Here is a 55,657-nt window from a genome sequence, read left to right on the forward strand (position 1 = left end):
GCGTAAGGCGGTGGCTCGGGGCGTTGGTTGCCGGCGTTGGTTGCCGGCGTTGGTTGCTGGCAACGGTCGCTAGCGTTGATTGACGGCGTTGACGATGGCGTGGATTGCAGCCACGCGCGAAACGCCTGCGCCTCAGGCCGACGTTTCGACGCGGTTGGCGTCCAGCACGGTCATTGCCGTCATGTTGATGATGCGGCGCACCGTGGAGCTGGACGTCAGGATGTGCACCGGAGCGTTCGCGCCCAACAGGACCGGGCCGACCGCCACGTTGCCGCCCGCGGCCGTCTTGAGCAGGTTGTAGGCAATGTTGCCGGAATCCACGTTCGGGCACACCAGCAGGTTGGCTTCACCTTTCAGCGTGGACGACGGCAGGATGCGCATGCGCAGCGCTTCGTCCAGCGCGCAATCGCCGTGCATTTCGCCGTCGATTTCGATCTCGGGCGCGGCGTCGCGCACCAGCTCCAGCGCGCGGCGCATCTTGGCGCCCGACGCGGAACTGCCCGTGCCGAAATTCGACCGCGACAGCAGCGCCACCTTGGGCGCCAGATTCATGCGGGCCATTTCCTGCGCCGCCATCACCGTGAACTCAGCGATCTGCTCGGCCGTGGGCTCATCGTTGACATGCGTGTCCACCAACACCACCGTGCGCTCGTTGAGCAGCAGGATGTTCATCGCGGCATACACGTTGGCGCCCGGACGGCGGCCGATCACTTCGTCCACAAAACGCAGGTGGTCGTGGTAGGCGCCCACCGTGCCGCAGACCATGCCGTCGGCATCGCCCAGGTGCACCATCATTGCGCCGATCAAGGTCAGGCGGCGGCGCATTTCCACGCGCGCCATTTCCTTGGTGATACCGCGCCGGCACATCAGTTCCCAGTACGTCGTCCAGTATTGATGGAAGCGTTCGTCGTATTCGGGGTTGGTCACTTCAACGTCTTCGCCCAGGCGCAGGCGCAGGCCGAATTTCTCGATGCGCGACAGCAGCACGGCGGGGCGGCCCACCAGAATCGGACGGGCCAGGCCTTCGTCCACCACGACCTGCACCGCGCGCAGCACGCGTTCGTCTTCACCTTCGGTGAACACGATGCGCGCCTTGCCGCCGCCGCGCACGATGCGCTTGGCGGCCGAGAACAGCGGCTTCATGAACGCACCCGAGTGGTACACGAACTGCTGCAACTGTTCTTCGTAGGCTTCCAGGTCGGCCAGCGGGCGCGTGGCCACGCCGCCGTCCATCGCGGCCTTGGCCACGGCCGGCGCGATGCGCACGATCAAACGCGGGTCGAACGGCTTGGGGATCAGGTATTCCGGGCCGAACGAGATGTCGTAGGTGCCATAGGCGGCCGCAACGACTTCGTTCTGCTCTTCTTCCGCCAATTGGGCAATGGCGTACACGGCGGCCATTTCCATTTCACGGGTAATGGTGGTGGCGCCCACGTCCAGCGCGCCCCGGAAAATGTACGGGAAGCACAGGACGTTGTTGACCTGGTTCGGGTAGTCGGAACGGCCCGTGGCCATGACCACGTCGTCACGCACGCCATGCGCCACTTCCGGCAGGATTTCCGGCGTGGGGTTGGCCAGCGCCAGGATCAGCGGGCGCGTGCCCATGGCCGCAACCATTTCGGGCTTGAGCACGCCGCCGGCGGACAGGCCCAGGAACACGTCGGCGTCCTGAATCACTTCAGCCAGCTTGCGGGCATCGGTCTTTTGCGCGAAACGCGCCTTGTCCGGGTCCATGAGTTCGACACGGCCTTCGTAGACCACGCCTTCAATGTCGGTGACCCAGATGTTTTCCAGCGGCAGGCCCAGGTCCACCATCAAATCCAGGCACGCCAGGGCAGCAGCGCCCGCGCCCGAGGTCACGACCTTGACCTTCTTGATGTCCTTGCCCACGACCTTCAAGCCGTTGATGAACGCGGCCGATACCGTGATGGCGGTGCCGTGCTGGTCGTCGTGGAACACGGGAATCTTCATGCGCTCGCGCAGCTTGCGCTCGACGGTGAAGCATTCGGGCGCCTTGATGTCTTCCAGGTTGATGCCGCCGAAAGTGGCCTCCAGCCCGGCAATGATCTCGACCAGCTTGTCCGGATCGGTTTCATTGATTTCGATGTCGAACACATCCAGGCCGGCAAACTTCTTGAACAGCACCGCCTTGCCTTCCATGACGGGCTTGGAGGCCAGCGCGCCGATGTTGCCCAGGCCCAGCACGGCCGTGCCGTTCGTGATCACACCCACCAGGTTGCCGCGCGCGGTGTAGCGGTAGACGTTGGCCGGGTCGGCCACGATTTCTTCACAGGCAGAGGCAACGCCCGGCGAGTACGCCAACGCCAGATCGCGTTGGTTGACGAGCGGCTTGGACGCCACCACTGAAATCTTTCCCGGGGTGGGAAACTCGTGATAGTCCAATGCTGCCTGGCGGTCGGAGGGCGAATTCATGCGGCGGTAGCCTCGTGTGGCGAAATAAAAGGGTGACGTGAATATGGGAAAAATTCTAGGCGCGCAGACATAAGGTGTTGATTCGGATTTAATATCGTCCCATTACCTTTACCTTATGACGTGTCTATGACGGCCTTTGACCCGGATGCAGTAATCCGGAAACTGACCTCGCGGCTGAAGATGCGCCACCTGATGCTGCTGTTACAGATCGAGCAGCACGGATCGCTGACGCGCGTGGCCGAACACATGGCCACCAGCCAGCCCGCCGTGACCAACGCGCTGGCTGAACTGGAAAGCATGTTCGACGTGCCGCTGTTCGACCGCTCGGTGCGCGGCATGACGCCCACGCCGCTGGGCGCCGTGGTGCTGGCGCGGGCGCGTGGGCTGGTTCACGACCTGGGCCATCTGGTGCAGGAAATGGAGGCGGTGGCGGCGGGCCATGCCGCCCATCTGCACATTGGCGTCATTCCGTTTGTGTCGGGCCAGATGCTGTCGGCGGCCATTGGCCGCACCTTGCCGCAAGGCCGGCGCATTACCGCAACCATCCACGAAGGCCAGGGCCCCGCGCTGCTGCGCCAGCTGCGCGACCACACGCTGGATGTGGTGGTGGGCTGGGCCACGCCGTCGGTCGACCTGAGCAATATCGATTTTGAAGTGCTGTACCACCAGCAGCCCCGCCTGATCGCCAGCCGGCGCCTGGCGGCGCGGCTGGGGCGGTCGCGGCTGGAATGGGAGCGGCTGGCCGACCTGGACTGGATTCTGGGCACGCCGGGCAGCCCCATCCGGGAACAGGTAGCGGAGATTTTCCTGCGTGCGGGGGTGGCGCCGCCGCCGCCATCGGTGCAAAGCGATTCGTCCAAGCTGATCGGCGAAATGATTGTGGCCAGCGACCGCGCCGTGTCGATCCTGCCGGCCGATATCGCCGACGAATTGGTGCGGATCGCGGGCGCGGCCATCGTGCCGTATTCGTTTGACTGGACGCTGCCGCCGATCTCGCTGTTCACGCGGGCCGATGGCCTGCGGCGCAACGTGGACGCGCTGTTCGCGTCAAAGCTGCGCGAGGTCTATACCAAGGGCGCGCGGCCGGGGAATTGACGGAAGGCCTTGAAGCGGGCGTTTGTCGACAAAATTGTCAACCAATGCAAACGTTGGCCCGTGCCCGGCCACCCCGATCCTATACTTGCGGCGCCAAGATTCATGCAGGAGGCCGCCGCTTGTTCCCCACCCCGCCCTCACACGCGCCGCGCCGCGCGTTTGCCCTTGCCTTGATCGGCCTTGCCGCATCCGCCGCGCTGTCCGGCTGCAATTCGATGCTTAACGAAGGCACCGGCGCGGCCGCCGGTATCGCGGGCACGGCCATTGCCAACAAAGTTACCGACAACGCCACCGTGGCCACCGGCATCGGCCTGGGCGTACAGGCCGGCGCGAAAGCGGCCCTGGCCTACGCGCAGCGCAAGACGCGCGGCGAAGAGCAGGACGCCATCGCCACAGCCGCCGGCGCGCTGGACGTAGGCGCCGTGGGCCCGTGGCGCGTCAAGCACCAGATCCCCATCGAAAGCGACGCGCAGGGGCAGGTTGCCGTCAGCCGCTTGATCGGCGGCGTCGGGCTGCAATGCAAGGAAGTGGTGTTTTCTATCGACACGCCAGCCGATAAGCCTGCCGATAAATCCGCCGATAAGTCCGCCGATAAGGCCACCAACAAGGCCGCCAACAAGGCCACCCACAAGCCCACCAACCAGGCCGAGGACGAACTCGCGCGCGAGTTCTACGTCACCACCATCTGCCGCGACGGCGCGCAGTGGCGCTGGGCCAGCGCCGAGCCGGCCACGGCGCGTTGGGGGTCGTTGCAGTGATCCCGCGTGTTTGTGTGTTGGCGCTGACGGCCGGCGCCCTCTTGTCTGGCTGCCAGAGCTCGTCAATCGGCGGAGCCACGGGCGCCGTGGTCGGCACCGTCAGCGGCGCGGCCACGGCCAACCCGGTTGCGGGCTACGCCATCGGCGTAACCGTGCAGGCCGCCGTGGACGCCACGGTGAAATACGTGCTGCGCGAATGGAAGAACGATCAACAGAACGTGATGGCCAACGCGGCGGGCGACCTGCCGATCGGCCAGATCCGCCACTGGCAGATCCGGCATGCGCTGCCCGTGGGTAACGAGAACGGCGGCATCCAGGTGGTGCGCGATATCGCCACGCCACTGACCCGCTGCCGCGAAGTGCTGTTCACGGTCGAGCAGGAAGACGCGCCCGCCCCCGCCTACACCAGCCTGATCTGCCGCCAGCAAAACGGCCAGTGGAAATGGGCGGCGGCCGAGCCGTCGGTGGCGCGCTGGAACGGCTTGCAATAGGCTTGATCGCGCCGGGATCGGCAAGCGATACTGGGCCACCGCCACGCGCCCAGCCCCACCCTATCCGTCCATGCTTTCCGGTCAATTCCAGATGCAGCGCAGCGTGCTTGCCGGCGTGCAGGCCGTTGCCGCGCGCAGCCGCCATGCGTTTGCGCGGCATACGCATGATCAGTTCGGTATCGGCGTGATGCGCCAGGGCGCACAGGTGTCCCACAGCGGCCGGGGCCAAGTCACGGCCGGCCCGGGCCACGTCATTACCGTCAACCCCGGCGAAGTGCACGACGGCGCACCCATCGGAGACACGCCGCGCGCTTGGCAGATGCTGTACCTGGACCCGGACGTGGTGATGGACGCCGCCGGCCAGCTTGCCGAAGCCGGCGGCTTGGCCGCCGCCTACGAATTCGTCTACCCGGCACGCGACCAGCCCCACCTTGCCCGCGACGTGTTGCGCTTGTACGCGCACGCCATCGGCAGCCCTGCCCCGCTGGCTAGCGACGCGTTATTGCTGCGCATTCTGATGCAGGCGCACGGCGAGCGCGCGCCCGATTTGACGCCGGATGCGCGCGCGGGTGTTCCCGCTTGCATCCGCCATGCGCAGGACCTGATCGACGACACCCCCGCCGCCGTGCTGTCGTTGGCCGACCTTGCCGCCGCCAGCGGACTCAGCCGCTATCAAGCGCTGCGCGCCTTCACGCGCGCCACCGGCATGACGCCGCACGCCTATCAGATACAACGTCGGCTGCTGTTGGCGCGGCAGCTGATCCGGCGCGGCATGCCGCTGGCCGACGTCGCCGCCGCCAGCGGCTTTGCCGATCAAAGCCACATGACGCGGCTGTTCACGCGCGCCTACGGCGTGTCGCCCGGCCACTACGCATCAGCGGCCCGCGCCGCCTGAGGCGGCAGTGGCGTTTCATTCAATGGAATTGGATTCAAGGGCGGCCACTGCCGCGCGATGCGGTGGCGCAATCCTCCTCAGGGCGACCCCTGCCGCGCGAGGCGGTGGCGCAATCCTGCTCGGGGCGGGGCACTGCTGCCCGATGCGGCAATGCACGCACGTTCAAAGCAGACCTCTGCCGCCGATACCGCCCTCCTACTGACCCAGCCCTGCAATTTCATTCAAGACCGCATACGCGCGTCGGCCCATGCTGCGGTTTTCTTCAGCAAGGACGGGGCAATGAACGCAAGGAACAGGTTCCAAGGCTATGGCTTTCTGGCGGCGGCCATGGTGCTGGTGGGCAGCACGGTTGTGGCCAGCAAGATCATCGGCGCCGGCATGCCGCCTTTTACCGCCACCGCCTTGCGCTTTGCCCTGGCGCTGCCGTGCTTTGCGGTGTTGATGGCCGCCACCGGCGCCCGCGTGCCGCGCCTGGGCCGACGCGACTGGATGCTGCTGGCGGCACAAGCCATTGCCGGCAGCGTGGGCTACACGACATTGTTGATCGCCGGCTTGCAGCGCGCGTCGGCGGTGGACGGCGGCATCATCCTGGGCACGCTGCCGCTGGTGTCCGCAGGCATCGCGATGCTGCTGCTGGGCGAACGGCCGGGCAAGGCAACATTGGGCGCGATTGCCGTGGCCGCTGCGGGCGTCGCGCTGATGGCGCGGGGCGGTGGTAGCGCGGACACGCCCGCGTCATGGACCGGCAACGCCCTGATTCTGGGCGCGGTCGTGTGCGAAGGGCTGTTCATCCTGCTGAACAAACGCTTGCACGTGCCCGTGCCGCCGCTGGCGCTGTCGACGGTGATGGCCGGGTTTGGACTGGCGTTTTCGGCGCTGGCCAGCGTGACCGAAGCCCCGTGGTCGCTTACCTTTTCAAGCAGCGCGATGATGGCCGTGGGCTACTACGCGCTGGTGCCCACGGTGGGCGGCTTCCTGCTTTGGTATGCGGGCGCGGCGCGCGTGCGCGGCGCGGAAGCGGCGTTGTTCACTGCGTTGGCGCCGACGTGCGCCGTGCTGCTGGCGGCAACGGTACTGGGCGAAACGGTGACGGCCGCGCAAGCGTTGGGCATGGGCTGTGTGCTGGCCGGCGTGCTGTGGCAGGCGGTGGCCGCGCGCGCTAGCCCCGGCTGAAAGCCAGGGCGAAGTCCTCGGAAAAAATATCCGCCAAGGCATGCCGCAATGCGGCCGCGCGTTCGGTGCCGTAGGCCGCTTCAAAACGGCGCTGCGCATCCTTCCACAAGCGTTTGGATTCCGCCAGCTTGGCCCGGCCCGCGTCGGTCAGGGCCACCCGGCGGCTGCGGCCATCGCGTTCGTCGCGCGAGGTTTCCACATAGCCGTCGCGCTCCAGCGGTTTCAGGTTGTGCGCCAGCGCGGACCGGTCCAGCACCAGCGCGCGCGCCAGGTCGGTCATGGACGGGGTGCCGGCACGGGCGATGTGCACCAGGATGGAATGCTGCGACACCTTCAAGCCGCAGGGCGCCAGCACCGTGTCATACAGCTGCGAGACGCGCCGGGTCGCCTTGCGCAAGGCGGCGCCGTTGCAGACGAGCGGGTCGGGGATCGGGCCGGAGGTCTGGCCCGGGGCAGCGCCGGGGGTCGGGCCGGAGGTCGGGCCGGGGGTTGGGCCGGACGTGGCGGGTTCAGCGTCGGACATGTGCGTGGCAAACGGGCAGGCAAAGTGGATCGGGCAAGCTCAATACGCTACTGCCGGGAACGGCCGGCGTCCAGCGCATTGTTGACAGATATTGGCATATGCACGTAAATTTTATCCCACCTCGTGACACGCCGAGGCAGCGCCTTTGCCGTGCCTTTCGTAGCGCCTTTGCCGTGCCTTTCGTAGTGCCTTTGCCGTGTCTTTCGTAGTGCCTTTGCCGTGCCTTTCGTAGCGCCTTTGCCGTGTCTTCGTAGCGCCTTTGGCGTGTCTTTCGTAGTGCCTTTGCCGTGTCTTTCGTAGCGCCTTTGGCGTGTCTTTCGTAGCGCCTTTGCCGTGTCTTTCGTAGCGCCTTTTACCGTGTCCTCCGTCGAGCCTTTGCAGCGCCCCCTTTCGCCCCTTTCGCCCCCTACTCCGCCCTAGCCATCGCCCCCTTCCAGCCGCCAACCATGTCAGCGACTCCCCCGCCACGCCCTGCCAACGCGCGCTTGCACGCGATGCTTCATGCGCCCATTGCCCCCACGCTGGCCCGCCTGGCCTGGCCGAATATCCTGATGATGTCGGCCCAGTCCGCCACCGGCCTGATCGAAACCTGGTTCCTGGCGCGGCTGGGCACATCGGTGCTGGCGGGCGTGGCGCTGGTCGTGCCGGTGCTGTTCCTGATGGGCAACATGTCGCAAGGCGCGATGGGCGGCGGCATCTCGGCCGCCGTGGCGCGCGCGCTGGGCGCAGGGCGCCAGGAAGAGGCCAACCAGTTGGTGCTGCACGCCGTCGTGCTGAACGCGTTGCTGGGCCTGCTGTTCTGTGTACTGCTGTTGGTCTTCGGCCCACAACTGTATCGCGCGCTGGGCGCGCAGGGCGAAGCGCTGGACGCGGCGCTGGCGTACTCCAATGTCATCTTTGGCGGCATCATCCTGATGTGGTTGATGAACGCCTTTGCCAGCGTCATACGCGGCACCGGCAACATGCTGGTGCCGGGCGCGGTGATCTGCGGCGGCGCGCTGTTGCTGGTGCCCTTATCGCCCTGCCTGATCTTCGGCTGGGGGCCGTTTCCCGCGCTGGGCGTGGCGGGTGGCGGCTGGGCGCTGGTCATCTACTACGGCGTGGGCGCGCTGATCCTGGGCGTCTACTGCGCCAGCGGCCGCAACCCCGCGCGGCTGGTCATCAGCCGACTGCACCTGTCCCTGATGCGCAGCATTCTTAACGTGGGCGCACTGGCCACGTTGAATCCGCTGCTGACAAACGCCCAGGTAGCGCTGATTGCCGCGTTGGTCGGCGCCTATGCCGGCACGGCGGCGGTGGCCGGCTACGGCATTGCCGTGCGGCTGGAATACCTGCTGATGCCCATCGCGTTCGGGCTGGGCGCGCCCATGGTGGCGATGGTGGCCTCCAACATCGGCGCGGGGCAGCCCGAGCGCGCCGTGCGCATCGCGTTGACGGGCGGCGCGATGGCTTTCGTGCTGGCCGAATCCATCGGCCTGGCCGCGGCGTTTTTCCCGGAAGCCTGGTTGCGATTGTTCGGCGCCGAAGACCACATGCTGCAAGCTGGTGCCCTTTACCTGCAAATGGTCGGGCCGGTGTATGGATTCTTTGCGTTGGGGTTTTCGATGTACTTTGCCTCGCAGGGCGCGGGCCGCTTGAAGTGGCCGCTGTTGGCTGGTTGCCTGCGCCTGGTCACCGCCGTGGGCGCGGGCGGCATCGCCCTGCACCTGACGGGGTCACTGACGGTTTTCTTCCTGGTGGCGGCCGTGGCAATGTGCCTGTACGGGCTGATCATCCTGGTCGCGATCGCGTCCGGCTCGTGGTTTCAGCGCGGCCATCTGCCAAAGGCTCGCCCGCTGGCGGGGTCTTGACGGGCGCGTCGCGCAACGCGTAGGACACCAGCGCATCCGCGTACGCCGGCAGGGTGTCGCGCACGCACAGCACCAGATCGCGCGTGGCCCAATCGTCCGCCAGCGCCACGCGTTGCACCCCGGCCGTCCTGCCCAGGCGCACGGCGGCGGCCCGCGGCACAATGGCAATGCCCACGCCCCGCCCCACCATCTTGCACACGTCGTCAACGCCGCGCAGGCGCACGCGGTACGACAGCATCTTGCCGCCACGGCGCGCGTGATGCGCCAGGTGTTCTTGCAGCGCGCTGCCTTCAATCAGCCCCACGAAATCCGCGTCAGCCACCTCGGCCAGCGTGACCGAACGCCGGTTCGCCAGCGCATGGCCGCGCGGCACCACCAGGGTCAGCGGATCGTGGCGGAAGACGCGCGTGTGCAGGCCCTGCAAGTCAGCCGAATCGGCCAGCACACCGATGTCGCAAGCGCCCGCGCGCAGCGCATCGGCAATTTCCACGCTGGTGCGTTCTTCCAGGTCCACCGAGACACGCGGATGGTCGCGCAGAAAATCGCCCAGCACCGGCGGCAGGTGCTCGGTAAGCGCCGTGGTGTTGCACAGCACGCGCACGTGCCCTTTCAGGCCCTGGCCGTAGTGGTCAAGTTCGCCCCGCATGCGGTCGATTTGCCCCAGCACGACACGCGCGTGATGCGCCAGCGTGCGTCCGGCGGGCGTGGACTCGACCCCGCGATGCGCGCGCAGCAACAGGGCGACGCCCAACGTGCCTTCCATGCCGCGAATGCGCTCGCTGGCCGACGCCAGCGTCATATGCGTGCGCTGCGCGCCGGCGGTAATGGAGCCGGTTTCGTATACGTTCAGGAATAGACGAAGGTCGGTCAGGTCGAATCGCATCCGGGCAGCGTAGCACGTGCTGCCTATGGTGCAGCCATAGGCAGGCTATGCGATTTCCCGATCGCGTGGCGGTACGTGGCGGCGCAAAATCGAAGCCTGCTTACCTCGCCGCTTACGCTGCCTTCGACTCCAATGCCGACCGTTACACCATGACTTCCCGCCGTATCAATCGCCTCGTTCCAGCGTCCCTGCCCGCGCGTTTCTTTTCGGCTGATCGGAGGCTGCGCATCCGGGCCAGCCATGGCCATAGCCATAGCCACAGCCATAGCCATAGCCACAGGCATAGGACCAGCCATAGCCTGGACGCCAACGGAGCAACGCCATGAACGCCGCCGACCTGGTGCCCGGCGGCACCCCGGCGATGCTGACCGCCGTCATCGCGGTGTTTGTCCTGGCCGGCGTGGTGAAGGGCGTCGTGGGCTTGGGCCTGCCCACCATTTCGATGGCGATGCTGGCATTGGTAATGGCGCCGGCGCAGGCGGCCGCCTTGCTGATCGTGCCGTCACTGGTGACCAATCTCTGGCAAGCGCGCCCCTGGCCCACACTGCCGCACAGCTTGCGCCGCATCGGCGCCATGCAGGTCGGCATCTGCGTGGGTACGGTGGCCGGCTCGCTGTGGCTGGGCGCGCCCAGCGGGCAGTGGGCCGGCGTCGCCCTGGGGCTGGCGCTGATCGCCTATGCCGCGTGGGGCCTGTTCGGCTCGCCGCCCAGCGTGCCACGCCGCCACGAGCACGCGCTGGGCGCGCTGGTGGGCGCGGTGACCGGCGTCATCACGGCGGCCACCGGCGTGTTCGTCATCCCGGCCGTGCCGTTCCTGCAAGCGTTGAACCTGGGCAAGGACGGGCTGATCCAGGCCATGGGAATCTCTTTCACGGTGTCCACCGTGGCGTTGGCGTTTGGCCTGTGGATCAACGGCGGCTACAGCCCGAACGCGGCCGGGTCGTCGGTAATGATGCTGTTGCCCGCGCTGGCGGGCATGGCGCTGGGGCAGTGGCTGCGCAACAAACTGTCGGCGCGGATGTTCAAGCTGTGCTTCATGATCAGCCTTGCCGTGCTGGGCGCCTGGCAGGTTGCGCGCGGCTGGGGCAGATGACGGGTACACGAACGGGCGGGCAATCAAGTCCGCCTTGCCGCCGCAGCGCTCATGCGGCCAGACGCCGTTCGTCGACAAAGCCGATGGACACCGACATCTCGCGCCATCGCGCCAATTCCTGTTGCACCGACTGGATCTTGCCGCGCGCCTGATCGAAGGCGTCGCGGCCCAGGAACAGGTGCAGCGGCGCGTATTGCGCGTGGGCCGCCTGGATCAGCGCCTGCGCGGCCTTGGCCACGTCGCCCCCCTCTTGCGCGTGCGCCCCACGCGCGGCACGTTCCGGCGAACCGCCGCCGTCTTGCGGCGAGCCCGCCCGCATCGCGCCCGGGTACACCAGCGACACGCGCACGCCCCACGCGGCAGCCTCGGCGGCCAGCGCCTCGGTCAGGCCACATACCGCGAACTTCGCCGCGCTGTATGCGCCCCATTCGGCATGGCCGCCATCAAAGCCCAGAATCGACGACACGTTGATGATGTGGCCGCCTGCCTGCGCCCGCATGCGCGGCAGGACGGCGCGTATCACGTTCAGCGTGCCGAAGACGTTGATGTCGAAGGCGGCCCGCACCTGCGCATCGGACAGCTCGGCCAACGACCCCGGGCAGGCCGCCCGCGCATTGTTCACCACCACATCAACGCGGCCAAACGCGGCCACCGTCGCGTCCACCGCGCGGCGCACATTGCGATCGTTGGCCAGATCCACCGTCAACGGCAGGAACTGGCCCTCAAGCTTGGCCCCGACCGCATCCAACAACGCATCACCATCGCGCGACGTTGCCGCCACCTTGTGACCTTGGCCCAGCAGCATCTTCACCAACACCAGGCCCAAGCCCGTGGATGCGCCCGTCACCAGCCAGATTTTTTCGGAGTTCATGCGATTTTCTTCCCTTGCTTGCGTGCTTGCTTGCGTGCTTGCGGCCCCCGGCAAGATGCCTGGCGGCCGGCTCCGAGCGCCGCGCTTTCCGTGAAAAGCATCGCCCCTGAGCCTGAAGAGAATGTTAGAAATCGAGCGCCCGTGCGTACAGGCTCGTTCTTGCGTGAAACCTGCCTATTTCTACGTTGATGACCTGTCCGGCCGCATGGGGCGGCCTGCGCCCTGTGACATCGCCTTCCGCTCGCCGCGCCCGGCTGGCTGCGCTTGCAGCAGCCCCAGGAAGGCCCGGTCTGGGCATCCCGACGCGGAATGTCGGATAATTCGGGTGTTTCCCGCCGCTGCATGCGGCGGATTTTTGTGGGCGCGCGTCGCCCGCCAGCATTCGGAGTCAACTATGCATCGCGGTATTCAGGCGATTGAACAATTCATGGAATCCATCGGCCTGACCTGGCGCCCCGGCTCGACAGAAAGCGCCGAACTGCGCGTCAGCTACCGCATTGGCAACACGCGTCCGCTGGGCATCGACCGCACGCTGGTTGAATTCCACTGCGACGCCAAGCGCCCCAAAGTCTGGGTGCCCGAGTTCTCGCGCACCAGCTTTCACCAATGGTTTGAAGTGCCGTTTCAGGAATTCGAGTTCACCCCCGGTGGCTCGATGCTGAAGATCAAAGCCCCCGCCCGCGGCAACGCGCCCCCGTACAGCGTGGGTATCAAGCCGCTGGCTTGATGGCATAACGTCCCTGCCTGCGGTAAGCGGCCAGGCTAGCGGGCCAGATTTGACTCGACCGGGTCAAATCTGGCCCGTTTTTATTGTGGACCTTCTTGCGTTTCTACCGCGATTGGGCTGACAGGTACCGCAGCGACCTTGCCAGCCCAAAAGGGAAGCGGTGGGCGTCATTGTGAGCGCCCGCAAAAATCCTCTGGTCGGTCTTGATAGGGATCCCCGAAAGCCTCGCCGAATTCATCGAATACAGCGTGCCCTACACCTCGTTCCCCAAAGAGATCGACGAACTCTGCGGCTTTGCCGAGCCCGTCAAACCCGCTTGTACATGATCGTTGTCGCGTCCAGCTTGCCGGGATCGTGCGGGTCGCGGCTGAAGCCGGGGATCTGGCCTGCCGTGGCGTAGCCCAGCGATGCGTATAGCGGTTCGGCGCTGTCGCCGCTGCGGGTGTCCAGGGTAAGCAGGGTGCGGCCCAGGTGGATGGCGTGGGCTTCCGCGGCTCGCATCAGGTCGCGGGCGATGCCGCGGCGGCGGAAGTCGGGGTGGACCAGCAGTTTGCGGATCTCGGCGCGGTGCGGTTGGTTGGGCGGGGTGTCGGTATCCAGTTGCACCGATCCGGCGATGCGGCCGTTCCGGCGGGCGACCCACAGCAACAGATGGCCGCCTTCTACCGCCGGCAGCACCTTGTTGCGCCAGAATGCTTGGGCGTCGTCGGTGGAATACGGCAGGACGAAGCTGACGCTGGCGCCGCCGTGCACGCAGGCATGCAGCACGTCGCCCAGCTCGTTCAGGCAGGCGCGGGCGGCGTCAGCCGTCAACAGGGTTACGTCGGTATTGGCGCGGTCTAGTGTCATGGGTGGCATGGGTGTCATGGGTGGCATGGACTTCATGGTGGGCTCAGACGATGAACAACAGGTAGCGGGCACCGCGTTGCGGCGGGGTCACGAACAGGCTGGCGCCGAACAGTTGGTAGCGCAGGCAGTCGCCCGGCGCCAACGTGTACGTTTGCCCGTCGACGGTGATGGCCAGTTCGCCCTCCAGCATCAACAGGTGGTGCTCCAGACCGGGCCGGGGCGATTGGTCGTAGGCGATGCGGGCGCCGGGCGCCAGTTCGCAGGCCAGCACTTCGCCGGCCAGTTGCTGCGCGGGCGGGGACACCGAGCGCCGGCGAAATCCCGCGCTGTCGTCCACCCACACCGCCTGGGCGCTTTCTGGGACGAGCGGCGCGAAGTCGTCTTCCACCATCATCATCAGGCGCGACATGGTCATGCCGTGCGCGGCGCACAGCTTGCCCAGCACGGACGCCGTGGGGCTGACCTCGGCGTTTTCCAGGCGTGAGAGCGTGGCGCGGCTGACGCCCGCCAGGCCGGCAAGCTCGTCCAGCGACCAGCCGCGTTCCTGCCTCAGTGCGCGCAGCCGGTGGGCGATGCGGCGGTCCAGATCAAGATCGTTGCTTGCATTTTCCATATTCGGGAATTTATCCCAGATACGGAAACGCCACAAGGCGCCGATGGCGTGAGGAAATTCGGCACAATACGGCATGCTTTTGGCCCGAACCCTACTCATGCCCCTCCTTTGCCTATCGTTTCTGGGTGGTTGCAGCCTGCCCCCGCTGGACAAGCGCCACGAATCACAGGCGCTGACGCCCGAGGACGCAGCGGCCACCGCGCTGGGCCGTGGCATCACGCCGCTGGCCGCCGCGCACCCCGGCAAGTCGGGCATCCACCCCTTGGGCGATGCGCATGACGCTTTCGCCGCCCGGATGATGCTGGCCCGCGCCGCCGAGCGCAGCCTGGATGTGCAGTACTACATCTGGCACAACGACATGACGGGCACCATGCTGCTGGAAGCGCTGCACGCCGCGGCCGACCGGGGCGTGCGCGTGCGCCTGCTGCTGGACGACAACGGCACGGCCGGGCTGGACAAAGTGTTGGCCGCGCTGGACGCCCACCCAATGATCGAAGTGCGGCTGTACAACCCGTTTGTGTTGCGCTGGCCCAAGCCATTGGGCTACGTCACGGATTTCAGCCGCCTGAACCGGCGCATGCACAACAAATCGTTTACCGCCGACAACCAGGCCACCATCATCGGCGGCCGCAACATCGGCGACGAGTACTTTGGGGCCACCAGCGGCGTGCTGTTCACCGATCTGGACGTGTTGGCAATCGGCGCGGCGGTGAACGACGTGTCCAAGGATTTTGACCGCTACTGGAGCAGCGATTCAGCTTACCCGGTCGACCGGATACTGAAACCGGCCGGCCCCGGCGAGCTGGACGCGCTGGAAGAGCAGGCCAGCAAAGTCGAGGGCTCGCCCGAGGCCGCGGCTTACGCGCGTGCCATGAAGCGGCTGCCTTTCATCCGGCAGTTGCTGGCCGGTGATCTGACGCTGGAATGGGCCGATACCCGGATGGTCAGCGACGACCCGCGCAAGACACTGGGCACCGCGCCACCCGAAGCCATGCTGCCGCATCAGTTGCACGACATCATCGGCGCGCCCACGCAGGATCTGTACTTGGTGTCGCCCTACTTCGTGCCCACCGCCCGTGGCACCGAGGCATTCGGAAAGCTGGCGCAAAGCGGGGTCAAGGTGCAGGTGCTGACCAACGCGCTGGAAGCAACCGACGTGGCGGTGGTGCATTCCGGTTATGCCCGGCGCCGCAAGGACTTGCTGGCCAGTGGTGTGGAACTGTTCGAGATGAAGCGGCAGGCGCGCGGCGCGGATCGCAACAAAAGCATGGGGCCCTTTGGCAGCTCGGGTTCCAGCTTGCATGCCAAGACCTTTGCCGTGGATGGCCGGCGCGTGTTCGTCGGATCGTTCAACTTTGATCCGCGATCCGCCACCCTGAATACCGAGCTGGGCTTTGTCATCGACAGCCCCACGCTCGCGGCCGGCATCGCCAACGCCTTCCAGCAAGAGTTGCCCAAGCTGGCCTACCGCGTATGCCTGGACGAGCAGGGCGACGTGATCTGGGAGGAGCAACGCGATGGCAAGACGGTGCGCCACGAGACCGAGCCCGGCACGTCGGCGTGGAAGCGGTTCTCGGTATGGTTCGTTTCCCTGCTGCCACTGGAATCGCTGCTGTGACGGGTGACTTGCGGCGGCGATTCGTGGCTGTAGCCCCGCACCCTGGCACGCTGCCCTGGCACGCTGCCTTTGCACGCTGCCTTTGCCCGCTGCCTTTGCACGCTGCCTTTGCACGCGGCCTTTGCCCGCCGCCCCCGGCCCGCTGCCGTGGCACGCGGCTGTGGCAGGTCTTGAGACGCGCTGCTATAACGTTCGTAATGTTCCATTTGCCGGGCTTATCGCCATCGCAACAAGCGGAGTTCGCCGCCACCCCTGCCGGACGTAGATTCACCGTTTTGTTTCACCGCACTTGCCGATCGCCATGCACGCCCCGCCCTGCCCCGCCTTGCCCGACCTGGACTGGACCGCCATCACACACTCGTTGGACGCGCACGGCAATGCCATCGTGCCCGGCCTGTTGACGCCCGCGCAATGCGACGAATTTGCAAACCGGTACGACGAACCCGACCGCTACCGCAGCCGTATCGTGATGGCGCGGCATGGCTTCGGGCGGGGCGAATACAAGTATTTTTCCTACCCTTTGCCGCCCTTGCTGCATGAGCTGCGTACCGCGCTGTATCCGCGCCTGGCTCCCATTGCCAACCGCTGGAACCGGCAGTTGGGCATTGCGGTGCAATACCCCGACAACCACGCCGCCTTCCTGCAACGTTGCCACGACGCCGGCCAGCGCCGCCCCACGCCCTTGATCCTGCAATACGGCCCGGGCGACTACAACTGCCTGCATCAGGACCTGTATGGCGAACACGTGTTCCCGCTGCAAGTGGCCATCCTGTTGTCGCGCCCCGGCCACGATTTCACGGGCGGAGAATTCGTCATGCAGGAGACCAGCAGCCGCGAGCAACGCATCGACGTGCTGCCCTTGCAACAGGGCGACGCGCTGATCTTCACCGTGAACCTGCGTCCCGTGCCGGGCGTGCGCGGCTGGCGCAAGACGGCAATGCGGCACGGCGTCAGCGCGCTGCACACGGGCCGACGCCACACGCTGGGGCTGATCTTTCATGACGCACAATAGGCCGCCGCACGATAGGCCGCCGCACAACAGCCCGCAGCACCATTGGCCGCAACACAATAGGCCCACCGCGAATTAGGCCCGCCACACGATAGCCCCCGCCATGACCCTGAACCTGTTCGACGACGAAGACACCGCGCAGCACGGTCGGGACCAGATCGGCCCTCAGTCCTATGTGCTGCGTGGCTTTGCGCTGGCGCACGCCGACGCGCTGCTGCAAGGCGTGGACACCGTGACCGCGCAGTCGCCCTTTCGCCACATGCGCACGCCGGGCGGCTACACCATGTCGGTGGCGCTGACCAATTGCGGCGAATGGGGGTGGACGACGGACGCGCACGGGTACCGCTATACGCGCATTGATCCGCTGTCCGGCCAACCCTGGCCGGCGCTGCCCGCCGCGTTTTTGCACCTGGCGCACGATGCCGCGCTGGAAGCCGGCTTTCCCGGCTTTACGCCCGACGCCTGCCTGGTAAACCGCTACGAACCGGGGTCTCGCTTGTCCTTGCATCAGGACAAGAATGAACGCGATTTCGACGCGCCTATCGTGTCGGTGTCGTTGGGCATGCCCGCGCTGATCCTCTTCGGCGGCAACGACCGCGCCGACAAGGCGGCGCGCGTGCCCTTGTTTCATGGCGACGTGGTGGTGTGGGGCGGCGTGGATCGCCTGCGCTATCACGGCGTGATGCCGATGAAGGAAGCCCCGCACCCCCGGCTGGGCAGCCGACGCATCAACTTCACGCTGCGCAAGGCAGGCTGACAGCGCTAGCCGACAGCCGATAGCCGAGAGCCGACACTAGGGTTGACCGCGTCTGGCCGTGCCCGAACGGCCGCCCTACACTTTCGCACCCCTGCCCGCGCCCCCGTCGGGCGCACTTCGCCCCCGCCCTATTGCGCCCCTTGCGCCTTCTTGCGCCTATGCCGCCGACAATCATGCGTACCCGCCTTCGCCCGCTACTTGCCCGCCTGCTGTCACCCTGTCTGCTGTCACCCTGTCTGCTGTCACCCTGCCTGCTGTCACCCCGCCTGCTGTCACCCCGCCTGCTGTCACCCCGCCTGCCCGTTGCCGTCCTGTGCCTGGCCGGCGCGGCGCTGTCCTTGCCCGCAGCGGCGGCCGAGCCGCCCGCGCTGCTCGTCAATTCGCTGGACATGACATTCGTGGCCATACCCGCCGGCACGTTCCAGATGGGCAGCGACGAATCGGCCGAGACGCTCGCCCGTGACTACCCCCAATATCCCAAAGACCGTTTCACCCAGCTGTTCGACGAAGCGCCCGTGCACACGGTGCGCATCACCCGGCCCTTCTACCTGGAACGCACCGAGGTCACGGTCGGCCAGTTCAAACGCTTTATCGAGGCATCCGGCTACGTGCCCGAGTCCGAGGCGGACGGCACGGGAGGCTACGGCTACAACGCCGCGTATGACCCCGACAAATCCGAACGCGGCGACGCCTTTGAAGGCCGCGACCGCCGCTATTCCTGGCGCAACCCCGGCTTTGCGCAGACCGACGACCACCCGGTGGTGAACATCAGCTGGAACGACGCCACCGCCCTGGCGCGCTGGCTGACCCAGCAGGAAGGCCACGTCTACCGCCTGCCCACCGAAGCGGAATGGGAATACGCCTGCCGCGCCGGCACCCGCACGCGCTATCAGAATGGCGACGACCCGGCTGGCATGGCCGACGTGGGCAACGGCTTTGACGCCGACACCGCGCCCCTGTGGCCAAAATGGCACGCCTTTGCCACCCCGCGCCACGACGGCAACACCTTTACCGCGCCGGTGGCCAGCTATGCGCCCAACGCCTTCGGCTTATATGACATGCACGGCAACGCCTGGGAATGGGTGTCGGACTGGTATGGCGAAGACTATTACGCGCAGTCGCCCGCCGACGACCCCACCGGCCCGGCCAGCGGCAACGTACGCGTGCGCCGGGGCGGGTCCTGGCATACCTGGGCGCTGTACACGCGCTCGTCGTATCGCAACTGGAATACGCAGGAAACGCGCTACCCCCTGGTCGGCCTGCGGCTGGTGCGCGAGGCCGATTAAACAAAAAAGGGGCCTGGGCGGGTTAGCATAGCCGCACGCTTAACCTCAAAGAGAGTCCTGACATGCATTCGCTGGGCCGTCTCGTCCTTCTCGTGAACGACTACGACACCGCCATTTCCTTCTATCAAGACAAGCTGGGCATGGAGGTATTCGCAGATATGCCCGTGGGCCAGCAGCGCTACGTGCACCTGCGCCTGCCCGCCCAACCGGCGGTGGGGGTCTGGCTGCTGCAAGCGCTGACGCAGGCGCAACGCGACCGCGTCGGCGACCAGACCGGCGGCCAGCCGGTGGGCGTGTTCTACACCGACGACGTCATGCGCGACCACGGCAGCTTTGTCGCGCGCGGCGTGCGCTTCACCAAAGAACCCGTCCATGACGACAGCACCGTCTACGCCCACTTCATCGACCTGTACGGCAACGAGTTCGTACTGGTGCAGGTGAAGGCGTAACCCCCCTGACCTAGCCATTACGCTAGCCCAGCCTTAACCCCAAGGCAGGCCGCCATGACCCGCGCCACACCGACTCAGGACTGGATCCTTCGCGCCGCCGACACCGGCCACGTGGAGCGCATCGAAGCCTACTTCGGGGGTCATGGTTACGACATGCACCGCCACGACACCTACGCCATCGGCCGTACGCTGGCGGGCGTGCAGAGCTTTAACTACCGCCGCGCCGTTCGGCACAGCCTGCCCGGCGGCACCATCGTGCTGCACCCCGACGAAGCGCATGACGGCCAAGCGGGCACCGAGGCCGGCTTTCATTACCGCATGCTTTATGTCGAGCCCGCGCTGATCCAGCAGATTCTGGGCGGGCGGCCCTTGCCGTTCATCCCGGGCGGCATCTCGGCCGACGCCCGGCTGTACGCCGCCAGCGGCGCGCTGCTGCAAGACACGCACGCGGCGCTTGACCCCTTGCAGGAAGACGACGCGCTATACGACCTGGCGCATGCACTGTCCGCCGCCGCGGGCAGGCCGCGCGGCCGCCGCTGCGCCGACTACGTCGCCACCGAGCGCGCGCGCCAGTACATCCACGCGTCGCTGGACACCACGATCACGCTGGACGCGCTGGCCCAGGCCGCGGGCAAAGACCGCTGGAGCCTGTCGCGCGATTTTCGGGCCCTGTTCGGCACCAGCCCCTACCGCTACGTCATGCTGCGCCGGCTGGACTTGGCGCGCCGCCTGATCGCGGCCGGTGCGTCGTTGGCCGACGCCTCGGCCGGCGCCGGCTTTACCGACCAAAGCCACCTGACACGCCGCCATGCGCAGACCTACGGCATGACGCCCGACCGTTGGCGCCGCATGCTGCACCGCTAGTGCGCGCGGCGGCCAAAGAAAATTACAACAGCCGGCAACGGCCCGGGAGCCCTCCCACCCACCTGCAAAACCTGCAAGAACGTACAAGACGCCAAGCCGGCCCAAGCCCTAAGCTTGCGGGGTCATCATTCATCCAGGCTTTCAAAATGCCCCCCATTCCCGCCATCAACATTGCCGGCAAGCTTGCCCTGTTCAACGAACACTGGCGGCCCAAGGTCATCGCGCAGATGAACGACTACCAGTTCAAGGTGGTCAAGGTGCAAGGCGAATTCGTCTGGCACAGCCATGCCGACACCGACGAAACCTTTATCGTGATCAGCGGCCGCCTGCGCATCGACCTGCGTGATGGGCAGACCGACCTGGGCCACATCGACCTGGGTCCGGGCGACATGACCGTCATCCCCAAAGGCGTGGAGCACAAACCCTGCGCCACCGAAGAGGCCCACCTGATGCTGGTGGAACCCTGTGGCGTACCCAATACCGGCGACCAGGGCGGCGAGCGCAGCGCGCCCAACGACGTCTGGATTTGACGCCCCCGGTTCTGCTACCGTGAATCGCATCCAGGAGAACACCATGCCGAAAGTCATACTCGTTACCGGCGGCAGCCGGGGTATCGGCGCCGCCGTCGCCAAGCTGGCCGCGCGCCGGGGTTACGCGGTAGGCATCAATTACCGCACCCATTCCGACGCCGCCGACGCCGTGGTGGCCGACATCCAGCAAGACGGCGGCACCGCGCTGGCCATCCAGGCCGACGTGTCGCAAGAGGATGACGTGCTGCACATGTTCCGCACGCTGGACGAGCGCCTGGGCCGCATCGATGCGCTGGTCAACAACGCGGGCATTCTGGAAACGCAGATGCGGCTGGACGAAATGGAAGCCGACCGCCTGCTGCGCGTGCTGTCCACGAACGTCATCGGCGCTTTTCTGTGCGCGCGCGAAGCCGTGCGCAGGATGTCGACGCGGCACGGCGGCCAGGGCGGCGCCATCGTCAACGTGTCCTCGGCCGCCGCGCGCCTGGGCTCGCCCAACGAATACGTGGACTATGCGGCATCCAAGGGCGCGCTGGACACGATGACCATCGGCCTGTCCAAGGAAGTGGCGCCCGAAGGCATCCGCGTCAATGGCGTGCGCCCGGGCACTATCTACACCGACATGCACGCCAGCGGCGGCGAACCCGGCCGCGTCGACCGCCTGAAAAGCGTCATCCCGCTACGGCGCGGCGGCTCGGTCGAGGAAGTAGCCGGCGCCGTCATGTGGCTGTGTTCCGAAGAAGCCGGCTACACCAGCGGCTCGTTCATCGACGTGTCCGGCGGCAGCTGAACGCCGTTGTTCAACCGTTGTTCAACCGTTACGCGGCGGCTTGTCGTCGGTGGCGATCACGCTGTTTTGTTCCTTGCGTTCCCAGATGCGGGCCTCGACGCGGCGCAGCACGGCCAGGACGAACAGCGCCAGCAAGGTGCTGACCAGCGCCGTGGCCTCGCGCCCCATCCCCGCCGCCACGCCGATGGCCGCCGTCATCCAGATGCTGGCAGAGGTGGTCAGCCCATGGATTTCTCGTTCATCGCTTAGCTTGATGATGGCGCCCGCGCCCAGGAAGCCGATGCCGGCGATCACGCCTTGCAGCACCCGGCTGATGTCGCCCACTTCCATGCCGCCTTGCAAGGGCACCAGCACGAAGATTGCCGCGCCCAGCGCCACCAGCATGTGCGTGCGCAGGCCCGCGGCCTTGCCGCTGCGTTCGCGTTCATAGCCCAGCAGCCCGCCCAGGAACACCGCCATCCCCAAGCGCAGCACAATGCGCGTGGCTTCGCCGACGTCGGGGATATCCGCGAATTCGCTGCGTACCGTGGACCAGATTTCCAGCCAGACTTGCGCCATCTTTCGCTTCCTGCAAGACAAGGGTGAAGCAGCATAGCAGGCGCGCCGGTGCCCGCGCCATGCTGCGTTTTCTTACTGGTTTGGCCCACGCAACTGGTTTACAACCATGGCTTGCGCCGCGTGTGCGGGCGCGAATTCACAGGAGGCAGACATGGACTTGCAGCTGGCCGGAAAACGCGTGCTGATCACGGGCGCGTCAAAGGGTATCGGCCTGGCGTGCGCCGTGGCGTTCGCGCGCGAAGGCGCGGACCCCATCCTGGTGGCGCGCGACGATGCGGCGCTGCATGCGGCCACCGCGTCCATCCGCGAGCAGACCGGGCGCGCGGCCCAGGCCGTGACGCTGGACCTGGCACAGCCCGGCGCGGCGCAACGGCTGGCGCAAGACACCGGCCCCATCGACATCCTGGTGAACAACGCGGGCGCGGTGCCCGGCGGCGCGCTGGACCAGGTGCAGGACGAACGCTGGCGCGCGGGCTGGGAATTGAAGGTGCATGGCTACATCAGCCTGGCGCGCTGCTATTACCCGCACATGCGCGAGGCGGGCGCGGGGGTCATCGCCAACATCATCGGCATGGCGGGCGCCGCGCCGCGTGCCGACTACATCTGCGGCGCGGCGGCCAATGCGTCGCTGATCGCCTTTACCCGCGCGCTGGGCGGTGACGCGCCGCGCCACGGGGTGCGCGTCTTTGGCGTGAACCCGTCGCGCACGCGGACCGACCGCGTGCTGACCCTGGCGCGGCAACGCGCGCAAGCCCGCTGGGGCGACGAGGAACGGTGGCAGGAAACGCTATCGGACCTGCCGTTCAACCGGCTGATGGAGCCGGCCGAAGTGGCCGACATGATCGTGTTTGGCGCATCGCCGCGCGCGGGCTACCTGAGCGGCACCGTCATCGACCTGGACGGCGGCGAGCAGTACGCGAATTACGGGAAATAGCCGGCGCAGGCAGGACGGCGGCAAGGCCGGTCAGCGTGCCCCGGCCTGCCAGCCCGCCAGCAGCGCGGGCAACTGGTTCATGTCGGTGAACACGTGGGCCACGCCCACATTGCGCAAGGCCTCGGCGCCGCTGTGGCCGTTGGCGTCGGGGCTGTAGCCGAACACCGTGGCGCCCGCGGCCACGCCGGCCGTCGCGCCGGTGACCGTGTCTTCCACGATGGCGCAACGCTTGGGGTCCACGCCCAGCGCCTGCGCGGCGGCCAGATAGACGTCGGGAAACGGCTTGCTGCGCGGCATTTCGTGGCCACTGAAAACGCGTCCATCAAAGCAGTCCGCAATGCCGACCTTGACCAGTTGCAGTTCGACCTTGCGGCGGTCGGCGCCGGACGCCACGGCGATGCGGCCGTCCAGCGTGCGGTGCAGGGCGCGCACGGCGTCGGGCGCGCCGGGAATTTCAAGCAGGTCGCGGTCCAGGGCGGCGTTGCGACGCTGGCGGAATTCGTCAAACCATTGCGGCCCCAGCTTGGCGCCGGTGCGCGCTTCGATCAGCGGCAGCTCGTCCCGCACGGCCTTGCCGGTGAAGATGCGCATGGCTTCTTCGTGGGTGATGTCCCAGCCCAGCTCGTTCAACATCTGGGTCAGCACATGGCTGGTGATGGGTTCGGAATCGACCAGCACGCCGTCACAGTCGAACAACACGGCGTCAAAGGGAAAATCAGTCATTGCGGGCGGGATGGGGCGGTTCATGAAGCGGGTAAGCATACTGCATGGCCCGCAAAGCAAACTTCGGCAGCAAACGTCGATAGCAATCTTCGATAGCAAACTTCGGAGTGACGCCGGCCGGCGTGCGAGCCTATGCTGAGCCACGCACAAAACACCCGCCACGCCACGATGCCCGACCCGACACCGCCAGAACGCTTCACCGACGCCCGGCCCGACACCCGACCTGATAGCCGGCAAGCCTTGCACCGCCCCCTGGACCATACGGACTGGGCACAGGTATTCCGGGACCTGGACGCGCAAGGCTGGGCGCTGTTGCCCGGCTTGTTCGCGCCGGACGCCGCGCGTCGGCTGGGCGGCGCCACCGTGCCCCCCGCGCTGGCTGCCATGCGGCCGGTTCTGTACCGGCATCTGCTGCCCATCGCGCGCGCGTGGGCAGCCGCCTTGCAGTTGCCCGCTGCCGACCCCAACGTCCACCCCGACGTCCAACCCGACGTCCAACCCGACGTCCAACCCGACGCCTACCCCGACGACTTCACGGCATGGACCCAGCGCAACCGCGACGCGGGCCAGACGCGGCCGCTGTCCGCCGTGCGCACGCTGACGCAGGGCGACTATCAAGCGTTGACGCATCACGACAACGGGCAAGCCGTATTCAGGCTGCAACTGGTCGCGCTATTGTCCGAGCCCGATGTGGATTTCACGGGCGGGGAATTCGTGATGACCGAGCAGCGCCCGCGCATGCAGTCCCGCCCCATGGTGCTGCCCTTGAAGTTGGGCGACGCGGCGGTGATCGCGGTGTCGCACCGGCCGGTACAAGGCGCACAAGGGATCTACCGCGTGACCGCCCGGCACGCCATCAGCCGGGTGCGGTCGGGACAGCGCGTGGGGTTGGAACTGCTGCTGCACGACGCGAGCCAGGGCTAGTTGTCCGCCGTGATATTGCCGTCCGCCACCACCTTGGCGAACACCGCTGTCTGCGCCTTGATGAAGGCGCGGAATTCGTCCTGGCTCATCGGTTGCACCTCGCCGCCCAGGTCGCGGATGCTGGCCACGAATTTTTCGTCACGCAGGCTGCGGTCGATGGCGGCGGCCAACTTCTGCTGCACGGCTGGCGGGGTGCCGGCCGCCACGAACACGCCGAACCAGTTTTCCAGCGCATAGTCCTTCAGGGATGGCGTTTCAGCCACGGCCGGAATGTCCGGCGCGAACGAGGCCCGCTTGGCCGACGTGACGGCCAGCGGCTTGACCTTGCCGCTCTTGATGAAAGGCAAGGCGCCCGCCAGGCTGACAAACGTCAGGTCCACGCTGCCGGCCGCCACGTCCACCAGCTGTGCCGACGCGCCCTTGTACGGCACGTGCACCATCTTGATTCCGGCCAGCGATTGCAACAGTTCACCGTTCAGGTGCTGCGGATTGCCCACGCCGCTGGTGGCGTACGTCAGCTTGTCGGGATGCGCACGGCCATACGCGACCAGCTGCTCCACATTACTGACGGGCAGCTTGGGGTTGGCCACCAGCACATTGGGCACCCGCGCGATCAGCGCGATCGGCACCAGATCCTTTTCCGGCTGATATTGCATCTTGCTCTTGAACACCAGCGGGTTGATGGCGGTTTCGCCCGCCGACCCCAGCAGCAAGGTGGTGCCGTCCGGGGCGGAACGCACCACCGTCTGCGCGCCCAGCATGCCGCTGGCGCCGGGCTTGTTTTCCACCACGACGCCCTGCGGCATTTCGCTGCGCAGGCGTTCGGCCAGCAAACGGCCCATGCCGTCGACGCCGCCCCCTGCCGCAAACGGCACGATCAAGCTGATGGGCCGGCCGGTATCGGCCGCCACGGCCGAGGCGGCGGGCAGGACGGCGGCGCCCAGGCCGAAGGCCAGGGGCAGCAAGAGCGCCGGCCGCAAAGCCGTCCGTAAAGCTGCCCGTAAAGCTGCCCGTAAAGCCGTCCGCAAATTCAGCGGCAAAGTCAGCGGCGAAGTCAGCGGCAAAGTCAGCGGCGAAGTCAGCGGCAAAGGCAGCCTCAAAGACAGACGAAATGGCAGCCGCAATGGCAGGGCGCGCGCCGTCGCGGCGGCGGGCAGTCGGATGGGGGGCATGGCAAGTCTCCTGTTTGGCCTTCCGCTTGCTGGGCGTTCGGCCGTTTCGGCCTGTTCGAAACGACGGCCGGGTTTTTACTTAATTGCATTTTATATGTGCAATATGCAAAACTTGCAGCTATGGAAAACACCAATGCCTTGCCGCCGCGCCACGCTCGCTTCACGCTGAACGGCGTCGCACACACCTGCCTGGACCTGCCCGCGATGGTCGGCGCGGATTACTGGCGCTTGCCCGTGGTGCTGCGCCTGCTGCTGGAAAACGCGCTGCGCAACATGCAGGGCAACGAACGCGACGCCGCCGTGTCCGCCCTGCTGCGCTGGCTGGACCAGGGCACCAGCGACGCCGAGATCGCCTTTCAGCCCGGCCGCGTGCTGATGCACGACACCACCAGCACCCCCGCGCTGGTCGACATCGCCGCCATGCGCGACGCCTTGGCCGAAGCCGGCACCGACCCCGCCGTGCTCAACCCCGTGCTGCCCGTGGACGTGTCGGTGGACCATTCGCTGGCCGTCGAGGCCTATGCGCGGGCGGACGCCGCCGCGCTGAACCTGGACCTGGAATTGCGCCGCAACGCCGAGCGCTACCGCTTCCTGCGCTGGGCGTCCAAGGCCTTGTCCAACGTGCGCATCCACCCGCCGGGCACCGGCATCATGCACACCATCAACCTGGAACAGCTGGCCACCGTGGTCTGCCAGGGCGATGACGGCCTGCTGTTTCCGGACATGATGATCGGCACCGACAGCCACACGCCCATGATCAACGGCATCGGCGTGCTGGGCTGGGGCGTGGGCGGGCTGGAGGCGCAGACAGTGATGTTCGGCATGCCGACATTGCTGCGCATTCCCGATGTGATCGGCGTGCGCCTGACCGGCGCGCTGGCCCCCGGCGTTACCGCCACCGATCTGGCCCTGACCGTAACGCAACGGCTGCGCGCCATCGAGGTGTCGGGCGAATTCGTGGAATTCTTCGGCCCGGGCGTCAGCAGCCTGTCGGCGGGCAGCCGCTGCGTGGTCGCCAACATGGCGCCCGAATACGGCGCCACCACCGGCTACTTTCCCATCGACGCCGCCACGCTGGACTACCTGCGCCAGACCGGCCGCACCGAGGCCCACATCGCGCGCGTGGCCGCCTACGCCGAACACGCCGGCATCGCGCTGGACCCGCAAGCCAGCCCACGCTACACGCGCGTGATCGAGATCGCGCTGGACCAGGTCGGCATGCACGTGGCCGGCCCGAAGCGGCCGCAGGACCTGCACCCTTACGGCCACACCAAGCCCATCCTGGCCGCGCTGAATTTCCAACCCGCGGCGCCCGCCGTGGGCGGCTTGCCACGCTACCCGGTCGCCATCGCGGCCATCACCAGTTGCACCAATACGTCCGACCCGCGCCTGTTGATGGCGGCCGGCCTGCTGGCCCGCAAGGCGCGCCAGGCCGGCCTGCGCGTGCCGGCCTGGGTGAAGACGTCGCTGGGCCCGGGCTCGCCCGCCGCCGCCGACTACCTGGCGCGCGCCGGCCTGTTGGACGACCTGGCGGCGGTGGGTTTCGACATCGTGGGGTATGGCTGCACCACCTGCATCGGCAATTCCGGGTCGCTGCCCGGCCCGGTGCGCGACGCCATGGCCGTCGGCGCGGTCCACCCCGTTGCCGTGCTGTCGGGCAATCGCAACTTCACCGGCCGCATCCACCCGGACCTGGACCTGGGCTTCCTGATGTCGCCACCGCTGGTCATTGCCTTTGCGCTGGCCGGCGATGCCGAACGCGACCTGTCGCAAGAGCCCGTACAGACCGCAGCGGACGGGCGCCCCGTACCCTTGCACGAGCTGTGGCCCAGCGATGCCGACATCGACGCCGCCATGGCGCGGGGTTTGCAGCCGGACGACTACCGCGCCGCGTTCAAGATCGCCAGCGCCAACCCGGCGTGGCAGGCGCTGCAATCGCCGGACACGCCGCGTTTTCCGTGGGACCCGGCGTCCACCGCGCTGCGCCGCCCGCCCTTTGCCGCAACCGAACAGGCCGGGCAGTTGGGCCACTACGTCGCCCACCCGCTGCTGGTGCTGGGCGACGACATCACCACCGACCACCTGTCGCCCGCCAGCGCCATCCCGCCCGACAGCCTGATTGCCGACTACCTGGTCCAGCGCGGCGACAACCGCAACGATCTGAACGTGTTCGCCTCGCGCCGTGGCAATTGGGAAGTGATGATGCGCGCGGCGTTCTACAGCAAAAGCCTGGTCAACCGGCTATGCCCGGATGCCCCCGTCGGCCACACGCGCCACGCGCCCAGCGGGCGCGTCGAACCCATCTGGGAAGCGGCCGAACACTACCGCCAGGACGGGCAGCCCGTGGTGCTGTTGGCCGGCGCGCGCTTTGGCACGGGCTCATCGCGCGACTGGGCCGCCAAGGGCCAGCGGCTGCTGGGCATCCGCGCCGTGCTGGCCGTGAGTTTTGAACGCATCCACCGGTCCAACCTGATCGGCATGGGCATCCTGCCGCTGCGGCTGCCGGACGGGGTGACGCCGGACACGCTGGCCATGCAGTCCGGCGACCGGATTGAGATCGATGCGCCGGCCGCCAGGCTGGCCCCGCGCCTGTCGGTGCCGGTGCGCATCTTGCGCGCCAATGGCGCCGTGCAAGCGTTGCACGCCACGGCGGCCGTCGAGACCCAGTTGGACGTGCGTTTGTTGCGGATGGGCGGCGTCATTCCCGCTATCCTAGCGGACACACTCCGACCCGCCACGACCCCATGAGCGCGCAGACCAATACCGTCACCAAAATTCTTGAAGTCATCCGGCAAGACCGCCTGCCGGGCGGCGCGCACCTGACCGCGCAAAAGCTGGCTGACCGGCTGCGCCTGTCGCGTTCGCCCGTCAACGACGCGCTGGGCGTGCTGGAGCGCCACGGCATCGTGGCGCGCAAACCCAATCGCGGCTACTTCTTGCAGCAGGACTTTGACGCCCTGCCCGACGACCCGGACCATCTGGCCGAACTGGCGCCGCCCTCGGCTAACGACATCGTCACGCAAAGCTACTTCAAGCTGGCCGACGACCTGTTGCGTGGCCAGTTGCCCATGCAATGCAGCGAAGCGCAGTTGCGGGTGCGCTATGCGCTGACCAACGCGCAAACGCAGGCGTTGCTGGCGCGCGTGTCGCAAGAAGGCTGGGCGCAGCGCCGGCCCGGCTATGGCTGGGAATTCTCGTCCATGATGACCACGCCGGACAGCCTGTTGCAGTCGTACCGGCTGCGTCTTGCGCTGGAACCGGCCGCGTTGCTGGAGCCCACGTTCCGCATCGAAAAAAGTGTCATCGAACGCTGCCGCGCCGCCGAGAAACACCTGCTGGACGGCGGCATCGCCACCGACACGGCCGACCAGCTGCACGAGCGCGGCGTGCGCTTTCATGAATCGCTGGTTGAAGCCTCGGGCAACCCGTTTTTTATCGACACCATCAAGCGCGTGAACCGCGTGCGCCGCTTGCTGTCGTACCGGTCCATGCAGGACCGCAGCCGCTACCAACAGCACTGCGATCAGCACCTGGCCATACTTGATTTGCTGGAACGCGAGCGCAACGATGAAGCCGCCGCCGCGCTGTCCAGCCACCTGCGCAGCACGCTGGACAACCTGTCGCGCATCAGCGGCATCCTGACTTCCCCGGCCTGACGCGCGATGACGTGCCCGGCCGCCTGTTTTTTTGTAAAGAAGGCAAGCCCATGCACGTCTATATCGGCTCGCGCACCACGCGCGAACGCAATGCCCGCGGCGATGGCATCAGCGTCTTTGACTACGCCCCCGACACCGGCGCCTTGACGTTGACACAGGTAGTGGGGGGCCTGCTGAACCCCTCTTATCTGCTGCCGCATCCCGCGCTGCCCGTGCTCTACACCGTGCACGGCGACAGCCACGAAGTCAGCGCGCTGCATCGCGACCCGCATCAAGGCGCGCTGACCCCGTGGCACCAGCAGGACTGCCAGGGCCGCAACCCCGTGCACCTGGCGCTGGCGCCGTCGGGCCGCTTCCTGATGGTGTCCAACCACCTGAGCGGCACGCTGGCCGTGTTGCCCGTGGCGGATGACGGCGCCCTGGGTCCGGTGGCGCAACGCATCGCCATGCCCGGCCAGCCCGGCCCGCACCGCAAAGAGCAGCCCTTTGCCAAGCCGCACTACAACGTGGTCGATCCGTCGGGACACTTCGTGGCCGTGCCCGACAAGGGGCTGGATCGCGTGTTCGTCTTCGCGCTGGACCAACACGGCGCGGGCGATGCGCCCCACAGCGTGGCCGATACGCGCGAAGGCGCCGGCCCGCGGCATGCCGCGTTTCATCCCACCGGCCGCTGGCTGTATGTGGTGAACGAGCTGGACAACACCGTGGCCGCCTACACGGTCACGGCAGGCGCGTTGCAGCCCTTCCAGGTGCTGCCATCATTGCCGGACACCTGTACCGGCAACAGCCGCGCCGCCGGCATCGCGGTGGACGCCCACGGCCGCCACCTGTACGTGTCCAACCGGGGCGACGACAGCATCGCCGTGTTTCGGGTGGACCCGTCCAGTGGCCGCCTGACGCCCGTGCAGCACGTGCCGTCGGGCGGCAAGACGCCCCGCTTTTTCACGCTATCGCCCGACGGCCGCTTCTGCTTCGTGCTGAACGAAGACAGCGACACGCTGGTGCGCATGCGCGTCAACGCGCATGACGGCACGCTGGCGCACGACGGCTACGAAGTGCGCGTGGGCAGCCCGGTGTGCATGGTGTTCGCGCGCAGCCGGGCTTGAGGCTTGAGGCCAGCAGCAACCGGCATGCGCGGGCAGGAACGCGCCTGCTCCGCGCATGGGCCTTACTGTGGGCCCGCCGATCTGTGGACACGCCGATCAGAAATCCATCGACGCCGACAGCATCAGCGTGCGCGGCACGCCTTGCGAAATCGTGCCGTAGGACGCCACGCCGGACCAGTACGCGCGGTTGGTCACGTTGACCACATTGGCGCGCAACGTCACGTCCTTGCCCTGCACGCGCATCGCGTAACGCGCGCCCACGTCGAACGTGGTCCACGACGGCACCGACTGCGTGTTGGCCTGATTGATGTATTCGCGCCCGGTATAGACCATGCCGCCGGTCAGCGTCAGCCCGGCGACCCACGGCGTGTCCCATTCCGCGCCCAGGTTGGCCGAGAATGTCGGCACGCCCACCGGCCGGTTGCCGACCGTGGCGGCGCTATTGGTGCGCGTCAGCTCGGCGTCCAGCCAGGTCACCCCGCCCAACAGGCGCAAGCCGCGCAGCGGTTCGCCGGACAGGCCCAGCTCCAGTCCGCGATTGCGTTGTTCGCTGTCCGCGCCGTACACGCCGTTGGTCAACTGACCGCTGGGCTTGGTGATTTCAAACGCGCTCAAGGTCAGCATCGCGTTGTCCAACTCCACCTTTACGCCCACTTCCTTTTGCTTGGCCTTGTAGGGCTTGAACACCTGCCCGGCGTTGGACGCAGTGGCCGGCGCCACGTCGCCTTTGCTCAAGCCTTCGATGTAGTTGGCATACAGCGACACGTTGCTCCACGGTTTCACGACCAGGCCCGCCAGCGGCGTGGTGGCGCTTTCGTCATAGCTCACCGTGCGCACGCCGGTCGTGGCGTTGAAGTTGCGCGATTCGATGCGCTGCTGGCGCACGCCCAGCGTCAACTGCGCGCGCTCGTCCAGGATGCTCATCGTGTCGGCCAGAGCCAGCCCGGTCAGGTCGGACGAAGACACCTTGGGCACGTTGCGCGGCGCGGGTATGTTCTGCTCGGGGCGTGTGATGGGGTGATAGATGTTGGACGTCAGCGGGGTGCCCGACACGCTGGCCTGAAGGTTGCGGTCGCTGTACAGGCTGCCCATGAAGCTGATGGCGTGGCGCACCGGCCCGGTATCCAGCTTGGCGCGCAGGCCGGCGTTGTAGGTGCTGCGCTCGACCTTGAAGCGGAAGTTGTTGGGCGTGACCAGCGTGTCGCCCGCGCTGTTGACGATGGTGGGCGTCTGGTCGGACAGGCGCGACACGTCGGTGTCCGATCCGCCCGCATCGGCGAACACGGTCAGGCGGTCGCTGATGTCGTATTCCACGCGCAACAGCGCGGATTGGCCATCGGACTTCCACCAGCCCCAGGGCTGCGTGGCGTTGCGGCGGCCGTCGGCGGCATGTGGCACGTCGATGCCGGAAGCCACCAGGAAGGGGCGCGTGGGCGCGTCGACTTTTTCATGTTGGGTCAACAGGTCCAGCGAGGCGCGCAGGCGTTCGCCCTGATAGTCCAGCGACAAGGCGCCGATGTCGGTGCGCGATGACAGGTTGTCCAGCGGCGTGTCGCCCTGGCGATGCATGCCGTTGACTCGCACGCCCCATTCGCCGTCATTGCCGAAGCGGCGGCTCAGGTCCACGCGGCCGCCAAACTGCGAATCGCCAACGTAGTCGGCCGACAGGCGCGTCAGGTCTTGCGGCAGCGAGCGCTTGGGCACCATGTTGATCACGCCCCCCACGCCGCTATTGGGCGACATGCCGTACAGCAGCGCGGCCGGGCCTTTCAACACTTCGACGCGTTCGATGTAGTCGGTGAAGACGTGATAGTTGGGGGCCACGCCGTACACGCCGTCGAACGCGATTTCGCCCAGGTTGCCTTCGCCGATGGGAAAGCCGCGGATATAAAAAGAATCGGTCACGCCGCCGATCTGCCCGGTAAAGCGTACCGAGGGCTCGGCGTTCAGCGCGTCGGCCAGCGTGACGGACTGGCGGTTGGTCAACATTTCAGAGGTGTAGCTGGTGACGTTGAACGGCGTATCCATGACGTCGCGATTGCCCAGCAGGCCCATGCGCGCGCCGCGTGCCACCTGGCCGCCCGCAAACTCGGGCGGCAGGGCTGACGGGGTCACGCCCGATCCGGCCACGGTGATGCTGGGCAGCAGCGTCGCCGCGCCGGCGTCGCCGGCCGGCAGCTTGCGCAGCGAATAGGCGCCCGCGCCCTGATCGGCCACGGTATAGCCGGACCCGTCCAGCAAGCGCGCAAAGCCTTCGCGCACGGTGTAGGCGCCCACAATGCCGCTGCTTTGCTGCCCGGCCAGCAAGGTCGAGTCAAACGACAGCGGCACACCCGCCGCCGCCGCGTACTGCGCCAGCACGTCGCCCAGCGGACCGGCGCCAATGGCGTAAGACTGGCGCAGGGCCGGAGCGGCTGCGGAAGGCGCGGCGGCGCCCGACGCAACGGCGCTTGCCTCCGGCGCTGCCGTGGCGGCCACTGGCGCGCCCGCCACGGCCAGCAGCATCAGGCCCGTACCGGTGGTTTGCCTCATCGTCGCCCAGGACGACGGGGTGGCGATGCCACGGGGCAGGCGCGGCGTACGGGTATTTCGGAAAACCATGAAACGATCCTTCGTAAGGGACGGGGTGGCGCTCGCGTGTCGCGACGATTCACCCGGTACACCGGACGAAGCGAAAAAAAGGCTCAGCCAAAACGCAATTAGTTTGTAACGTCGGGGCGGCCGGTCACCGTGATCCAGAACGGCGTGACGCGGCTGATGCGCACCGGCAGGGTTTTTTCCAGCAGGCGCAGGCTGCCGTCGATATCAGCCAGGGGAAAGGCGCCCGATACCCGCAGCCCCGCCACGGCCGGATCGCAACGCAACACGCCGCGCCGGTACCGGCCCAGTTCGTCCACCAGATCGGCCAGGCGCCAGTCGCGCACGGTCAACATGCCCCGCTCCCAAGAGGCAGACGCGGTATCGGCGGCGGACGCGGGCGCCACGTCGTCGGCAGTGAACACGGTTTGCTGCCCCGCGTGCAGAAGCATCGAAGCTGGCTCCGAATGCCCGCCGCCGCCCTGCGGCTGTATTCGCACCGAGCCATCGAACACCGCCACGCGTATGCCCGCGCCGTCATCGCGCACCATAAAGCGCGTGCCCAGCGCGCGTATCGTCCCCTGCGCCGTGCGCACGATAAAAGGGCGGTACACGGGCGAGGGATCGCGGCCGGTGGTCAGCAGGATTTCGCCGGCGCGCAGCCACAGCACGCGCTCATCGGCCGTGTACTGGATGTCGACGGCGGTGGCCGTGTTCAACACCAGTTGCGTCCCGTCGGCCAGGTCCAGCCGGCGGCGTTCGCCCGTGGCGGTGCGCGCATCGGCCACCCATTCGCGCCAGGACAGGCCGCGCCAGGGCAGGCCGCGCCAACCGGCCACGGCAGCCGGGCCCAGCACCAGCAGCGCGCCCAGCGCGCGTATCGCCTGGCGTCGGCCGGGCCGGTCCAGTCGGCGCAGGGTGTGGCTGCCAATGGCGGGCGGCACCTGGCCGAAACCCCGCAACATGTCCTCCACCCGCGCCCAGGCCGCGCGATGCGATGCGCTGCGGTCGCGCCACCGATCAAAGGCGGCGCGGTCAGCGGCGGACAGGGTTTCGGACTGCAAGCGCACCAGCCAGCCGGCGGCTTCTTGCAGGATGGCGGGATCGATGGCGCCGCCCGTGTTGCCACCTGCGTTGCCGCGTGCGTTGCCGCCCGTGTTGCCTCCCGCGTTGCCGCCCGAGTTGCCGCCTGTGTTGCTTCCCGTGTTGCCGCCCACGACGCCGCTCATGGCGCGTGCCCGGCAAAGGCGATCAGGCAGGCCGTCAGCGCGCGCTGCATGTGGCGCTTGACGGTGGCCAGCGACACGCGCTCGCGCGTGGCGATGTCGGCATACGTCATGCCATCGAATTGCGACAACAAAAAAACCTCGCGGGTCTTGGCCGGCAAGGTGCGTAGCGTGGTGTCGATGGCGTGCAATGTTTCAAGGATCTGCGCGCTCTGCTCCGGCGATGGCGCCTCGCGCGGGGGCAGTTGCGCCACCACGGCCAGGTAGGCGTCCTCGATCGCGCGGCGGCGCCAGTGGTCCACGACCAGGCCCTTGGCAATGTGCGTCAACAGCGCGCGCGGCTCGGGACCGGCGCCGTCATGGCGACGCCCCGACATCAAGCGCACAAAGGTGTCGTGCGCCAGATCGGCCGCGTCAAAGGAATTGCCGAGCTTTTTGCGCAGCCACATCGACAGCCAGCCGTGATGATCACGATAGAGCTTCGTGACGTTGTCAAAGGTGGATAAGTGGGAAGCAGGCAAGGCGCACCTGACGCGATATCGCAAATGGGAACGATTTTTATTTTATATCAATCGCCCTTTCATCGCGCGCGCGGGTATGGCAAACGGGGTGCAAGTCCTTTGATATTCCGCAAGCCGCATGGCTTAACTTCGCCAAGGGCGTCAGATAGAATCAAGCACCCGTTCCCTCGCCAATACCACCATGCAGAACCTTCCGACGTTCCCCTCTTTTCTTGCCGGCGGCGGCGAGATGGGCAGGAAGGTGGCTGACTTCGATTGGGCCGCCACGCCGCTAGGCCCCATCAGCGAATGGCCCACGGCGCTACGCGTGGCGGCGGGCATGGTGCTGTCGTCCCGCTTTCCGTCTTGCCTGGTCTGGGGCCGGGAACTCATCACCATCTACAACGACGCGTTCCGGCCCATCCTGGGCGCCAAGCCCGAAGCGCTGGGCCGCCCGTTCAGCGATGTCTGGAGCGAAGCCTGGGCCATGATCGGCCCCATCGCCGACCGCGCCTTCGCCGGCGAAGCCACCTTCATCGAAGATTACCCGCTGGTCATCGAACGATTCGGCCAGGCCGAGGAAGCCGCTTTCACCTTCTGCTACAGCCCCGTTCGCGACGAAACCGGCGCGGTGGTCGGCATGATCGACACCGTGATCGAAACCACGTCGCGGGTGCAGGCGGAACGCGCGCAGGCCGAAGCCCTGCGGCAAGCTGAAGACACCTTGCGCCAAAGCCAGAAGATGGAAGCCGTGGGCCAACTGGCCGGCGGACTGGCGCACGATTTCAACAATTTGCTGATGGGCATCGCGGGCAGCCTGGAGCTGATCAGCCTGCGGCTGGCGCAGCAACGGTTGGGCGAGCTTGAACGCCACATTGAAGTGGCGCAGCGCGGCACCGAACGGGCCGCCGCGCTAACGCACCGGCTGCTGGTGTTTTCGCGCAACCAGCCCCTGTCGCCGCAAGCGGTGGATGTGAACCACCTGGTGCGCGGCATGGAAGACTTGATCCGCCGCAGCGTGGGCCCCGGCATTGCGCTGGACCTGGCGTGCGAGCCCAAGCTGTGGGCGGCCTGGGTTGACCCGCACCAATTTGAAAACGCGCTGCTGAACCTGTGCCTGAACGCGCGCGACGCCATGGAAGGGCAAGGCCGGCTGGGCATCGAAACGGCCAAGGTCACGCTGACCGAGCAGACCTCGCGCGAACGCGGGCTGCCCATGGGCGACTACCTGCGCCTGACGGTCACGGACACCGGCTGCGGCATGACGCCGCAAACCATGCAGCGCATTTTTGAACCGTTCTACACCACCAAGTCGCCCGGCCAGGGCACGGGGCTGGGCCTGTCGATGCTGTATGGCTTTGTGCGGCAGTCCGGCGGGCAGGTGCAGGTCAATTCGCGGCCCGGCCAGGGCACGGCCATGAGCCTGTACTTCCCGCGTTTTGACGGGCCGCTGGCGCCCGTCGAAATGTCCGCGCGCCTGGAACCGCCGCGCGCCTCCACCGGCGCGACGGTGCTGGTCGCCGAGGACGACGTCTCGGTGCGCGCCGTGGTTGTCGAAACGTTGTCCGAACTGGGCTACGCCGTGATTCAGGCCACCGACGGTTCCAGCGCGTTGCGCGCGCTGTCGGCGCCGGGCCAGATCGATCTGCTGATTTGCGACCTGGGCCTGCCCGGCCGCATGGACGGGCGCCAGGTGGTCGACGCCGGCCGGATGTTGCGGCCCGGCCTGAAGGTGCTTTTCATCACCGGTTCGGGTTCACAGACGCTGGCCGAGTCCGGCGCCCCCACGCTGGCGAAACCTTTTGCGCTGGATGAGCTGGCGCGCAAGGTGCACGCGCTGATGGGGGCCTAGCCGGGCCTTACAGCTTCGGCGCGTAGCGGAACGTCAGCATGAAGTTGCGTGGCTGGCCGTAGTAGTTGTTGCTGTTCAACGTGTTGTAGGACGGCACGTAGTACTTCTTGTCGAACACGTTGTTGACGTTCAGGCCGATGCTCAGTTCCGGCGTGGCCTGATAACCCACGCGCGCATTCCAGATGGTGAAGCCCGCCAGCTTGAAGGCGCGGTCCGAACTGACCGTGTCGGTCTGCGTGTTGACGCCCGCGCCCACGCTCAGGCGGTTCATCATGCCTGGCAGCTTGTAGTTGGCCCACAGGCGCAGCATGTGCTTGGGCGTCCACGTGTTGAAGACCTGACCCTTGTTGTCGGGGTCTTCCAGGTACTTGGTGGTGTTGTAGGTGTAGCCCGCGTACAGCTCCAGCCCGCGCAGCACTTCACCCGACACTTCCGCTTCCACCCCTTGGCTGCGCACCTTGCCCGACGCGCGCGAGCAATACCAGCCGTCGCACGCGAAGCCGGCAGCGTAATCGTTGACGGCACGGTTCTTGTGGTCGTAGCGGAACAGCGCCAGCAGCGTGTTGATGCGCCCGTCCGCCAGTTCGCCCTTGATGCCCACTTCGTAGTTGTTGCCTTCGATGGGCTTGAGCAGGCTGCCTTCCTGCGTGCGCTGCGTCTGCGGTTCGAACACCGTGGTGTAGCTGGTGTAGGCGGACCAGTTTTCGGTCAGCGAATAGACGATGCCGGCGTACGGGATGAATTTGCCGGATGTGCTGGATGTGGTGGTGCTGCCGCCGCCGCTGTAGGAATAGTCATACCAGCCGACGCGGCCGCCACCGATCAGCGCCAGCGACTCGGTAGGCTTGACGCGCCACGTGCCGTAGATGCCCTTTTGGCGGATGTCGTAGCTGCTGCGCGAGTCATAGCCGCTGGCCGCCGCGATGGATTCGATGTCCTGCCACGGGCGATGGTGGTCCAGGTCGAAGATATTGCCGTTTTCTTCCCACACCCGCGTGAAGCGGTCGTTCGTGGTCAGCTTGGAATAGTTGGCGCCCAGCACCACTTCCTGGTCCATGCCCAGCGCATTGAAGCTGCCGCTGACGGACATGTCCGCCCCGCGCTGCTTGCTGTTGAAGTCCACGCCGAAATCGCCATACGACAAGCCGCTGCCGTCGCGCTGCACGGCGTCGGCCACGCGTTGATGCACCGTGGTGTTCTTCTCGTTCATGGCGACGCCGGCAAGCTTGAAACGCCAGGCGTCGTTCAAGCGATGCGTGAGGTCGGCGTTGAAGATCGTCTGGTCGTTCTTGGCGCGGTTCCAGGTGGACCCGGTAAACGTCGAGCGCGGCAGATCGATGGCGCCGCCGTCCTGGTAGCGCGGGTAGCCCACAATCATCGGACGCGAGCGGCTGTAGCGGTTGCTGATGCCGATGCCCACCGTGGTGTCCTCGGTCACGTCGAAGTCCAGCGCGGCGTACAGGTTGCGCGTCTTGTCCCACACGTAGTCGATATACGAATGGCTTTGGTCTTCGTCCACCACCACGCGCCCGCGCAGCGTGCCGGCGGCGTTCAGTGGTCCGCCCGCATCCAGCGTCAGGCCGTAGTGGTCCCAAGAGCCGGCCTTGCCGGACAGCACCACCGACGGTTCGGCGCCGCCGCGCTTGCGCACCAGGTTGATCGCCCCGCCCGGGCTGCCCGCGCCTTGCAGCAGGCCGGCCGCGCCACGCAGGATTTCCACGCGGTCGTAGAACACCAGCGAGTCCTGCTCCCAGTTGCCCAGGCTGTAGCTGTTGCGCAGCAGGGACACGCCGTCGTATTGCAGCAGGTCGACCGGAAAGCCCCGCGAATTGATCGCCACGCCCGCCCCCACGCCTTGCACGCCGACCATGCCGGCTGTGTTGTTGATGGCGTCCGGCAGGCTGGTCATCACCTGGTCATCCATGCGCTGGCGCGTCAGCACGGTGATGGACTGCGGAATGTCCTTGAGCGCCTGCGTGGTTTTGCCGATGGTGACGGCGGGTGTGGTGTAGGACCCCGTGCCGTCTGTCGTGGGGTTGTAGCTGCCCGTCACCGTCACGGGCGCCAGCGTTGCCGCCTGCCCGGCGGCCGGCGCGGCTTGCAAACGGTACCCGCCACCGGCGCGGCCCACGGCCTGCAAATCGGTGCCCGCCAGCAGTTCGGACAACGCCGTGTCCACCGACTGCGTGCCCGATACGCCACGGGTGCGGGCGTTGGCTGTCAGTGCCGGGTCCGAGGCCACCATCACGCCCGCCTGCACGCCAAACGCGCCCAACGCCGTGCTGAGCGGCCCGGCCGGAATGTCGAACGTCACCGCGCGCGGGTCCGCGGAGGCCGCTTGCGCATGCACGGTGGACGGCCACGGGGCCGCCAGGGCGATGGCGGGCAAGGCCAGATGCAGGGCAACGCTGAGACGGGTGCGTGGCAAGAGTTGGCGGCGCGGCGAGGATAGGCGGGCGGCGGGCGCCACGCGGGCAGGACGAGAAGACATGAAGGGCGATTCCTGGCTCATGAAGGATGGGCGCAGCGCCGCGCGGGTGGATGCGATCGGGCTGCTTTCCTTACATGACGCGCAAGCGGGCGCGTTACGCCGTTCCGGTTACAACTTTTTAGGCAAGCCCCACCGACACCCAATAACGGGTGTAGCGGCGCACGCGCACGGGCAGCACGTCTTGCAGCATGTCCAGCACGCGCTCGGTATCGGCCAGCGGAAACGCGCCGACCACGCGCAGCGCGGCCGCCTCGCCGGAACAGGCCAGCCGGCCCGGTCGATAGCGGCCCAACTCTTGCAGGAACTGCGCCAGCGGCATTTCGTCGGCGATCAGCATGCCGTTGGTCCAGGCCGACGCCGCCGCCTCAAGCGGGCGCTGCGCATAGCCGCCCGCCTTGGAAAATTCTGCCTGCTTGCCCGCGTGCACACGGCGCGGCGCATCCGCCGGGTCCAGCCCGCGCACGTCAACCGCGCCTTCCAGCACGGCCACGCGCAGCGCCCGGCCATCGTCCAGATCGCGCACCACAAAGCGCGTGCCCACCGGCGTGAGGATGCCGCTGCGCGTGCGGACGTGGAACGGCCGGACCTTGGCGTCTTGCGCCGTCGTCACCAGGATTTCACCTTCGCGCAGCACCACCTCGCGCAAGGTGGCGGTGTAGCGCAGGTCCACCGCGCTGGCCGTGTTCAGTTCCAGCCGCGTGCCGTCGGGCAAGGTCAGCGCCCGGCGTACGCCGGTGCCGGTGGAAAGGTCGGCCGCCAAGCGGCGCACGCCGCCGGCTTCGCCCACCGCCCACGCGCCGAAGCCCAGGCCCGCCGCCGTCACCATCCACCGGATGGCGTTGCGGCGCGATTGGATCAAGGGCGCCTGGCGCAACGTGTGGGCAGCCACGTCAAAGCCGGCCTGCGCCACACCCGTCGCCACATCGCGCGTTAACGCGGTCAAGCGTTGCCAGGCCAGTTCATGCGCGGGCTGCGCGCGCCGCCATTGTTCGAAGCGCGCGCGGTCGGCATCGCTGGCGTCTTCGCGCAAGCGCGTCCACCAGTCAGCCGCCTGTCGCAACACCTTGGGATCGACGCGCCCGGCCTCGGGCGCGTGCGGGCGCAGCAGCTTGGCGCCGTCCATCAAGCCCCGGCTCATCCGTAGACCGCCGTGTAGCAATGCACCAATGCGCGGGCCAGGGACTTTTGCACCGCGTTGGGCGTCAGGCCCAGCTGTTGCGCGATCTCGGCATACGACATGCCATCCACCTGCGCCATCAGGAAGATGCGGCGGCTGTTCATGGGCAGCGTGTCCAGCAGTTCGCAGATCTGTTCCAGCGCTTCCAGGATCAGCGCGCGATGTTCCACCGACGGTTCGACCGCCACGGGTTGCAGCGCCAGGGACTCGGCATAGGCAGCTTCCAGTGCGGCGCGGCGGGCCCGGCCAATGACCAGGCGCGTGGCGATGGTACGCAGATAGGCGCGCGGCTCGGCCAAGGGTTCGCGCACGTTGGCGCGGATCAGCCGTTCGAACGTATCGTGCGCCACGTCGGCCGCATCGCAGGCATTGCCCAGCTTGCGCTGGAGCACATTGCGCAGCCACTGGTGGTGAGCCTGGTAAACCGATTGCACCTCGGCATGGGCCGCGAAGGAAGAGGATGGCATGGCGGAGCGCCCCGGCGTCGCCGCCAGATCCCTAAACAAAATGAAAATGATTCGCAATTATAAATATCTTTGAATCGTTTTCAATACGGGATTTGCCGGGGCCCCCGATCAGAACTTGGCGGTCAGGTTGACGAACACGCTGCGGGGTTCGCCGTAATACACCTGGCTGGCGACGCCGCCCATATAGTATTTTTTGTCGAACAGGTTGTTCACGTTCAACTGCGCCGACAAGGCCGAGCTGAAGTCGTAGCGCGCCATCAGGTTGTAGATGGCGTAGGCCTTCTGCTTGGCCGTCACGGTATCGTCGCCCGCGCTGACCTGGCTATAGGTCGAGATCTGCCAGTTGACGCCGCCGCCCACGGTCAGGCGGCTCCAGTCGCCCGGCAAGCGGTACGTGGTGAACAGCTTGGCCATGGCGCGTGGCCGTTCGGTGTTGACGGACACGCCTCCGGCATCTCGGCTGGTGTAGTACGTGCCGCCCGCGTAGGCGTTCCAGCCCGGCGCCAACTGTCCACTGACTTCCAGTTCCACGCCCTTGGTCGTGACGCCGTCGGCGGTGGTGTAGGCCTGGTCCATCGAGCCCGGCACCAGCGCGTCGCCATCCAGCACCGCCAGCTTGCTTTGCTTGACCTTGAAGAGCGCAATCGACGTGTTCAAGCGGCCGTCCAGGTATTCGCCCTTGACGCCCACTTCGTAGTTCTTGCCTTGCACCGGGTCCAGGTAGTTGCCGTTGCGGTCGCGGTTATCCTGCGGCTGAAAGATGTCGGTGTAGCTGACGTAGGTGGAATACGTGTCGTTGATGTCGTAGACCACGCCCGCGTAGGGAATGAACTGCGAGTCCTTCTGGTCGCGCGTGTCGGACTTGGATTCCCACGTGGCGTAGCGGCCGCCCGTGATGGCGGTCAGGCGGTCGGTCAGCGACCAGCGCGCCGCGGCGTACGCGCCCTGCTGATGCGTGACCGTGTCGCGCAACGTGGCGTCCGTCCAGGTCGGCTGCGCGAACGAACCGTCCCATTGATAGAAGTTGCCGGTGCTGGCCAGCGACGCGCTTTCAAATCCATAGCGATAGAAGTCTTCGCCATAACGGCTGCGCATGGCGCCCACCACCACTTCGTGCTTGCGGCCCAGCAAGGTGAACGGCCCCTTGGCCTGCACATCCAGCGAGGTCTGGTCGGCGTACGAATTCCAGTAGCCCGGCAGCGCGCGCAGGCCCGTGCCGGTTTCGCGGTCCAGGTCGCCATACAGGTACAGCAGCTTGGCGTCGTACTTGCTCTTGCGATGGGACCAGTCGGCGCGCACTTCCCAGTCGTTCTGGAAGCGGTGCGACAGCGTGGCGAACATGGTTTCGTTGGTGGTGTGCCAATACGTCCAGTCGGCCGCCGTGGTCTTGGAGCGCCGCCAGTTCGTGTCCGTGCCGTCGCTGAACACCACGGGCAGGCTGCCCCAGGTGGATGCGCGCGGACGCTTGTCCTGATAGTCGGCGCCGATGCTCAAGGTGGTGTTGGGCGTGAGGTCGGCGTCGATCACGCCGTAGAACACCTTCTTGTTGGCTTGGTACAGGTCGATATAGGAATCGCGGCCCTGGTACACGGCGACCATGCGGGCCCGCACCGTGCCGGCTTCGTTTAACGGCGTGGACATGTCCAGCGTGCCGCGATACTGGTTCCACGAGCCGAAGCCCGCGCTGACCGAACCGGTGAAGGTCTTGCTGTTGGCGTGCTTGCGCACCAGGTTGATCGATGCGCCGGGGTTGCCCGCGCCCGTCATCAGGCCGGTGGCGCCGCGCACGACTTCGATGCGGTCATAGATGAAGGAATCGTTATCGGATTCGCCATACATGGACAGGCCGATGGTGGTGGGCACGCCGTCGTATTGCAGGCTGTCGATGTAGAAGCCGCGCGACCAGAAATCGGTGCGGTCCGAATCCTCGCTGACCACCTGCACGCCCACCACGTTGCCCATCACTTCGTCCAGCGACCGCAGGTTCTGGTCGTCGATGCGCTGGCGCGTCACCACGCTGACGGACTGCGGCGTTTCGCGCAGCGACAGCGTCAGCCCGGTTGCCGCCGCGGATGCGGGCGTGGTGTAGGAGCCCGTGCCTTCGGTTACGGCCGGGTCCGAATTGCCCAGCACGGTCACGGGCGCCAGGCTGGCCACGCCGCCATCACGCGTCAGGATGATGCTGTCGCCCTGCCAGCGGTACACCACGCCCGTACCTTGCAGCAAACCGCGCAGCGCTTCTTCGGGTGTCATGCTGCCGGAGAAACCACGGGTGGACAGGCCGGCCACCACGTCGGGCGCGTAGAACACGCGCACCTTGGTCTGCGCCGCCCATTGCAGCAGCGCATCGCCCAGCGGCTGGGCGCCGATGTTGATGGACACGCCGGCGTTCTGGGCGCGCACCGCGCCGGGCGCGGCGGCCAGACTCAAGGCCACACCCAGGGCCAGGCCCATGGCCAGCGTCAAGGAAGAAGGCATGAAGCGCGGGGTGGCGCGGGCACGGCGCGATGCCGGCAATGAATTTCGGTGTGCGAAGAAGGTCACGACTACCTGCTGTTTCGGTTCGACGAGGGGGGGTGGCAAGGGCCGGGCTATGAAGCTCGGCCCAACGCCTTCCTTCGTAGAACGTTTCAAACGCAGATAAACCTGAATCTCATTCCCATTTATTTTGTGACGGCGCCCGCCGCGTCCGCCCGCGTGTAGATGTCGATGGGGCCGCCGGGGCGTGGCGCAAGGCGCACGGGCGCAATGGCAGGCAAGGCATCGATCAAGGCTTCGGGGCGGTCGAGCGGGAACGAGGCGGACACGCGCAAGCGCCCCACCTTATCGTCGGCCAGGCGCAGCGGCGTGGCCAGATAGCGGTTCATGTCGCGCACGACGTCTGCCAGCGGCGCGTTCTTGAACACCACGCGCCCTTCCCGCCAGGCGGTCGCCCCCGACACGTCGGCGGGCGCGGGCACGCCGATGGCGCCGCTGCCGGGCACGCGGAGGCCATGGCCCGCGCGCAGCACGGCGCGGCCCAGGTTCCACCAATGCCCGCCCGACACCTGCACCGTGCCGGACTCCACCAGCACGGTCACCTGGTCGGCGTCGCGGCGTACGTCGAACACCGTGCCCGTTACGCGCACCACGCCGCTGCCGGCGTCCACGGTGAACGGGCGTGTGGCATCCGCCGCCACGGTAAACGTGATTTCGCCGCTGTCCAACGCCACGTCACGGCGTTCGGCATACAGCTTGACCGTGGCGCGCGTGCCGCCGTTGATCTCAAGCACGGAACCGTCGGGCAGGCTCAGTTGGCGGCGTTCGCCGCGTTCGGTGCTGACCGTGGTGGTGAAGGACGGCGCGGGCACCGGCAGGTTCCACCACACGCCCAGCGCGACAACCACCGCGGCCGCACAGGCCAGCGCGACGCGCAGGGTCAAGAAGCGGTCAGGCCGTGGGAGGCGGGGCCGCGCCGGCACCGGGCCGCCCAACAGGGCATGCACCTGATCGCGCGGCAAGCCCGCCGCCGCCGCGCCCAGCTGCTGCATGCGGTCGAACTCCCGGGCGCGCTCGGGGTGGTCGCGCCGCCAGCGCGCAAACGCGCGCCGGTCACGTCGCGTGAGGTCACCCGAATGCCAGCGCGCGAACCACCACGCCGCGGTGGCGGCGTCGCGCGGATCGTCGCGCGGATCATCGTGATCAGGGGTAGAAGACATCGTCATGGAGTGTATTCGCGCAGGCGGTCGCGGGCATGCTCGATGGCGCGCATGACATAGCGTTCGATCATGTTCTTGGACAGGCCCATGTGCTGGGCGACTTCCGCCTGGGTCCAGCCTTCGATGCGGTTCAGCACGAATGCCTGGCGGCACTTGGGCGGCAATTCCGCCAGCACTTTGGCCAGATCGTCGGCCAGGCGCGCGGCCCGCAACGGCGCATCGGGGTCTTGCACGATCAACTGATCGGCGTCGTTCAATTCGTCCAGCGGCACGTGTTCGGCCCGATCCTGCCGCCGCCAACGATCGATCAGGCGATGGCTTGCCGCCTGGAACAGATACCCGCGCGCCTTCAGCGCCACGCTGGCGTCCGCCTTCAGCAAGCGTTCGACGGCGTCATGCGCCGCGTCTTCGGCGTCGTGCCGGTTGCCCGTGCGGCGGCTCCATACGCCCACCAGCTCGTCGTAATACGCGAGCCAGCCGGTGCGGGTCGGAGGTGAGCGGGACATGGGCCGAACGGATTACGCAGCGAAACAGGGTGGCGAATTTTACAAATAATTCTCATTATCGCAACTGCTGTTTTTAGCGCCCGGCCAGATGCGGCGCTTTTTGCCGCTAGTAATCCATGGGGATATGCGCCTGCGCCGCGCGCAGTTCCTGGATGTGGCGTTCGGCTTCTTGCCGTTCAGCCGCCGGCGGCAACGGCCGCCAGCCCACCATGTTGCCCGGTGTTTTCACGGGCATCCAACCCAGCACGCTGTATAGCGAAATGGCGGTATCGCCCGTGTCCAGGCGCGTTTCGTAATAGCCCTGCCGATCCGGCGCGGTGTCGCCGGACGTCCAATCCAACTGCGACATCCATGTCTCCTTGTGCAAGCCTCTTGGGCAAGCGCGCCGCCCGCGTGCGGCCTTCGCTTGCCTGATCGTAAAGCGGGCGTTGTGCGCCGGTGCGCCGGTGCGCCGATGCGCCTACCTTGCGCCCGCTTTGCAATTCTTGACAGAGGGGAATCCCTAGGATGCCGGCCGCGCTACGCGTTACTTGATGCCGATGAACGGCAGCGCGGCACCGGGCACCTGCGTGGCCGGCAGCACGCCGTCCCACTTTTCAACGGCGTTCAGGCTGACCAGGTTGGTGTTGGCGGCCAGCGCTTCGGCCTTGGCGCGGATGGACGCGGCTTCGGCGTCGCCGCGCATGCGGATGCCGTCGGCTTCAGCGGTGAACTGCTGGCGGCGTGCATCGGCTTCGGCCTTGGCCTTCACCACCTGGATCTCGGCGTTGATCATCGCCGTTTCCTTTTGCTGGCGCGTCGTTTCAATCTGCACCTGCGCCAACATGCGCTGTTCAATCGAATGCTCGTAGGCTTGCGAGAAACCCACTTCTTCGATCTGCACGCCCACCACTTGCACCGGCGCGCCTTCCATCGTCTTGAGCACCGCGTTGTTCACATCCAGGCCCAGCTTCTGGCGTTCTTGAATGGCGCGCACGGCGGTGTACTGGCCGAACACGTTCTTCACGGCGTCGGGCGTCTTGCGTTCCAGCACGCGCATCTGCAAATTGTTGATGGTGCCGTATTCCGAATACAGCTCGGCCACGTGCTCGGGCGGCACGCGGTACGTGACCGACACGCGCAAGTGCGCGGGCTGTTGGTCGTACGAATACGCTTCCAGCTTTTCAAACACGAACGTGTGGTCGCGCACCGACACGGTCATCACGTTGTCGATGAACGGCGTTTTGAAGTCCAGGCCCGGTTCCGACACGCGCACCAGCTTGCCGTTACGCAGCACCACGCCGCGCTCGCCCTGGTCCACCTGAAACCACGAACCGAACGCCAGGAACAGGATCAGGAAAAACAGAATCACGGCCCCTGCGGCGACCTTAATGTTGCGCGGCTTGACCGCGCCGATCGTCTTGACCATCTGGATATCCGTCGGCTTCACTTTGAGTCCCTGTCTGATTTTGTACGTTTACGGTCCGAGAACACGGCCGCGATGCCACGAGCGAGCAAATAGGCGACCACGGCCGCCCCCACCAAGATCAGGAAATAACGCATCGCGAGCCCCCCCCGGGAAAGAAGCACCGGATTCTATCCCGTGATCGGAACCGAATCCGCATTCAAAAGGCCGCCATTGTTGCCAGACATTTCCGAACGTTGCCAGGCATGCAAATGGGGCGGTTTTCAGGCGCCGTAATGCCGTAAACCCAGCCGCGACAAGGCATCGGGATAGTCCCAGAACGCGTGGTCCAGGCTGTCCATTTCCTGCTGCTCGGCCTCGGTCATCGCGCCGTAGATGTCGTTCAATTCGATGACTTCGGGCGACGCCTCAAAGCGGTCGATCAGGCCGCGCATGCGCGACAGCACGGCCAGCATGTGCGTGGCGCCCAGCTTCTTTAACGCCTGCAACGCCAGCTGGCACGTGGGGTCGCCCCAGTTGCACAGAAACTGCATGAAGCCGCCATTGTTGATGTCGGCCTCCATGCGCCACAGCGCCACCAGTTCCTGTTCAATCAGCGGCAAGCGGTCAAGCGTCCAGTCGGCCGCCTGCAACGCGGCCAGCGCTTTTTCATAGCGCTGGTCCCACAGGATGTCGTACACATTCAGCATGCCTCGCGGCGCGGGTTCCCACAGCTGCGGCCACACCAGGCCGTGGCCGTCGTCGACTAATTGCCACTGCTGGCGTTCGGCGGGCGTCGCCTTCTCAAGACGGATGTAGCGCTTGATGGGTTCAGACAGCGTCTGGCCATTGGCCAGCGTCAATTGCAGATGCGTGGGCGTGAAGGCAAGGGCCGTGATGCGGTAGTCGGGCATTGGCGAATCGGGCATTGGCAAATCAGAAGTCGGCATGGCGGCATGTGGCGGGGGGAAAACGACAGGCAAAGTACTGGAACGCCGTGGCGCTGTCGAGGCACGCGCTTTCCCGTCGCATCAGGCGGCAGACTGTTACGCCATCGGTCATCGGGCATCTGCTACCGTGGCATTTCGCCCCGCCGGCATTGCGCCCGGCGCTGAAAGACGGAGACCCGAATGCCACGTCCTTCCGAGTCCACCCCCTTGATCGGCGTGATCCCCCCGTATGTGCTGGACCGCCTGGCGCAGCATACCGACGCCCGCGTCAGCATGCCCGCCGTCAAGACGCTGATCATCGACCAGCAGCAGCGCAGCCTGCGCGACATGGCTACGCAACCGCCCCGCGCCACGCTTGCGCCAAACGCGCCGCCCTCTCGCCCAGGCGCGCCGCAGCGCGCCATTCACGATGCGCACAACGACACCACGCTACCGGGCACGCTGGTGCGCACCGAAGGCCGGCCCGCCAGCGGCGACGTGGCGGTGGACGAAGCCTATGCGCATCTGGGCGCCACCTACAAACTGTTCTGGGACGTCTACAAACGCCACTCCATCGACGGCCACGGCCTGCCGCTGGTGGGCACCGTGCATTACGGCGAAGACTACGACAACGCCTTCTGGAACGGCGCGCAGATGGTGTTTGGCGATGGCGACGGCGAAGTCTTCAACCGCTTCACCGTCGCCGTCGACATCATCGGGCACGAGCTGGCGCACGGCGTCATCGATTCCGAGGCCGCCCTGCTCTATCAAGGCCAGTCCGGCGCGCTGAACGAATCGTTGTGCGACGTCTTTGGCGCGCTGGTCAAGCAATACGCGCTGGGGCAAACGGCGCGGCAGGCCGATTGGCTGGTGGGCGCCGGGCTCTTCACCGAAAAGATCAACGCCCGCGCGCTGCGTTCAATGTCGGAACCGGGCAGCGCGTACGACGACCCGGCGCTGGGCCGCGACCCGCAACCCGCGCACATGCGCGACTACGTCGATACGCCGCGCGACAACGGCGGCGTCCACATCAATTCCGGCATACCCAACCGCGCGTTCTTCCTGGCGGCCACCGCGCTGGATGGCCCCGCGTGGAAAGGTGCGGGCGGCGTCTGGTACGACACCTTGTGCGACAAGCGGCTGCGCCACGACGCCGACTTCAAAACCTTCGCCGCGTTGACGGTGACGGTCGCCGCCGAACGCTTTGACGCCGCCGTGCAGCGCGCCGTGGCACAAGCCTGGGCGACCGTAGGAGTCCTGACATGATCGAACTGCCTTCCTTGGACCTGGCGCTGCTGGTGCGGCTGACGCGTGAAGGCGGCGTGGCCTACCTGCCCGCGCTGACGCAGCCGCGCAGTATCAACCTGGCCACCTGCCCGCCCGGCGTGCGCCAGGAAGTGTGCGACACCTTGCAACGCGCGGCGCCGCTGGCCGTGCCCGAATACGGGCAGGCTGGCGGCGACCAGCGCTACTTTCATATCGAAATCGTGCTGGACCGCGACGAAGACTCGGCGGTGACGTTCGATGTGCCGGAAGCCCAGGCGCCCGACACGCTGGTGCAACTATGGAAGACGCACGCCCAGCCTCTTGACTGAGGCGCCAGCGCCATCACGCATCACGGCGCGCCGGCTGGGACCGGGGCATGCCGGCGCGGTAGCCGCCGATCTGAATGGCGCGGCCCGCATACGTGCCGATGATGGCCATGGCCACGCACAGCGCTGCGCAAACGCCCAACGCCACGCCCCAGCCGCCCAGGCGGTCGTGCGTGGCGCCCACCAGCGCGGGGCCGGTGGCGGCGAACAGATAGCCGACGCATTGCGCCATGCCCGACAAGGCAGCCGCCTGCTGTGCATGACTGGCGCGCAGGCCCACGAAGGCCAGGCCCAGAATGATGCCGCCGCCCGTGCCCAGGCCCAGCAACACGATCCACAACGTGGCCCAGTGCGGCGCGGCGATCAGCCCGGCAAAGGCTACGAACGATGCGGCAGCCGAGCAGAACGCGGCCGCGCGCTGATCCTTCATGCGCCGCACGACGGGCGCCAGGAACAGGGCCGGACCCGCCGACATCAGTTGCAGCAGCCCATGCAATGACCCCGCGCGTTCGGCGGAATAGCCCGCGTCGCGCAAGATGGCGGGCAGCCAGCTTACGCCCACATAGAACACGAAAGAATTGATGCCCAGATACAGCGTGACCTGCCACGCCAGCGGCGAATGCCACAGCCGGCCACCATGCGGGGCGTGCGCGGTGGTGGACGCGGGCGCGGTATGCCCGCCCAATTGCGGCAACCACAACAGCAAGCCCAGCAGCGGCACCACCAACAGGCACAGCGTTGAAAAGCGCCAGCCATCGGCCGACAGATTGGCCAGGGGAATGGCGACGGCCGACGCCGCGCCCGCCGCGATGCTCATCGTCAACACATAGGCCGACGTCAGGCCGGCCACGCGTTGCGGGAAGTCGCGCTTGACCAGGCTGGGCAGCAGTACATTGCCGATGGCGATGCCCGCGCCGATGATGGCCGTGCCCGCGTACAGGCCCCAGGCCGCGCCATACGGACGCACCAGGATGCCGGCGCAAATCAGCAACAGCGCGCCGAACAGCGTGCGCTCCAGTCCGAAGCGGCGGGCCAGCGCCGCCGAGAACAGCGACACCACGGCGAACGCCAGCAGCGGCAAGGTGATCAACATGCCGGCAGCCGTGGACGACAGGCCCAACTGTACGCGGATCATGCCAATCAGCGGCGGAACACCGGTAATGGGCGCGCGCAGCGCCATGGCAATGCAGAGGATGCCCAGGATGAGCCAGGCCGCGCGGCGGCCGGCGGGGGGAAATGCAGAGGGAATTTTCATCATGCCGACAGCTTATCCACACGCAAGCCTGCCGAATTTCGAGACAATGACAAGCTATCCTTTATTCCTGCCAAACCGATCCGGGCGGTGCGATCCGGGCGGTGTGGTCCGGGCGGTGTGGTCCGGCCAAGCCAGGTTTATCGACCCCTGTCACCCCGACCGCGCGGCCTGCCATGCGACTGAACCTGCCAGCCCCCTTCGACCTCGACTCGCCCACCCAGTGCACCTTCGCCATGCCGGTGGACCCGGCGGACCGGGACGACGAATCCCCCACCCATCGCCACCCCATGGGCCAGTTGGTGCTGGCGCTGCGAGGCGGCGTCACCTGTTCCGTGCCGCAAGGGCTGTGGATGGTGCCGCCGCAGTGCGCCGTGTGGATACCGGGCGGCATGTCGCATAGCAATCGCGTCACGGCCAACGGGCTTGTGTACTTTCTGTTTGTGCCGGCCGATGTGGCCGGCCTGCCGACCAACTGCTGCACCCTGACGATCACGCCGCTGGTGCGCGAGCTGATCGTGCACCTGTCCGCGCAACCCGCCGCCGATCTGGGCGCGCCCGTCAACCGCCAGCTGTCGGACGTGCTGATCGAGCAGTTGCGGCGCATGCCGGCCGAGCATCTGCACTTGCCGCTATCCGACCACCCTCGCCTGCGCGACATCGCCAGCGCGCTGAACGCCGACCCGTCCGACCGCAGCACCGTCGCGCAGTGGGGCAAGCGCGTCGCCATGAGCGAACGCACGCTGGCGCGGCTGGTGCAGCAGGAAGTCGGCATGAGCTTTGGGCGCTGGCGCCGGCAGCTGCACATCATCCTGGCGCTGCAACGCCTGTCGGCGGGCGTGTCGGTGCAGCGCACCGCCGATGACCTGGGCTACGAATCGGTCAGCGCCTTCATTACGATGTTCAAGAAAACGCTGGGCAAGACGCCCGCGCGCTACTTCGCGGACAAGTCGGCGGGTCCGGCGGCGGGGTGACGATGCCCCGCTGTTACCGCGGCTTGGGACCTGCCACGATGAACAGGCGCGGAAACGGCAGCAGCACGGTGCCATCGGCCAGCGCGGGGTAAGCCTCGGCAATCAAGGCCTGATAGCGCGCCAGGAAGCTGGCCTGTTCCGCGGCGTCCAGCTTGTCCAGGTACGGACGCAGCGCGGTGCCCTTGAACCATTCCACCACCGCCGCCGCGCCTGCCAGCGGATGGTGATAAGTGGTGCGCCACACATCCAGCACGCCGCAATGCGGCTTCAGCAATTCGTAGTACCAGGCGGCGCTGTGGCGCGGCGGGTGCTTCACGTTGCCCGTCTTCGCCGCCCACGGCGCTTCGCCCGCCACCTGGCGCGCGAGGCGATGTGCGGGTTCTTCCATGTTGTCTGGCGTTTGCACGGCCAGCAGGCCGCCCGGCGCCAGCTTGCCCACCAGGCGCGGATACAGCGTGGCGTGGTCGGGCACCCATTGCAGCGCGGCGTTCGCCAGGATGACGTCGTATTGCTCGGGGGGATTCCAGGTGGCGATGTCGGCCAGGTTGAATTGCAGGGCGGGCAGGCGCTTGCGCGCGGCATCCACCATGTCTTGCGAGCTGTCCATGCCGGTGACCACGGCGTCGGGGTAGCGCTGGGCCAGCACCTCGGTGGAATTGCCCGGGCCGCAACCCAGGTCCACCGCCCGTTGCACCGCCTGGTCAGGCAGGGCGGCGACCAGATCGCGCACAGGGCGGGTGCGTTCGTTTTCAAACGCGGAATATTGCTTGGCGGACCAACTGTTGTTGCTCATGGCGGCTCCTGGTTGCGGGCATAACGGCGCATCATCACGCGTACATACGGTACGTACAGCACATACGGCACATACAGCACATACGGCACATACGGCACATACGGCACATACGGCCGACTCTACGCCCGGGAACGCCATATTACAAATAGGGAAATTTGCAGTTTTTCATATCGACGACGTATCGCAACGACGAAAAAAACCCGCCGGGGTAACCGGCGGGTTGTTGCTGGAACGGTTCGATTACTGCGTCGACATCGTGTCCGAGCGGGTTTTCCACAAGGAGAACAGCACGCCGCCCAGGATCAGGCTGAACGTCACGCCCAGCGATACTGCCGCCGGCACCTTGCCGATGAAGCCGACCAGGAAAATCTTCGTGCCGATAAACACCAGAACCAGGGCCAACGCGTACTTCAGGTAATGGAAGCGATGGATCATGGCGGCCAGGGCAAAGTACAACGCACGCAAGCCCAGGATGGCGAAAATGTTGCTGGTGTAGACAATGAACGGGTCGGTCGTGATGGCGAAAATGGCAGGCACCGAATCCACCGCGAACACCAGGTCAACGAACTCGATCAGGACCAGGGCCAAGAGCAGCGGCGTGGCATAACGCACCTTCTTGGACGTGGCCGGATCCGTCTCGGTCACCATGAACGCATTGCCGCGCAGGCCTTCCGTGACACGCATGTGGCGCTTCAGGAACTTCAGGATCGGGTTGGTGGCGATGTCCGGCGTCTGGTCGGCAATCATCCACATCTTGATGCCCGTGAACACCAGGAACGCGCCGAACAAATACAGCAGCCAACCAAAATTACTGACCAGCGCGGCGCCCAGGCCAATCATGATGGCGCGCAACACGATCACGCCCAAGATGCCCCAGAACAATACGCGATGCTGGTACTGGCGCGGAATCGCGAAGAAGCTGAAGATCAGCGCAATCACGAACACGTTATCCATGGACAACGATTTTTCGATCATGAAGCCCGTGTAATAGGCCATGCCGCTGGTCGCGCCCATTTGCCACCACACCCAGCCGCCGAACAGCAGCGCTGCGGTGATGTAGCCGGCCGACAACAGCAGGCTTTCACGCACACCGATCTCGCGGTCTTCCTTGTGCAGCACGCCCAGGTCAAAGGCCAGCAGGCTGACGACGATGCCAACGAACAGCAACCAGCTCCAGGTCGGTGTCCCTAAAAAATCGTTGGTGAAGAATGTGATCAAAGTGTCCATGATTGCCCCGCTGTGTTCGAAGGTGCCCATCATCCGGATATGAGACCAACCGAGAAATCAGCCTGAAAGTGAGTTAAGGTTCGAAAAAACCGAAGAGTCCAAGCTCATGCTGAATTACCGTCACCTGTATTACTTCTGGATGGTCGCCAAGGAAGGCGGCTTTTCGCGCGCCGCCGAACGGCTGGACATGGCCATCCAGACCATCAGCGCGCAGGTGCGCGAACTGGAAAAAAACCTGGGCCACCAACTGCTCAAACCGGCCGGCCGGGGCGTGGTGCTGACGGACGCCGGCAAGGCCGCCTTCGCGCGCGCTGAAGAAATCTTCCAGATCGGCCATACCTTGCCGCAGGAAGTGCGCGCGGCCGCCACCAAGCCGGTCATCCGGCTGTCGGTCGGCCTGTCGGACGGCATTTCCAAGCTGGCCGCGCACGCGCTGCTGGGCCCCGTGCTGGAAACGCCCGACCTGCGGCTGACCTGCCACGAAGGCGAAGTTCAAGAGCTGCTGGGCGAACTGGCCCAACACCATCTGGACCTGGTGCTGGCCGGCCAGGGCGCACCCGCCAACCCCAACCTGCGCCTGACCAGCGATCGGCTGGTGTCTTCGCCCGTGGACTGGTACGGCCCGGCCCGCCTGGTGCGCAAGGCCGACACGCTGGACTTTCCGCGCTGCCTGGCGCGGCTACCCGTGCTGCTGCCCACCGGCCATTCCGTGCTGCGCCAGACGCTGGACCGCTGGTTCAGCGAACAGGGCGTGCTGCCCAACGTCGTCGGGGAATTCGAAGACAGCGCGCTGATGTCGGTGTTTGCCGCGCGCGGCCTGGGCGTGTTCCCGCTAAGCCGCCTGGGCGGCGATGACATCGGCCTGCTGCGCGGACTGCGTCCGCTGGCCCGCTGCGACGATGTCCACGAAGAAATCCACGCCATCCGCAATCGGCGCGGCCAGCATCATCCGCTGGTCCAGGCGGTGCTGGCGCACGCCAAGACTTCGGTTTTTTCGTAATGTTTGTCACACGCACTCTGGTTTTTTAGAAATAGAATCCGCTTTATCGTGGACCCTCTTTTGAATCGGAGTACCACTGCAATGAAGAAAATCATCTGGCTCACCTTCGCCGTCCTGGCCGCGCTTTGGACGGGGCTGGTGGCGCTGACCCTGCAACTGACCGACTGGGTGTTGGCCACCATCGCCACCGCCCAGGTGCCGGGCACGGCGCTGGACACGTCCCAATGGGTCGCGCCGGCGTGGGCGGCGGGCTGGCTGGACCCGGCCTGGTTGCAGACGCTGCAAGGCGGTCTGGTGTGGGCCGCGCAGGGCCTGAACCAGGTCTTGCCCGTGGCGGGCAGCCTGGGCACGCTGATCGCGGTGGTCGGCTGGATCTTCTGGGGCTTCATCATCGCCGGCCTGCTGGTGTTGGCGTTGATCCTGCACTGGCTCGCGGGCAAGCGTCAGCAAGCCAATGCGGCCCAAAGCCGTCAAGTGGTGTAATAAGCGCGGCAACGCGCCGCCCGGCACGCTGCCTTTCATGAGGAGCGCGCCGTGCCCACCCGATCGGTCCCACCCGTCTCACCCTCGAACAAGCCAGGCCTGCCTGGCTTGTCCGCCTGGTTGGCCGTGGTTTGCCTGCTGCCAGCCGTGGCGCTGGCCGACGCCGCCGCGCCGCCCAAGCCGAACCCGCTGGGCGTGGACGTCTGCATCACCACCGGCACCTCGGGCCAATACAGCGTGCGCGTGCGCAATGTGGGCGATGCGCCGCTGGTGCGCGTGGATGTCTCCGGCGTGCGCCTGGACGCGGCGGGCCACGCGACCGAGCCGCTCAATCTCAGCCTGGCCGACATCCCGCCCGGCAAATACAAAACCGCCATCCTGGCGCGGCACGACGAATCGGCCGCGCTGGACCGCATCGTCACCTACACCCTGGTCGACGGCAAACCGAAGCCGCAACACGAGCTGTTCGCGGGCAAGGTGGCCCACGTATCGCCGGGCTCGGCCCTGCAATACACCTTGGCGCCACTGGCCGTGCGCGGTTGGACGGTGGCATATGGGTCGCCCGCCTCGGCGCGGCTGGAAGCCGGCAGCGCGGTGATCCTGGGCTATCCGGTCAGGCAAAGCGGCAAGCCGGCCACGCGCCCCGAAGCGGGCCGCTCTCCGTCGGCGGTGGTGTCGCTGGCGCCGTGCAAGGCGTCTTGATCAGGCCTGGCGATCAGGCGTCTTGATCAGGTGCCGCTGAGCAGGTCGCGCTCGTTCAGCAGCGCGTAGACAATTTCCGGTTTGTTGTCGAAGCCGCGCCGGATGGCGGCGGGCAGCGCGGTGCGCGTCTTGCGGCACAGCCCGGGCGCCTCTTGCAGCTGGATCGAGATCCCCCGTGACGTACGCACCTCGTTATC

53 protein-coding genes (1 of these 53 cut by a window edge) are annotated in these 55,657 nt (G+C 66.7%); 27 read left to right on the forward strand and 26 right to left on the reverse strand.

The window, feature by feature from the left end; translation table 11 throughout:
• Positions 1–132: 132 nt before the first annotated feature.
• The gene (locus AC6LJY_RS01895) at positions 133–2,433 is read right to left on the reverse strand and encodes an NADP-dependent malic enzyme (protein ID WP_498135152.1); all 2,301 of its coding nucleotides are present in this window, start codon (positions 2,431–2,433) and stop codon (positions 133–135) included.
• 126 nt (positions 2,434–2,559) lie between these two features.
• On the opposite strand from AC6LJY_RS01895, the gene AC6LJY_RS01900 reads away from it, so the two are divergent.
• A complete protein-coding gene (locus tag AC6LJY_RS01900) occupies positions 2,560–3,528 on the forward strand; it encodes a LysR substrate-binding domain-containing protein (RefSeq protein ID WP_314365493.1) in 969 nt (322 codons plus the stop codon).
• A gap of 137 nt (positions 3,529–3,665) precedes the next feature.
• On the opposite strand, the gene AC6LJY_RS01905 is transcribed toward AC6LJY_RS01900, so the two are convergent.
• Positions 3,666–4,157: a hypothetical protein gene (locus tag AC6LJY_RS01905; RefSeq protein WP_498135153.1), complete on the reverse strand. Its 492-nt coding sequence runs from the start codon at positions 4,155–4,157 to the stop codon at positions 3,666–3,668.
• Between the two features lie 125 nt (positions 4,158–4,282).
• Here AC6LJY_RS01905 and AC6LJY_RS01910 point away from each other — a divergent pair, with 125 nt between their 5' ends.
• The 3 genes from AC6LJY_RS01910 to AC6LJY_RS01920 all read left to right on the forward strand — a co-directional run bounded on the left by AC6LJY_RS01910 (position 4,283) and on the right by AC6LJY_RS01920 (position 6,845).
• A complete protein-coding gene (locus tag AC6LJY_RS01910) occupies positions 4,283–4,777 on the forward strand; it encodes a hypothetical protein (protein WP_498135154.1) in 495 nt (164 codons plus the stop codon).
• 70 nt (positions 4,778–4,847) lie between these two features.
• Positions 4,848–5,672 carry a helix-turn-helix transcriptional regulator gene (locus AC6LJY_RS01915; RefSeq protein WP_498135155.1) on the forward strand — a complete coding sequence of 275 codons (825 nt, stop codon included), beginning with the start codon at positions 4,848–4,850 and terminating at the stop codon, positions 5,670–5,672.
• 279 nt (positions 5,673–5,951) lie between these two features.
• The gene (locus AC6LJY_RS01920) at positions 5,952–6,845 is read left to right on the forward strand and encodes an EamA family transporter (protein ID WP_314365485.1); all 894 of its coding nucleotides are present in this window, start codon (positions 5,952–5,954) and stop codon (positions 6,843–6,845) included.
• On the opposite strand, the gene AC6LJY_RS01925 is transcribed toward AC6LJY_RS01920, so the two are convergent.
• Entirely contained in the window at positions 6,832–7,368 is a 537-nt protein-coding gene (locus tag AC6LJY_RS01925) for a MarR family winged helix-turn-helix transcriptional regulator (protein ID WP_332611301.1), read from the reverse strand. The two genes, AC6LJY_RS01920 and AC6LJY_RS01925, sit on opposite strands and share 14 nt — an antisense overlap.
• Before the next feature lie 446 nt (positions 7,369–7,814).
• Between AC6LJY_RS01925 and AC6LJY_RS01930 the strand changes: the two genes are divergently transcribed.
• Positions 7,815–9,218 carry an MATE family efflux transporter gene (locus AC6LJY_RS01930; RefSeq protein WP_498135156.1) on the forward strand — a complete coding sequence of 468 codons (1,404 nt, stop codon included), beginning with the start codon at positions 7,815–7,817 and terminating at the stop codon, positions 9,216–9,218.
• Here AC6LJY_RS01930 and AC6LJY_RS01935 read toward each other — a convergent pair.
• Positions 9,139–10,101 (reverse strand): LysR substrate-binding domain-containing protein, encoded by a 963-nt coding sequence (locus tag AC6LJY_RS01935; protein WP_485858273.1) that lies wholly within the window; start codon positions 10,099–10,101, stop codon positions 9,139–9,141. The two genes, AC6LJY_RS01930 and AC6LJY_RS01935, sit on opposite strands and share 80 nt — an antisense overlap.
• A 322-nt stretch (positions 10,102–10,423) precedes the next feature.
• Here AC6LJY_RS01935 and AC6LJY_RS01940 point away from each other — a divergent pair, with 322 nt between their 5' ends.
• Positions 10,424–11,194 (forward strand): sulfite exporter TauE/SafE family protein, encoded by a 771-nt coding sequence (locus AC6LJY_RS01940; protein WP_498135157.1) that lies wholly within the window; start codon positions 10,424–10,426, stop codon positions 11,192–11,194.
• Positions 11,195–11,243: 49 nt separating this feature from the next.
• Here the strand turns inward: AC6LJY_RS01940 and AC6LJY_RS01945 are convergent, their stop codons facing one another.
• Positions 11,244–12,065 carry an SDR family oxidoreductase gene (locus tag AC6LJY_RS01945; RefSeq protein ID WP_046806756.1) on the reverse strand — a complete coding sequence of 274 codons (822 nt, stop codon included), beginning with the start codon at positions 12,063–12,065 and terminating at the stop codon, positions 11,244–11,246.
• A 394-nt stretch (positions 12,066–12,459) separates the two neighbouring features.
• Here AC6LJY_RS01945 and AC6LJY_RS01950 point away from each other — a divergent pair, with 394 nt between their 5' ends.
• Positions 12,460–12,792, forward strand: a complete 333-nt coding sequence (locus AC6LJY_RS01950) for a hypothetical protein (RefSeq protein ID WP_006221349.1) — start codon at positions 12,460–12,462, stop codon at positions 12,790–12,792.
• Between the two features lie 306 nt (positions 12,793–13,098).
• Here the strand turns inward: AC6LJY_RS01950 and AC6LJY_RS01955 are convergent, their stop codons facing one another.
• Together AC6LJY_RS01955 and AC6LJY_RS01960 are read right to left on the reverse strand one after the other, a co-directional pair.
• Complete coding sequence (locus tag AC6LJY_RS01955; RefSeq protein ID WP_498135325.1) at positions 13,099–13,668, reverse strand: GNAT family N-acetyltransferase; 570 nt, start codon at positions 13,666–13,668, stop codon at positions 13,099–13,101.
• Between the two features lie 16 nt (positions 13,669–13,684).
• Positions 13,685–14,254 carry a helix-turn-helix domain-containing protein gene (locus AC6LJY_RS01960; RefSeq protein ID WP_120156806.1) on the reverse strand — a complete coding sequence of 190 codons (570 nt, stop codon included), beginning with the start codon at positions 14,252–14,254 and terminating at the stop codon, positions 13,685–13,687.
• Positions 14,255–14,351: 97 nt separating this feature from the next.
• On the opposite strand from AC6LJY_RS01960, the gene AC6LJY_RS01965 reads away from it, so the two are divergent.
• The 8 genes from AC6LJY_RS01965 (at position 14,352) to AC6LJY_RS02000 (ending at position 21,557) form a co-directional block, all read left to right on the forward strand.
• The gene (locus AC6LJY_RS01965) at positions 14,352–15,872 is read left to right on the forward strand and encodes a phospholipase D family protein (RefSeq protein WP_498135158.1); all 1,521 of its coding nucleotides are present in this window, start codon (positions 14,352–14,354) and stop codon (positions 15,870–15,872) included.
• 301 nt (positions 15,873–16,173) lie between these two features.
• Entirely contained in the window at positions 16,174–16,884 is a 711-nt protein-coding gene (locus AC6LJY_RS01970; protein WP_314365462.1) for a 2OG-Fe(II) oxygenase, read from the forward strand.
• Positions 16,885–16,984: 100 nt separating this feature from the next.
• On the forward strand, positions 16,985–17,638 hold the full coding sequence (gene alkB / locus AC6LJY_RS01975; protein WP_498135159.1) for a DNA oxidative demethylase AlkB: 654 nt from the start codon (positions 16,985–16,987) through the stop codon (positions 17,636–17,638).
• Positions 17,639–17,811: 173 nt separating this feature from the next.
• Positions 17,812–18,924 carry a formylglycine-generating enzyme family protein gene (locus AC6LJY_RS01980; protein WP_498135160.1) on the forward strand — a complete coding sequence of 371 codons (1,113 nt, stop codon included), beginning with the start codon at positions 17,812–17,814 and terminating at the stop codon, positions 18,922–18,924.
• A gap of 62 nt (positions 18,925–18,986) precedes the next feature.
• Positions 18,987–19,373 carry a VOC family protein gene (locus AC6LJY_RS01985; RefSeq protein ID WP_046806761.1) on the forward strand — a complete coding sequence of 129 codons (387 nt, stop codon included), beginning with the start codon at positions 18,987–18,989 and terminating at the stop codon, positions 19,371–19,373.
• 54 nt (positions 19,374–19,427) lie between these two features.
• Positions 19,428–20,237, forward strand: coding sequence for an AraC family transcriptional regulator (locus tag AC6LJY_RS01990; RefSeq protein ID WP_498135161.1), 810 nt, complete (start codon positions 19,428–19,430; stop codon positions 20,235–20,237).
• Between the two features lie 146 nt (positions 20,238–20,383).
• Positions 20,384–20,767 (forward strand): cupin domain-containing protein, encoded by a 384-nt coding sequence (locus AC6LJY_RS01995; protein WP_498135162.1) that lies wholly within the window; start codon positions 20,384–20,386, stop codon positions 20,765–20,767.
• A gap of 43 nt (positions 20,768–20,810) precedes the next feature.
• A complete protein-coding gene (locus tag AC6LJY_RS02000) occupies positions 20,811–21,557 on the forward strand; it encodes an SDR family oxidoreductase (RefSeq protein WP_046806762.1) in 747 nt (248 codons plus the stop codon).
• A gap of 21 nt (positions 21,558–21,578) precedes the next feature.
• Here AC6LJY_RS02000 and AC6LJY_RS02005 read toward each other — a convergent pair whose 3' ends face one another.
• Positions 21,579–22,115 (reverse strand): MgtC/SapB family protein, encoded by a 537-nt coding sequence (locus AC6LJY_RS02005; protein WP_314365449.1) that lies wholly within the window; start codon positions 22,113–22,115, stop codon positions 21,579–21,581.
• A gap of 151 nt (positions 22,116–22,266) precedes the next feature.
• Here AC6LJY_RS02005 and AC6LJY_RS02010 point away from each other — a divergent pair, with 151 nt between their 5' ends.
• Positions 22,267–23,049: an SDR family oxidoreductase gene (locus tag AC6LJY_RS02010; protein ID WP_314365446.1), complete on the forward strand. Its 783-nt coding sequence runs from the start codon at positions 22,267–22,269 to the stop codon at positions 23,047–23,049.
• Positions 23,050–23,079: 30 nt separating this feature from the next.
• On the opposite strand, the gene AC6LJY_RS02015 is transcribed toward AC6LJY_RS02010, so the two are convergent.
• Positions 23,080–23,772, reverse strand: a complete 693-nt coding sequence (locus tag AC6LJY_RS02015; RefSeq protein ID WP_104142258.1) for an HAD family hydrolase — start codon at positions 23,770–23,772, stop codon at positions 23,080–23,082.
• Positions 23,773–23,904: 132 nt separating this feature from the next.
• Here AC6LJY_RS02015 and AC6LJY_RS02020 point away from each other — a divergent pair, with 132 nt between their 5' ends.
• Positions 23,905–24,696 carry a 2OG-Fe(II) oxygenase gene (locus tag AC6LJY_RS02020; protein WP_498135163.1) on the forward strand — a complete coding sequence of 264 codons (792 nt, stop codon included), beginning with the start codon at positions 23,905–23,907 and terminating at the stop codon, positions 24,694–24,696.
• Here AC6LJY_RS02020 and AC6LJY_RS02025 read toward each other — a convergent pair.
• Positions 24,693–25,661 carry a Bug family tripartite tricarboxylate transporter substrate binding protein gene (locus tag AC6LJY_RS02025; protein ID WP_223264722.1) on the reverse strand — a complete coding sequence of 323 codons (969 nt, stop codon included), beginning with the start codon at positions 25,659–25,661 and terminating at the stop codon, positions 24,693–24,695. The genes AC6LJY_RS02020 and AC6LJY_RS02025 overlap by 4 nt on opposite strands.
• A 327-nt stretch (positions 25,662–25,988) precedes the next feature.
• Between AC6LJY_RS02025 and acnA the strand changes: the two genes are divergently transcribed.
• Genes acnA through AC6LJY_RS02040 form a run of 3 tightly spaced genes read left to right on the forward strand, consistent with a single transcriptional unit; the run spans position 25,989 to position 30,630 of the window.
• Positions 25,989–28,616, forward strand: coding sequence for an aconitate hydratase AcnA (gene acnA, locus AC6LJY_RS02030; protein ID WP_498135164.1), 2,628 nt, complete (start codon positions 25,989–25,991; stop codon positions 28,614–28,616).
• Positions 28,613–29,524 (forward strand): GntR family transcriptional regulator, encoded by a 912-nt coding sequence (locus tag AC6LJY_RS02035; protein WP_046806766.1) that lies wholly within the window; start codon positions 28,613–28,615, stop codon positions 29,522–29,524. Before acnA ends, AC6LJY_RS02035 begins: the two co-directional genes overlap by 4 nt.
• A gap of 50 nt (positions 29,525–29,574) precedes the next feature.
• Complete coding sequence (locus AC6LJY_RS02040) at positions 29,575–30,630, forward strand: lactonase family protein (RefSeq protein WP_498135165.1); 1,056 nt, start codon at positions 29,575–29,577, stop codon at positions 30,628–30,630.
• Positions 30,631–30,726: 96 nt separating this feature from the next.
• On the opposite strand, the gene AC6LJY_RS02045 is transcribed toward AC6LJY_RS02040, so the two are convergent.
• The 3 genes from AC6LJY_RS02045 to AC6LJY_RS02055 form a co-directional block, all read right to left on the reverse strand.
• Positions 30,727–33,231: a TonB-dependent siderophore receptor gene (locus AC6LJY_RS02045; protein WP_498135166.1), complete on the reverse strand. Its 2,505-nt coding sequence runs from the start codon at positions 33,229–33,231 to the stop codon at positions 30,727–30,729.
• Between the two features lie 98 nt (positions 33,232–33,329).
• Complete coding sequence (locus AC6LJY_RS02050; RefSeq protein WP_498135167.1) at positions 33,330–34,436, reverse strand: FecR domain-containing protein; 1,107 nt, start codon at positions 34,434–34,436, stop codon at positions 33,330–33,332.
• Complete coding sequence (locus AC6LJY_RS02055) at positions 34,433–34,954, reverse strand: sigma-70 family RNA polymerase sigma factor (protein ID WP_104142249.1); 522 nt, start codon at positions 34,952–34,954, stop codon at positions 34,433–34,435. Before AC6LJY_RS02055 ends, AC6LJY_RS02050 begins: the two co-directional genes overlap by 4 nt.
• A gap of 181 nt (positions 34,955–35,135) precedes the next feature.
• On the opposite strand from AC6LJY_RS02055, the gene AC6LJY_RS02060 reads away from it, so the two are divergent.
• A complete protein-coding gene (locus AC6LJY_RS02060; RefSeq protein WP_498135168.1) occupies positions 35,136–36,785 on the forward strand; it encodes an ATP-binding protein in 1,650 nt (549 codons plus the stop codon).
• A 7-nt stretch (positions 36,786–36,792) separates the two neighbouring features.
• Here AC6LJY_RS02060 and AC6LJY_RS02065 read toward each other — a convergent pair whose 3' ends face one another.
• From AC6LJY_RS02065 to AC6LJY_RS02105, 9 genes are all read right to left on the reverse strand, one after another.
• Entirely contained in the window at positions 36,793–39,276 is a 2,484-nt protein-coding gene (locus AC6LJY_RS02065) for a TonB-dependent siderophore receptor (protein ID WP_498135169.1), read from the reverse strand.
• A gap of 118 nt (positions 39,277–39,394) precedes the next feature.
• On the reverse strand, positions 39,395–40,414 hold the full coding sequence (locus AC6LJY_RS02070) for a FecR domain-containing protein (RefSeq protein WP_498135170.1): 1,020 nt from the start codon (positions 40,412–40,414) through the stop codon (positions 39,395–39,397).
• Positions 40,411–40,920: a sigma-70 family RNA polymerase sigma factor gene (locus tag AC6LJY_RS02075; RefSeq protein WP_314361872.1), complete on the reverse strand. Its 510-nt coding sequence runs from the start codon at positions 40,918–40,920 to the stop codon at positions 40,411–40,413. The genes AC6LJY_RS02070 and AC6LJY_RS02075 overlap by 4 nt, the downstream gene beginning before the upstream one ends.
• 108 nt (positions 40,921–41,028) lie before the next feature.
• Positions 41,029–43,398: a ferric-rhodotorulic acid/ferric-coprogen receptor FhuE gene (fhuE, locus tag AC6LJY_RS02080; protein ID WP_498135171.1), complete on the reverse strand. Its 2,370-nt coding sequence runs from the start codon at positions 43,396–43,398 to the stop codon at positions 41,029–41,031.
• 185 nt (positions 43,399–43,583) lie between these two features.
• A complete protein-coding gene (locus AC6LJY_RS02085; protein ID WP_046806775.1) occupies positions 43,584–44,624 on the reverse strand; it encodes a FecR family protein in 1,041 nt (346 codons plus the stop codon).
• The gene (locus AC6LJY_RS02090; protein WP_046806776.1) at positions 44,621–45,124 is read right to left on the reverse strand and encodes an RNA polymerase sigma factor; all 504 of its coding nucleotides are present in this window, start codon (positions 45,122–45,124) and stop codon (positions 44,621–44,623) included. Before AC6LJY_RS02090 ends, AC6LJY_RS02085 begins: the two co-directional genes overlap by 4 nt.
• A gap of 106 nt (positions 45,125–45,230) precedes the next feature.
• Positions 45,231–45,473, reverse strand: coding sequence for a hypothetical protein (locus tag AC6LJY_RS02095; RefSeq protein WP_046806777.1), 243 nt, complete (start codon positions 45,471–45,473; stop codon positions 45,231–45,233).
• 177 nt (positions 45,474–45,650) lie between these two features.
• Positions 45,651–46,532, reverse strand: a complete 882-nt coding sequence (locus tag AC6LJY_RS02100; RefSeq protein WP_046806778.1) for a prohibitin family protein — start codon at positions 46,530–46,532, stop codon at positions 45,651–45,653.
• Between the two features lie 260 nt (positions 46,533–46,792).
• Complete coding sequence (locus tag AC6LJY_RS02105; protein ID WP_498135172.1) at positions 46,793–47,437, reverse strand: DMP19 family protein; 645 nt, start codon at positions 47,435–47,437, stop codon at positions 46,793–46,795.
• Between the two features lie 201 nt (positions 47,438–47,638).
• On the opposite strand from AC6LJY_RS02105, the gene AC6LJY_RS02110 reads away from it, so the two are divergent.
• Together AC6LJY_RS02110 and AC6LJY_RS02115 are read left to right on the forward strand one after the other, a co-directional pair.
• Entirely contained in the window at positions 47,639–48,703 is a 1,065-nt protein-coding gene (locus AC6LJY_RS02110) for a M4 family metallopeptidase (protein WP_120156821.1), read from the forward strand.
• Positions 48,700–49,032 carry a protealysin inhibitor emfourin gene (locus AC6LJY_RS02115; protein WP_046806781.1) on the forward strand — a complete coding sequence of 111 codons (333 nt, stop codon included), beginning with the start codon at positions 48,700–48,702 and terminating at the stop codon, positions 49,030–49,032. The genes AC6LJY_RS02110 and AC6LJY_RS02115 overlap by 4 nt, the downstream gene beginning before the upstream one ends.
• Positions 49,033–49,045: 13 nt before the next feature.
• On the opposite strand, the gene AC6LJY_RS02120 is transcribed toward AC6LJY_RS02115, so the two are convergent.
• Positions 49,046–50,284, reverse strand: coding sequence for an MFS transporter (locus AC6LJY_RS02120; protein WP_498135326.1), 1,239 nt, complete (start codon positions 50,282–50,284; stop codon positions 49,046–49,048).
• A gap of 173 nt (positions 50,285–50,457) precedes the next feature.
• Here AC6LJY_RS02120 and AC6LJY_RS02125 point away from each other — a divergent pair, with 173 nt between their 5' ends.
• Positions 50,458–51,255: a helix-turn-helix domain-containing protein gene (locus AC6LJY_RS02125; protein WP_314361880.1), complete on the forward strand. Its 798-nt coding sequence runs from the start codon at positions 50,458–50,460 to the stop codon at positions 51,253–51,255.
• Positions 51,256–51,268: 13 nt separating this feature from the next.
• Here AC6LJY_RS02125 and tam read toward each other — a convergent pair whose 3' ends face one another.
• Both tam and AC6LJY_RS02135 read right to left on the reverse strand, forming a co-directional pair.
• Positions 51,269–52,048, reverse strand: a complete 780-nt coding sequence (gene tam / locus AC6LJY_RS02130) for a trans-aconitate 2-methyltransferase (RefSeq protein WP_498135173.1) — start codon at positions 52,046–52,048, stop codon at positions 51,269–51,271.
• A 240-nt stretch (positions 52,049–52,288) separates the two neighbouring features.
• Positions 52,289–53,275 carry a TerC family protein gene (locus AC6LJY_RS02135; RefSeq protein WP_046806807.1) on the reverse strand — a complete coding sequence of 329 codons (987 nt, stop codon included), beginning with the start codon at positions 53,273–53,275 and terminating at the stop codon, positions 52,289–52,291.
• 106 nt (positions 53,276–53,381) lie between these two features.
• Between AC6LJY_RS02135 and AC6LJY_RS02140 the strand changes: the two genes are divergently transcribed.
• From AC6LJY_RS02140 to AC6LJY_RS02150, 3 genes are all read left to right on the forward strand, one after another.
• Positions 53,382–54,275, forward strand: a complete 894-nt coding sequence (locus tag AC6LJY_RS02140; protein ID WP_485799677.1) for a LysR substrate-binding domain-containing protein — start codon at positions 53,382–53,384, stop codon at positions 54,273–54,275.
• Positions 54,276–54,356: 81 nt separating this feature from the next.
• A complete protein-coding gene (locus AC6LJY_RS02145; RefSeq protein ID WP_046806786.1) occupies positions 54,357–54,758 on the forward strand; it encodes a hypothetical protein in 402 nt (133 codons plus the stop codon).
• A gap of 51 nt (positions 54,759–54,809) precedes the next feature.
• Positions 54,810–55,460 (forward strand): hypothetical protein, encoded by a 651-nt coding sequence (locus AC6LJY_RS02150; RefSeq protein WP_498135174.1) that lies wholly within the window; start codon positions 54,810–54,812, stop codon positions 55,458–55,460.
• Between the two features lie 26 nt (positions 55,461–55,486).
• Here the strand turns inward: AC6LJY_RS02150 and AC6LJY_RS02155 are convergent, their stop codons facing one another.
• Positions 55,487–55,657, reverse strand: partial view of a hypothetical protein gene (locus AC6LJY_RS02155; protein WP_104142344.1) — the final stretch only. The gene runs 231 nt beyond the window's last position; the window shows 171 of its 402 coding nt (coding positions 232–402); its start codon lies off the right edge, out of view; the stop codon is at positions 55,487–55,489.

Source organism: Achromobacter sp. RT286_PF, from assembly GCF_059760425.1.

Excerpts from the sequence above, each read along its gene's own strand:
- AC6LJY_RS01895 (WP_498135152.1), bottom strand. The coding sequence starts at position 2,433 with ATGAATTCGCCCTCCGACCGCCAGGCAGCATTGGACTATCACGAGTTT.
- AC6LJY_RS01900 (WP_314365493.1), top strand. The coding sequence starts at position 2,560 with ATGACGGCCTTTGACCCGGATGCAGTAATCCGGAAACTGACCTCGCGG.
- AC6LJY_RS01915 (WP_498135155.1), top strand. The coding sequence starts at position 4,848 with ATGCTTTCCGGTCAATTCCAGATGCAGCGCAGCGTGCTTGCCGGCGTG.
- AC6LJY_RS01920 (WP_314365485.1), top strand. The coding sequence starts at position 5,952 with ATGAACGCAAGGAACAGGTTCCAAGGCTATGGCTTTCTGGCGGCGGCC.
- AC6LJY_RS01925 (WP_332611301.1), bottom strand. The coding sequence starts at position 7,368 with ATGTCCGACGCTGAACCCGCCACGTCCGGCCCAACCCCCGGCCCGACC.
- AC6LJY_RS01930 (WP_498135156.1), top strand. The coding sequence starts at position 7,815 with ATGTCAGCGACTCCCCCGCCACGCCCTGCCAACGCGCGCTTGCACGCG.
- AC6LJY_RS01935 (WP_485858273.1), bottom strand. The coding sequence starts at position 10,101 with ATGCGATTCGACCTGACCGACCTTCGTCTATTCCTGAACGTATACGAA.
- AC6LJY_RS01940 (WP_498135157.1), top strand. The coding sequence starts at position 10,424 with ATGAACGCCGCCGACCTGGTGCCCGGCGGCACCCCGGCGATGCTGACC.
- AC6LJY_RS01945 (WP_046806756.1), bottom strand. The coding sequence starts at position 12,065 with ATGAACTCCGAAAAAATCTGGCTGGTGACGGGCGCATCCACGGGCTTG.
- AC6LJY_RS01950 (WP_006221349.1), top strand. The coding sequence starts at position 12,460 with ATGCATCGCGGTATTCAGGCGATTGAACAATTCATGGAATCCATCGGC.
- AC6LJY_RS01955 (WP_498135325.1), bottom strand. The coding sequence starts at position 13,668 with ATGCCACCCATGACACCCATGCCACCCATGACACTAGACCGCGCCAAT.
- AC6LJY_RS01960 (WP_120156806.1), bottom strand. The coding sequence starts at position 14,254 with ATGGAAAATGCAAGCAACGATCTTGATCTGGACCGCCGCATCGCCCAC.
- AC6LJY_RS01965 (WP_498135158.1), top strand. The coding sequence starts at position 14,352 with ATGCCCCTCCTTTGCCTATCGTTTCTGGGTGGTTGCAGCCTGCCCCCG.
- AC6LJY_RS01970 (WP_314365462.1), top strand. The coding sequence starts at position 16,174 with ATGCACGCCCCGCCCTGCCCCGCCTTGCCCGACCTGGACTGGACCGCC.
- alkB (WP_498135159.1), top strand. The coding sequence starts at position 16,985 with ATGACCCTGAACCTGTTCGACGACGAAGACACCGCGCAGCACGGTCGG.
- AC6LJY_RS01980 (WP_498135160.1), top strand. The coding sequence starts at position 17,812 with ATGCGTACCCGCCTTCGCCCGCTACTTGCCCGCCTGCTGTCACCCTGT.
- AC6LJY_RS01985 (WP_046806761.1), top strand. The coding sequence starts at position 18,987 with ATGCATTCGCTGGGCCGTCTCGTCCTTCTCGTGAACGACTACGACACC.
- AC6LJY_RS01990 (WP_498135161.1), top strand. The coding sequence starts at position 19,428 with ATGACCCGCGCCACACCGACTCAGGACTGGATCCTTCGCGCCGCCGAC.
- AC6LJY_RS01995 (WP_498135162.1), top strand. The coding sequence starts at position 20,384 with ATGCCCCCCATTCCCGCCATCAACATTGCCGGCAAGCTTGCCCTGTTC.
- AC6LJY_RS02000 (WP_046806762.1), top strand. The coding sequence starts at position 20,811 with ATGCCGAAAGTCATACTCGTTACCGGCGGCAGCCGGGGTATCGGCGCC.
- AC6LJY_RS02005 (WP_314365449.1), bottom strand. The coding sequence starts at position 22,115 with ATGGCGCAAGTCTGGCTGGAAATCTGGTCCACGGTACGCAGCGAATTC.
- AC6LJY_RS02010 (WP_314365446.1), top strand. The coding sequence starts at position 22,267 with ATGGACTTGCAGCTGGCCGGAAAACGCGTGCTGATCACGGGCGCGTCA.
- AC6LJY_RS02015 (WP_104142258.1), bottom strand. The coding sequence starts at position 23,772 with ATGACTGATTTTCCCTTTGACGCCGTGTTGTTCGACTGTGACGGCGTG.
- AC6LJY_RS02020 (WP_498135163.1), top strand. The coding sequence starts at position 23,905 with ATGCTGAGCCACGCACAAAACACCCGCCACGCCACGATGCCCGACCCG.
- acnA (WP_498135164.1), top strand. The coding sequence starts at position 25,989 with ATGGAAAACACCAATGCCTTGCCGCCGCGCCACGCTCGCTTCACGCTG.
- AC6LJY_RS02035 (WP_046806766.1), top strand. The coding sequence starts at position 28,613 with ATGAGCGCGCAGACCAATACCGTCACCAAAATTCTTGAAGTCATCCGG.
- AC6LJY_RS02040 (WP_498135165.1), top strand. The coding sequence starts at position 29,575 with ATGCACGTCTATATCGGCTCGCGCACCACGCGCGAACGCAATGCCCGC.
- AC6LJY_RS02045 (WP_498135166.1), bottom strand. The coding sequence starts at position 33,231 with ATGGTTTTCCGAAATACCCGTACGCCGCGCCTGCCCCGTGGCATCGCC.
- AC6LJY_RS02050 (WP_498135167.1), bottom strand. The coding sequence starts at position 34,436 with ATGAGCGGCGTCGTGGGCGGCAACACGGGAAGCAACACAGGCGGCAAC.
- AC6LJY_RS02060 (WP_498135168.1), top strand. The coding sequence starts at position 35,136 with ATGCAGAACCTTCCGACGTTCCCCTCTTTTCTTGCCGGCGGCGGCGAG.
- AC6LJY_RS02065 (WP_498135169.1), bottom strand. The coding sequence starts at position 39,276 with ATGTCTTCTCGTCCTGCCCGCGTGGCGCCCGCCGCCCGCCTATCCTCG.
- AC6LJY_RS02070 (WP_498135170.1), bottom strand. The coding sequence starts at position 40,414 with ATGAGCCGGGGCTTGATGGACGGCGCCAAGCTGCTGCGCCCGCACGCG.
- AC6LJY_RS02075 (WP_314361872.1), bottom strand. The coding sequence starts at position 40,920 with ATGCCATCCTCTTCCTTCGCGGCCCATGCCGAGGTGCAATCGGTTTAC.
- fhuE (WP_498135171.1), bottom strand. The coding sequence starts at position 43,398 with ATGCCTTCTTCCTTGACGCTGGCCATGGGCCTGGCCCTGGGTGTGGCC.
- AC6LJY_RS02085 (WP_046806775.1), bottom strand. The coding sequence starts at position 44,624 with ATGACGATGTCTTCTACCCCTGATCACGATGATCCGCGCGACGATCCG.
- AC6LJY_RS02090 (WP_046806776.1), bottom strand. The coding sequence starts at position 45,124 with ATGTCCCGCTCACCTCCGACCCGCACCGGCTGGCTCGCGTATTACGAC.
- AC6LJY_RS02095 (WP_046806777.1), bottom strand. The coding sequence starts at position 45,473 with ATGTCGCAGTTGGATTGGACGTCCGGCGACACCGCGCCGGATCGGCAG.
- AC6LJY_RS02100 (WP_046806778.1), bottom strand. The coding sequence starts at position 46,532 with ATGGTCAAGACGATCGGCGCGGTCAAGCCGCGCAACATTAAGGTCGCC.
- AC6LJY_RS02105 (WP_498135172.1), bottom strand. The coding sequence starts at position 47,437 with ATGCCCGATTCGCCAATGCCCGACTACCGCATCACGGCCCTTGCCTTC.
- AC6LJY_RS02110 (WP_120156821.1), top strand. The coding sequence starts at position 47,639 with ATGCCACGTCCTTCCGAGTCCACCCCCTTGATCGGCGTGATCCCCCCG.
- AC6LJY_RS02115 (WP_046806781.1), top strand. The coding sequence starts at position 48,700 with ATGATCGAACTGCCTTCCTTGGACCTGGCGCTGCTGGTGCGGCTGACG.
- AC6LJY_RS02120 (WP_498135326.1), bottom strand. The coding sequence starts at position 50,284 with ATGAAAATTCCCTCTGCATTTCCCCCCGCCGGCCGCCGCGCGGCCTGG.
- AC6LJY_RS02125 (WP_314361880.1), top strand. The coding sequence starts at position 50,458 with ATGCGACTGAACCTGCCAGCCCCCTTCGACCTCGACTCGCCCACCCAG.
- tam (WP_498135173.1), bottom strand. The coding sequence starts at position 52,048 with ATGAGCAACAACAGTTGGTCCGCCAAGCAATATTCCGCGTTTGAAAAC.
- AC6LJY_RS02135 (WP_046806807.1), bottom strand. The coding sequence starts at position 53,275 with ATGGACACTTTGATCACATTCTTCACCAACGATTTTTTAGGGACACCG.
- AC6LJY_RS02140 (WP_485799677.1), top strand. The coding sequence starts at position 53,382 with ATGCTGAATTACCGTCACCTGTATTACTTCTGGATGGTCGCCAAGGAA.
- AC6LJY_RS02145 (WP_046806786.1), top strand. The coding sequence starts at position 54,357 with ATGAAGAAAATCATCTGGCTCACCTTCGCCGTCCTGGCCGCGCTTTGG.